The organism is Microbacterium sp. 2FI (assembly GCF_005502885.1).
Classification (GTDB): Bacteria; Actinomycetota; Actinomycetes; order Actinomycetales; family Microbacteriaceae; genus Microbacterium.
The window spans coordinates 1-54374 of sequence record NZ_SCMR01000013.1 but is presented as its reverse complement, the minus strand read 5'-3'; the positions used below and the strand labels follow the sequence as shown (position 1 = coordinate 54374).

General features: G+C 67.2%; 63 protein-coding genes and 2 riboswitches (1 of these 65 running past the window's edge). Of the genes, 34 read left to right on the top strand and 29 right to left on the bottom strand.

Annotation, left to right across the window (positions count from 1 at the left end):
* A protein-coding gene (locus tag FFS15_RS11740; RefSeq protein ID WP_137845212.1) for a bifunctional o-acetylhomoserine/o-acetylserine sulfhydrylase crosses the window boundary here: on the bottom strand, nt 1–1135 show its 5' portion. The gene continues 188 nt to the left of window position 1, outside the view; only the first 1135 of its 1323 coding nucleotides appear in the window; the start codon lies at nt 1133–1135; its stop codon lies off the left edge, out of view.
* A gap of 126 nt (nt 1136–1261) precedes the next feature.
* Between FFS15_RS11740 and FFS15_RS11735 the strand changes: the two genes are divergently transcribed.
* Nucleotides 1262–2044 (top strand): SDR family oxidoreductase, encoded by a 783-nt coding sequence (locus FFS15_RS11735; RefSeq protein ID WP_171013177.1) that lies wholly within the window; start codon nt 1262–1264, stop codon nt 2042–2044.
* 6 nt (nt 2045–2050) lie between these two features.
* Here the strand turns inward: FFS15_RS11735 and FFS15_RS11730 are convergent, their stop codons facing one another.
* The gene (locus tag FFS15_RS11730; RefSeq protein ID WP_249353996.1) at nt 2051–3562 is read right to left on the bottom strand and encodes an MFS transporter; all 1512 of its coding nucleotides are present in this window, start codon (nt 3560–3562) and stop codon (nt 2051–2053) included.
* 72 nt (nt 3563–3634) lie between these two features.
* On the opposite strand from FFS15_RS11730, the gene FFS15_RS11725 reads away from it, so the two are divergent.
* Genes FFS15_RS11725 through FFS15_RS11715 form a run of 3 tightly spaced genes read left to right on the top strand, consistent with a single transcriptional unit; the run spans nt 3635 to nt 5449 of the window.
* Nucleotides 3635–4120: a phosphoribosyltransferase gene (locus FFS15_RS11725; protein WP_137845258.1), complete on the top strand. Its 486-nt coding sequence runs from the start codon at nt 3635–3637 to the stop codon at nt 4118–4120.
* Between the two features lie 3 nt (nt 4121–4123).
* On the top strand, nt 4124–4822 hold the full coding sequence (locus FFS15_RS11720) for a uracil-DNA glycosylase (RefSeq protein WP_137845211.1): 699 nt from the start codon (nt 4124–4126) through the stop codon (nt 4820–4822).
* A 9-nt stretch (nt 4823–4831) separates the two neighbouring features.
* Nucleotides 4832–5449 carry a GNAT family N-acetyltransferase gene (locus FFS15_RS11715; protein WP_137845210.1) on the top strand — a complete coding sequence of 206 codons (618 nt, stop codon included), beginning with the start codon at nt 4832–4834 and terminating at the stop codon, nt 5447–5449.
* Here FFS15_RS11715 and FFS15_RS11710 read toward each other — a convergent pair.
* From FFS15_RS11710 to FFS15_RS11675, 8 genes are all read right to left on the bottom strand, one after another.
* Complete coding sequence (locus tag FFS15_RS11710; protein ID WP_212743151.1) at nt 5406–5831, bottom strand: protealysin inhibitor emfourin; 426 nt, start codon at nt 5829–5831, stop codon at nt 5406–5408. The genes FFS15_RS11715 and FFS15_RS11710 overlap by 44 nt on opposite strands.
* On the bottom strand, nt 5815–6879 hold the full coding sequence (locus FFS15_RS11705) for a M4 family metallopeptidase (RefSeq protein ID WP_137845209.1): 1065 nt from the start codon (nt 6877–6879) through the stop codon (nt 5815–5817). Before FFS15_RS11705 ends, FFS15_RS11710 begins: the two co-directional genes overlap by 17 nt.
* A gap of 53 nt (nt 6880–6932) precedes the next feature.
* A complete protein-coding gene (locus FFS15_RS11700; RefSeq protein WP_137845208.1) occupies nt 6933–7733 on the bottom strand; it encodes an ATP-binding cassette domain-containing protein in 801 nt (266 codons plus the stop codon).
* Nucleotides 7730–8527, bottom strand: a complete 798-nt coding sequence (locus FFS15_RS11695; protein WP_137845207.1) for an ABC transporter ATP-binding protein — start codon at nt 8525–8527, stop codon at nt 7730–7732. Before FFS15_RS11695 ends, FFS15_RS11700 begins: the two co-directional genes overlap by 4 nt.
* Nucleotides 8524–9444: an ABC transporter permease gene (locus FFS15_RS11690; RefSeq protein ID WP_137845206.1), complete on the bottom strand. Its 921-nt coding sequence runs from the start codon at nt 9442–9444 to the stop codon at nt 8524–8526. The genes FFS15_RS11695 and FFS15_RS11690 overlap by 4 nt, the downstream gene beginning before the upstream one ends.
* Nucleotides 9441–10391, bottom strand: a complete 951-nt coding sequence (locus FFS15_RS11685; RefSeq protein WP_137845205.1) for an ABC transporter permease — start codon at nt 10389–10391, stop codon at nt 9441–9443. The genes FFS15_RS11690 and FFS15_RS11685 overlap by 4 nt, the downstream gene beginning before the upstream one ends.
* On the bottom strand, nt 10388–11899 hold the full coding sequence (locus FFS15_RS11680) for an ABC transporter substrate-binding protein (protein WP_137845204.1): 1512 nt from the start codon (nt 11897–11899) through the stop codon (nt 10388–10390). The genes FFS15_RS11685 and FFS15_RS11680 overlap by 4 nt, the downstream gene beginning before the upstream one ends.
* Nucleotides 11900–12058: 159 nt before the next feature.
* Nucleotides 12059–13012 carry an alpha/beta hydrolase gene (locus FFS15_RS11675; RefSeq protein WP_137845203.1) on the bottom strand — a complete coding sequence of 318 codons (954 nt, stop codon included), beginning with the start codon at nt 13010–13012 and terminating at the stop codon, nt 12059–12061.
* A 55-nt stretch (nt 13013–13067) separates the two neighbouring features.
* Here FFS15_RS11675 and FFS15_RS11670 point away from each other — a divergent pair, with 55 nt between their 5' ends.
* From FFS15_RS11670 to FFS15_RS11660, 3 genes are read left to right on the top strand one after another with little or no spacing between them, the layout of a single operon-like run.
* Nucleotides 13068–13577 (top strand): carboxymuconolactone decarboxylase family protein, encoded by a 510-nt coding sequence (locus FFS15_RS11670; RefSeq protein WP_137845202.1) that lies wholly within the window; start codon nt 13068–13070, stop codon nt 13575–13577.
* The gene (locus FFS15_RS11665; RefSeq protein WP_171013176.1) at nt 13574–14305 is read left to right on the top strand and encodes a tyrosine-protein phosphatase; all 732 of its coding nucleotides are present in this window, start codon (nt 13574–13576) and stop codon (nt 14303–14305) included. Before FFS15_RS11670 ends, FFS15_RS11665 begins: the two co-directional genes overlap by 4 nt.
* A 59-nt stretch (nt 14306–14364) precedes the next feature.
* Entirely contained in the window at nt 14365–14829 is a 465-nt protein-coding gene (locus FFS15_RS11660) for an SIP domain-containing protein (RefSeq protein ID WP_137845201.1), read from the top strand.
* Here FFS15_RS11660 and FFS15_RS11655 read toward each other — a convergent pair.
* From FFS15_RS11655 to FFS15_RS11640, 4 genes are all read right to left on the bottom strand, one after another.
* Nucleotides 14813–15280: a Fe-S oxidoreductase gene (locus FFS15_RS11655; protein WP_171013175.1), complete on the bottom strand. Its 468-nt coding sequence runs from the start codon at nt 15278–15280 to the stop codon at nt 14813–14815. The two genes, FFS15_RS11660 and FFS15_RS11655, sit on opposite strands and share 17 nt — an antisense overlap.
* Nucleotides 15277–16098 (bottom strand): arginase family protein, encoded by an 822-nt coding sequence (locus tag FFS15_RS11650; protein ID WP_137845200.1) that lies wholly within the window; start codon nt 16096–16098, stop codon nt 15277–15279. The genes FFS15_RS11655 and FFS15_RS11650 overlap by 4 nt, the downstream gene beginning before the upstream one ends.
* A 76-nt stretch (nt 16099–16174) precedes the next feature.
* Complete coding sequence (locus tag FFS15_RS11645; RefSeq protein WP_137845199.1) at nt 16175–16936, bottom strand: PspA/IM30 family protein; 762 nt, start codon at nt 16934–16936, stop codon at nt 16175–16177.
* An 80-nt stretch (nt 16937–17016) separates the two neighbouring features.
* Nucleotides 17017–19029, bottom strand: a complete 2013-nt coding sequence (locus FFS15_RS11640) for a TPM domain-containing protein (protein WP_137845198.1) — start codon at nt 19027–19029, stop codon at nt 17017–17019.
* 154 nt (nt 19030–19183) lie between these two features.
* On the opposite strand from FFS15_RS11640, the gene FFS15_RS11635 reads away from it, so the two are divergent.
* The 5 genes from FFS15_RS11635 to FFS15_RS11615 all read left to right on the top strand — a co-directional run bounded on the left by FFS15_RS11635 (nt 19184) and on the right by FFS15_RS11615 (nt 23048).
* The gene (locus FFS15_RS11635) at nt 19184–20026 is read left to right on the top strand and encodes a DUF3097 family protein (protein WP_137845197.1); all 843 of its coding nucleotides are present in this window, start codon (nt 19184–19186) and stop codon (nt 20024–20026) included.
* A gap of 107 nt (nt 20027–20133) precedes the next feature.
* Nucleotides 20134–20811, top strand: coding sequence for a tRNA (guanosine(46)-N7)-methyltransferase TrmB (trmB, locus tag FFS15_RS11630; protein ID WP_212743154.1), 678 nt, complete (start codon nt 20134–20136; stop codon nt 20809–20811).
* Nucleotides 20811–21710, top strand: a complete 900-nt coding sequence (locus tag FFS15_RS11625) for a CPBP family intramembrane glutamic endopeptidase (RefSeq protein WP_137845195.1) — start codon at nt 20811–20813, stop codon at nt 21708–21710. Before trmB ends, FFS15_RS11625 begins: the two co-directional genes overlap by 1 nt.
* 61 nt (nt 21711–21771) lie before the next feature.
* Nucleotides 21772–21836, top strand: a riboswitch (guanidine-III (ykkC-III) riboswitch).
* 9 nt (nt 21837–21845) lie between these two features.
* Nucleotides 21846–22166, top strand: a complete 321-nt coding sequence (locus tag FFS15_RS11620) for a multidrug efflux SMR transporter (RefSeq protein WP_137845194.1) — start codon at nt 21846–21848, stop codon at nt 22164–22166.
* Nucleotides 22167–22214: 48 nt separating this feature from the next.
* Entirely contained in the window at nt 22215–23048 is an 834-nt protein-coding gene (locus tag FFS15_RS11615; RefSeq protein WP_137845193.1) for a mechanosensitive ion channel domain-containing protein, read from the top strand.
* Between the two features lie 22 nt (nt 23049–23070).
* On the opposite strand, the gene FFS15_RS11610 is transcribed toward FFS15_RS11615, so the two are convergent.
* Nucleotides 23071–23370, bottom strand: coding sequence for a hypothetical protein (locus FFS15_RS11610; RefSeq protein WP_137845192.1), 300 nt, complete (start codon nt 23368–23370; stop codon nt 23071–23073).
* Between the two features lie 83 nt (nt 23371–23453).
* On the opposite strand from FFS15_RS11610, the gene FFS15_RS11605 reads away from it, so the two are divergent.
* A complete protein-coding gene (locus tag FFS15_RS11605; protein WP_137845191.1) occupies nt 23454–23828 on the top strand; it encodes a DUF5655 domain-containing protein in 375 nt (124 codons plus the stop codon).
* 50 nt (nt 23829–23878) lie between these two features.
* On the opposite strand, the gene FFS15_RS11600 is transcribed toward FFS15_RS11605, so the two are convergent.
* Nucleotides 23879–24091, bottom strand: a complete 213-nt coding sequence (locus FFS15_RS11600) for a hypothetical protein (protein ID WP_137845190.1) — start codon at nt 24089–24091, stop codon at nt 23879–23881.
* A gap of 120 nt (nt 24092–24211) precedes the next feature.
* Between FFS15_RS11600 and FFS15_RS11595 the strand changes: the two genes are divergently transcribed.
* Nucleotides 24212–24964, top strand: coding sequence for a nucleotidyltransferase domain-containing protein (locus FFS15_RS11595; protein WP_212743150.1), 753 nt, complete (start codon nt 24212–24214; stop codon nt 24962–24964).
* A gap of 29 nt (nt 24965–24993) precedes the next feature.
* Here FFS15_RS11595 and FFS15_RS11590 read toward each other — a convergent pair whose 3' ends face one another.
* Nucleotides 24994–25350 carry a PASTA domain-containing protein gene (locus FFS15_RS11590; protein ID WP_137845189.1) on the bottom strand — a complete coding sequence of 119 codons (357 nt, stop codon included), beginning with the start codon at nt 25348–25350 and terminating at the stop codon, nt 24994–24996.
* Nucleotides 25351–25585: 235 nt separating this feature from the next.
* On the opposite strand from FFS15_RS11590, the gene FFS15_RS11585 reads away from it, so the two are divergent.
* Nucleotides 25586–26650 (top strand): hypothetical protein, encoded by a 1065-nt coding sequence (locus FFS15_RS11585; protein ID WP_137845188.1) that lies wholly within the window; start codon nt 25586–25588, stop codon nt 26648–26650.
* On the top strand, nt 26647–27057 hold the full coding sequence (locus FFS15_RS11580; protein ID WP_249353994.1) for a GntR family transcriptional regulator: 411 nt from the start codon (nt 26647–26649) through the stop codon (nt 27055–27057). The genes FFS15_RS11585 and FFS15_RS11580 overlap by 4 nt, the downstream gene beginning before the upstream one ends.
* Nucleotides 27058–27284: 227 nt before the next feature.
* Here FFS15_RS11580 and FFS15_RS11575 read toward each other — a convergent pair whose 3' ends face one another.
* Entirely contained in the window at nt 27285–28178 is an 894-nt protein-coding gene (locus FFS15_RS11575) for a hypothetical protein (RefSeq protein WP_137845187.1), read from the bottom strand.
* Between FFS15_RS11575 and FFS15_RS11570 the strand changes: the two genes are divergently transcribed.
* The 5 genes from FFS15_RS11570 (at nt 28177) to FFS15_RS11550 (ending at nt 31428) form a co-directional block, all read left to right on the top strand.
* Nucleotides 28177–28761 carry a hypothetical protein gene (locus tag FFS15_RS11570; protein WP_137845186.1) on the top strand — a complete coding sequence of 195 codons (585 nt, stop codon included), beginning with the start codon at nt 28177–28179 and terminating at the stop codon, nt 28759–28761. The genes FFS15_RS11575 and FFS15_RS11570 overlap by 2 nt on opposite strands.
* 146 nt (nt 28762–28907) lie before the next feature.
* Nucleotides 28908–30125 carry a hypothetical protein gene (locus FFS15_RS11565; protein WP_137845185.1) on the top strand — a complete coding sequence of 406 codons (1218 nt, stop codon included), beginning with the start codon at nt 28908–28910 and terminating at the stop codon, nt 30123–30125.
* Between the two features lie 48 nt (nt 30126–30173).
* The gene (locus FFS15_RS11560; RefSeq protein WP_137845253.1) at nt 30174–30782 is read left to right on the top strand and encodes a recombinase family protein; all 609 of its coding nucleotides are present in this window, start codon (nt 30174–30176) and stop codon (nt 30780–30782) included.
* 80 nt (nt 30783–30862) lie between these two features.
* On the top strand, nt 30863–31114 hold the full coding sequence (locus FFS15_RS11555) for a ribbon-helix-helix domain-containing protein (RefSeq protein ID WP_137845184.1): 252 nt from the start codon (nt 30863–30865) through the stop codon (nt 31112–31114).
* On the top strand, nt 31111–31428 hold the full coding sequence (locus FFS15_RS11550; protein WP_171013174.1) for a type II toxin-antitoxin system RelE/ParE family toxin: 318 nt from the start codon (nt 31111–31113) through the stop codon (nt 31426–31428). Before FFS15_RS11555 ends, FFS15_RS11550 begins: the two co-directional genes overlap by 4 nt.
* 75 nt (nt 31429–31503) lie before the next feature.
* Here FFS15_RS11550 and FFS15_RS11545 read toward each other — a convergent pair whose 3' ends face one another.
* Nucleotides 31504–32706, bottom strand: a complete 1203-nt coding sequence (locus FFS15_RS11545; protein WP_283205751.1) for an NAD(P)/FAD-dependent oxidoreductase — start codon at nt 32704–32706, stop codon at nt 31504–31506.
* A 62-nt stretch (nt 32707–32768) separates the two neighbouring features.
* Between FFS15_RS11545 and FFS15_RS11540 the strand changes: the two genes are divergently transcribed.
* Together FFS15_RS11540 and FFS15_RS11535 are read left to right on the top strand one after the other, a co-directional pair.
* Nucleotides 32769–33221 carry a MarR family transcriptional regulator gene (locus FFS15_RS11540; RefSeq protein WP_137845182.1) on the top strand — a complete coding sequence of 151 codons (453 nt, stop codon included), beginning with the start codon at nt 32769–32771 and terminating at the stop codon, nt 33219–33221.
* 80 nt (nt 33222–33301) lie between these two features.
* A complete protein-coding gene (locus tag FFS15_RS11535; protein ID WP_137845181.1) occupies nt 33302–33565 on the top strand; it encodes a hypothetical protein in 264 nt (87 codons plus the stop codon).
* A 134-nt stretch (nt 33566–33699) separates the two neighbouring features.
* Here FFS15_RS11535 and FFS15_RS11530 read toward each other — a convergent pair whose 3' ends face one another.
* The 4 genes from FFS15_RS11530 to FFS15_RS11515 all read right to left on the bottom strand — a co-directional run bounded on the left by FFS15_RS11530 (nt 33700) and on the right by FFS15_RS11515 (nt 38702).
* Complete coding sequence (locus tag FFS15_RS11530) at nt 33700–35142, bottom strand: MFS transporter (protein ID WP_137845180.1); 1443 nt, start codon at nt 35140–35142, stop codon at nt 33700–33702.
* A gap of 423 nt (nt 35143–35565) precedes the next feature.
* Complete coding sequence (locus tag FFS15_RS11525) at nt 35566–36405, bottom strand: hypothetical protein (RefSeq protein ID WP_137845179.1); 840 nt, start codon at nt 36403–36405, stop codon at nt 35566–35568.
* 387 nt (nt 36406–36792) lie between these two features.
* Nucleotides 36793–37353, bottom strand: a complete 561-nt coding sequence (locus FFS15_RS11520; protein WP_137845178.1) for a hypothetical protein — start codon at nt 37351–37353, stop codon at nt 36793–36795.
* A 203-nt stretch (nt 37354–37556) separates the two neighbouring features.
* Nucleotides 37557–38702 (bottom strand): hypothetical protein, encoded by a 1146-nt coding sequence (locus FFS15_RS11515; RefSeq protein ID WP_137845177.1) that lies wholly within the window; start codon nt 38700–38702, stop codon nt 37557–37559.
* A 474-nt stretch (nt 38703–39176) separates the two neighbouring features.
* Here FFS15_RS11515 and FFS15_RS11510 point away from each other — a divergent pair, with 474 nt between their 5' ends.
* Nucleotides 39177–39440 carry a ribbon-helix-helix domain-containing protein gene (locus FFS15_RS11510; RefSeq protein WP_137845176.1) on the top strand — a complete coding sequence of 88 codons (264 nt, stop codon included), beginning with the start codon at nt 39177–39179 and terminating at the stop codon, nt 39438–39440.
* A complete protein-coding gene (locus tag FFS15_RS11505; protein ID WP_137845175.1) occupies nt 39437–39676 on the top strand; it encodes a toxin in 240 nt (79 codons plus the stop codon). The genes FFS15_RS11510 and FFS15_RS11505 overlap by 4 nt, the downstream gene beginning before the upstream one ends.
* A gap of 237 nt (nt 39677–39913) precedes the next feature.
* On the opposite strand, the gene FFS15_RS11500 is transcribed toward FFS15_RS11505, so the two are convergent.
* Nucleotides 39914–42040, bottom strand: a complete 2127-nt coding sequence (locus FFS15_RS11500; RefSeq protein ID WP_137845174.1) for a hypothetical protein — start codon at nt 42038–42040, stop codon at nt 39914–39916.
* 168 nt (nt 42041–42208) lie between these two features.
* Complete coding sequence (locus FFS15_RS11495) at nt 42209–43609, bottom strand: DUF2235 domain-containing protein (protein ID WP_137845173.1); 1401 nt, start codon at nt 43607–43609, stop codon at nt 42209–42211.
* A 185-nt stretch (nt 43610–43794) separates the two neighbouring features.
* Here FFS15_RS11495 and FFS15_RS11490 point away from each other — a divergent pair, with 185 nt between their 5' ends.
* From FFS15_RS11490 to FFS15_RS11475, 4 genes are all read left to right on the top strand, one after another.
* On the top strand, nt 43795–45087 hold the full coding sequence (locus FFS15_RS11490) for a DUF1254 domain-containing protein (protein ID WP_137845172.1): 1293 nt from the start codon (nt 43795–43797) through the stop codon (nt 45085–45087).
* Between the two features lie 375 nt (nt 45088–45462).
* Nucleotides 45463–46344, top strand: coding sequence for a restriction endonuclease (locus FFS15_RS11485; RefSeq protein WP_137845171.1), 882 nt, complete (start codon nt 45463–45465; stop codon nt 46342–46344).
* Nucleotides 46345–46650: 306 nt separating this feature from the next.
* Nucleotides 46651–47115: a hypothetical protein gene (locus tag FFS15_RS11480; protein WP_137845170.1), complete on the top strand. Its 465-nt coding sequence runs from the start codon at nt 46651–46653 to the stop codon at nt 47113–47115.
* Entirely contained in the window at nt 47112–47537 is a 426-nt protein-coding gene (locus FFS15_RS11475) for a hypothetical protein (protein ID WP_137845169.1), read from the top strand. The genes FFS15_RS11480 and FFS15_RS11475 overlap by 4 nt, the downstream gene beginning before the upstream one ends.
* A 296-nt stretch (nt 47538–47833) precedes the next feature.
* Here FFS15_RS11475 and FFS15_RS11470 read toward each other — a convergent pair whose 3' ends face one another.
* From FFS15_RS11470 to FFS15_RS11465, 3 genes are all read right to left on the bottom strand, one after another.
* Nucleotides 47834–48100: a hypothetical protein gene (locus tag FFS15_RS11470; RefSeq protein WP_212743149.1), complete on the bottom strand. Its 267-nt coding sequence runs from the start codon at nt 48098–48100 to the stop codon at nt 47834–47836.
* 1 nt (nt 48101) lies between these two features.
* Nucleotides 48102–48587, bottom strand: a complete 486-nt coding sequence (locus tag FFS15_RS18635; RefSeq protein WP_171013170.1) for a hypothetical protein — start codon at nt 48585–48587, stop codon at nt 48102–48104.
* Nucleotides 48588–48616: 29 nt separating this feature from the next.
* Nucleotides 48617–48737: riboswitch (SAM riboswitch) on the bottom strand.
* 127 nt (nt 48738–48864) lie between these two features.
* Complete coding sequence (locus FFS15_RS11465) at nt 48865–50427, bottom strand: LamG-like jellyroll fold domain-containing protein (RefSeq protein ID WP_171013173.1); 1563 nt, start codon at nt 50425–50427, stop codon at nt 48865–48867.
* A gap of 107 nt (nt 50428–50534) precedes the next feature.
* Between FFS15_RS11465 and FFS15_RS11455 the strand changes: the two genes are divergently transcribed.
* The 5 genes from FFS15_RS11455 to FFS15_RS11435 all read left to right on the top strand — a co-directional run bounded on the left by FFS15_RS11455 (nt 50535) and on the right by FFS15_RS11435 (nt 53521).
* Nucleotides 50535–51002 (top strand): GNAT family N-acetyltransferase, encoded by a 468-nt coding sequence (locus tag FFS15_RS11455; RefSeq protein WP_137845166.1) that lies wholly within the window; start codon nt 50535–50537, stop codon nt 51000–51002.
* A gap of 269 nt (nt 51003–51271) precedes the next feature.
* Nucleotides 51272–52168: an NmrA family NAD(P)-binding protein gene (locus FFS15_RS11450; protein ID WP_137845165.1), complete on the top strand. Its 897-nt coding sequence runs from the start codon at nt 51272–51274 to the stop codon at nt 52166–52168.
* A gap of 39 nt (nt 52169–52207) precedes the next feature.
* Nucleotides 52208–52669: a GNAT family N-acetyltransferase gene (locus FFS15_RS11445; protein WP_137845164.1), complete on the top strand. Its 462-nt coding sequence runs from the start codon at nt 52208–52210 to the stop codon at nt 52667–52669.
* 156 nt (nt 52670–52825) lie between these two features.
* A complete protein-coding gene (locus tag FFS15_RS11440; RefSeq protein WP_137845163.1) occupies nt 52826–53071 on the top strand; it encodes a hypothetical protein in 246 nt (81 codons plus the stop codon).
* Nucleotides 53072–53233: 162 nt separating this feature from the next.
* On the top strand, nt 53234–53521 hold the full coding sequence (locus FFS15_RS11435) for a hypothetical protein (RefSeq protein WP_137845162.1): 288 nt from the start codon (nt 53234–53236) through the stop codon (nt 53519–53521).
* A gap of 53 nt (nt 53522–53574) precedes the next feature.
* Here the strand turns inward: FFS15_RS11435 and FFS15_RS11430 are convergent.
* A partial coding sequence (locus tag FFS15_RS11430) for an alpha/beta hydrolase (RefSeq protein WP_212743148.1) occupies nt 53575–54374 on the bottom strand: 800 nt, incomplete at its 5' end.

Here is a 54374-nt window from a genome sequence, read left to right as displayed (position 1 = left end):
GCACGTCGCCGATGTTGGCGAGGTGGCTGAAGAGCTTCAGCGAGTTGACGAACGTGCGTCCGGCCTCGACCCCGCCCTTGAGCTCGAACGACAGCACCGCACCGACGCCCTTGGGGGCGTACTCGTTCGCCTTGGCGTACCAGGGCGACGTGGGAAGCCCCGAGTAGTTGACCGACGCGACGTCGTCGAGGTTCTCGAGCCACTCCGCGATCTCCTGCGCGTTCTGCACGTGACGCTCGATGCGCAGCGACAGGGTCTCGATGCCCTGGATGAGCAGCCAAGCGCTCTGCGGCGAGATGGCGGCGCCGAGGTCGCGCAGCAGCTGCACGCGGGCCTTGATGATGTAGGCCAGGCCGTCGCCGACCGCGGCGGTGTAGCTCGCACCGTGGTAGCTGGGGTCGGGCTCGGTGAGGCCGGGGAACTTCTCGACGTTCTTCGACCACTCGAACGTGCCGCCGTCGACGATGACGCCGCCGATGACGGTGCCGTGGCCGCCGAGGAACTTCGTAGCCGAGTGGATGACGATGTCGGCACCGAACTCGAACGGCTTGATGAGGTACGGCGTCGCGATCGTGTTGTCGACGATGAGGGGGATGCCGGCCTCGTGGGCGACGTCGGCGACGGTGCGGATGTCGAGCACGTTGATCTTCGGGTTGCCGATCGTCTCGGCGAAGAAGAGCTTCGTGTTCGGGCGCACCGCGGCGCGCCACTCCTCGGGGTCGTCCTGGTTCTCGACGAAGGTCGTCTGGATGCCGAGCTTGGCGAGGGTGTACTTGAACAGGTTGTACGTGCCGCCGTAGATCGACGACGACGAGACGATGTGGTCGCCGGCTTCGGCGATGTTGAGCACCGCGAAGGTCTCGGCGGCCTGGCCGCTGGCCACGAGCAGCGCGCCGGTGCCGCCCTCGAGGGCAGCCAGGCGCTCCTCGACGACAGCCTGCGTCGGGTTCTGGATGCGCGTGTAGATGTTGCCGAACTCGGCCAGGGCGAACAGGTTCGCGGCGTGGTCGGCGTTGTCGAACACGTACGACGTCGTCTGGTAGATCGGCGTGGCGCGAGCCTTGGTGACCGGATCGGGCTGGGCTCCGGAGTGGATCTGCTTGGTCTCGAAACGCCAGTTCTCGGGTGCGGACATTGGCTTGCTCCTGCGGGGTCGGATGCCGATGACGAAGTGTCTGCGGCCGTCTCCGACAGTACGGAGCCTCCCGCCGATCGCCAACGATGGGGAAATCTGCCGTAACCCGGCGTTAGCGTGGGTTACATGGCGAACAGACGTGCAGTGGTGACCGGAGCCAGTTCCGGAATCGGCGAGGCGACCGCTCGGGCTCTCCGGGAACGGGGCTGGGAGGTCGTGGCGGTGGCCCGTCGCGCCGACCGGCTGGCTGAGATCGAAGCCGAGACGGGAGCGGTCGCGTTCGCCGCCGATCTCACCAGCGATGCGGACGTCGCAGCCCTCGCCGCCTTCCTCGCCGACTCCGGACCGGTGCACTCCCTCGTGCATGTCGCCGGCGGTGCGCGCGGCACCGACCGCGTCGAAGACGGCCTGGTCTCCGACTGGCAGTGGATGTTCGATGTCAACGTGCTCTCGGCCCAGCGGGTGGTCGCGGCCCTGCTGCCGCTGCTGCGCCGCGGTGCGGCCGAGACCGGCCACGCCGACACGCTCTTCGTCACCTCGACCGCGGCGGTCACCGCCTACGCCGGCGGGGCCGGCTACAACGCCGCGAAGGCCGGGGAGGCGATGCTCGCGCACGCCCTGCGCCTCGAGCTCAACGGCGAGCCGATCCGGGTCATCGAGATCGCACCCGGCATGGTCCACACGCCCGAGTTCACCCTCAACCGCCTGGGCGGCGACGCGAACGCGGCCGAGCGCGTGTACGAGGGCGTCGAGGCTCCGCTGACCGCGGGCGATGTCGCCGACGTGATCGTCTACGCGCTGGATGCCCCCGGCCACGTGAACCTCGACCTCGTGACGATGCGGCCGGTCGCCCAGTCGGCGCAGCACCTGCTCGCGCGGGGGCCGCTGCGCCCTCGCACCGCGGACTGATCCGCGTCAGATGATCTGCGATTCTCCGGCGACAGCCTCGGCCTCGTCGGGCATCTCGTCGGCGAACGCGACCTTGGGCACGAAGAAGAGCAGCACTGCGGCGAGGAAGCCGCCGGCGGCGCAGATCGCCCACACCGCCAGGTAGCCGCCGAGGGCCGCCGCCGTTTCGCTCGCGACGATGCCGGCGCCCGCCGCGAGCACGACGCCGAAGACCGCCGAGGCGAACGTGCCGCCGATCGTCTTGGTCGTGTTCGTGAGCGCCGACGCCACGCCGGTCTGGCCCTGTGGTGCCGCGGCGGCTGCGGCGGCGGGCAGGGCTCCGACGAGGGCGCCGGATCCGAGGCCGGCGATCGAGAGGTTCAACAGCACCTGCCAGAGCTCGACGTGGAAGGGGATGAACAGCAGGTACCCGACGCCGACCATCGTCGAGGCGACGATCAGGATCAGGCGCGGGTTCGCGCGCCGTGAGGTGACGGCGAAGAGGATGGCGCCCACGATGAGCGACACGAGGTAGATGCCGATCACGTTCGAGCGGCCGGTGGCGTCGAGGCCGAGCCCGTAGCCGAGCGAGGAGTCGGTGCCGGCGTAGGTCGACAGCGGGCCCTGTGCGCCGAGCAGGCTGATGCCGATGAGGAACGCCGTCGCCTGCACGGGCCACATCTCGGGGCGCCGGAGGACTCGGATGTCGATCGCGGGGTCGTCTTGACGCAGCTCGTACCGCACGAACCATACGAACACCGCCGCGCCGAGGGCGAGGAGCGCGACGACCCACCACCAGGCGCCGGCCCCGAGATCGAGCTCGCCGATCAGGCGCATGTAGACGAGGGCGCTCGTGACAAGCAGCAGCCCCCACGCGAGGATCACGAAGCCCCACGTGTCGAGCCGGCGCCCGGGCGACGGCTCGGACTCGGGGACGCCGAGCCAGATCACGAAGCACACGAGCGTCACGACGATCGCCGGCACCATCAGCGTCAGGGTCAGATCTCCGCCGGTCGCGGCGAAGATGCGTCCGGCCGCGAGGGCGCCGATGATGGCGCCGGCCTCGAGACCGACGACGAGCAGGCCCGCGGCACGCCGGGTGAGGGAGACCCCGCGGTTCTGGCGTCGGCCGCGCTCGAAGATCAGGGCGATCTCCAACGGCAGCCAGACGACGTAGAACCCCTGCAGCGCCCACGCGATGAGGAAGCTCCAGAAGTCGCCGGCGAAGGCGAGCCACCAGCTCGCGCCCGCAGTGAGGATCGCGGCGATCAGCAGGATCCGCTTGTGCCCGTACATGTCGCCGAGCTTCGCGAGCACCGGCACCACGAGTGCCGACAGCAGCAGCTGCGCGGCCTCGAACCAGTTCACGTCGGAGTCGTGGACGCCGAGCGCGGTCACGATGTCGCTGAACAGCGGCACGTAGAAGCCCTGGAGGATGCCGCTGGTCACCTCGACCAGGACGAACCAGCCGATGAGGCCGGCGGTGATGCCGAGGGCCGAGCCGCGCAGGCGGTCGGCGGCAGAGGAGGCGCGAGACACGAGGGCGAGGATAACACCGCAGCCGCCCTAGTCTGAGGGGATCGAGTGCCGGGAGGCGAGCCTGTGGAGAACGTGGCGATCGAGCGCGAGACGCTCACCTGGGAGGCCTTCGGCACCGCATCGCGCGATGTCGCCCGCGCGATCGTCGCGGACGGCTTCGTACCCGAGGTCGTCGTCGCGATCGCGCGCGGCGGGCTCCTGCCCGCAGGCGCCCTCGCCTATGCCCTCGGCATCAAGAACTGCGGGGCGATCAACGTCGAGTTCTACACCGGGATCGGCACCGTCCTCGATGCCCCTGAGGTGCTGCCGCCGGCTCTCGACATGAGCTACCTCGACGGCCGCCGCGTGCTTCTCGTGGACGACGTCGCCGACAGCGGGCGCACGCTCGCACTCGCCGTCCGGCTGCTGCAGGAGCGCGGGGCCGAGGTCCGGTCGGCGACGATCTACACGAAGCCGTCGACGATCATCCAGCCCGACTACGCGTGGAAGGACACCGGGCTGTGGATCGACTTCCCGTGGTCGGCGGAGGGATCCGTCCTCGACGAGGATGCGCACTGATCGATGGCGATGACGCTCCCAGCTCTCGCCGAGGCCGGTCTCATCGACCCGGGGTGGGCGACCGCTCTCGAGCCCGTCGCCGGCGATATCGCGGCGCTCGGTGAGCGGCTCCGCGCCGAGACGGCGGCGGGCCGCGGGTATCTCCCGGCCGGTGACCGCGTGCTGCGCGCGTTCCAGCGGCCGCTCGCCGATGTGCGGGTGCTCATCGTCGGGCAGGACCCCTACCCGACGCCGGGCCACGCGATCGGGCTGTCGTTCGCGGTCGAGCGGCACGTGCGGCCGCTCCCGCGGAGCCTGTCGAACATCTACCGCGAGCTCTCGGACGATCTCGGCATCCCGCCCGCGCCGCACGGCGACCTGTCGGCTTGGAGCGATCAGGGAGTGCTGCTGCTCAACCGCGTGCTCACCGTCGCGCCGGGGGAGGCGGCATCCCACCGGGGCTGGGGCTGGGAGAAGGTGACCGAGCACGCCATCCGCACGCTCGTCGCGCGCGACGCGCCGCTGGTCGCGATCCTGTGGGGGAAGGATGCTGCGAACCTCGCACCGCTCCTCGGATCGACGCCGTTCATCACGTCGCCGCACCCCTCGCCGCTGTCGGCGAGCCGCGGATTCTTCGGCTCGAGGCCGTTCTCGCGCGCGAACGACCTGCTCGTCGCACAGGGTGCTACGCCGGTGGATTGGCGAATTCCCGCCGACGCGTAGGCTGTCGGCATGCTGGAGGAGGAATACGACCGCGACCGGCGCTCGCTGCCGCGGCACCTGCGTGCGAAGCCCGCACCCGAAGCGCCGTTCTCGTACGTGATCCGCCCCGTGCGAGACGCCGATGTCCCCGACATCCGCGAGATCTACAACTACTACGTCACCAACTCCGTCGTCACCTTCGACGAGAAGAAGTGGACGCTCGCCCAGTGGCGCGAGAAGCTCGCACACCTGAAGAAGCTCGACCTCCCGTTCCTGGTCGCCCAGTCGCCGAGCGGGCAGATCCTCGGCTACGCGCTGGTCCAGCCCTGGGCGGGCAAGTCGGCGTACCGCTACACCGTCGAGAACTCGATCTACCTGGGGCAGGCGGCGGCGGGGAAGGGGCTCGGCCGCGCCCTCCTCGAGGCGCTCATCGCAGCCTGCGAAGAAAAGGGAATCCGCGAGATCGTCGCCGTGATCAGCGACAAGGGCGCCGAGGCATCCGTCGCGCTCCACGAGCGGCTCGGCTTCGAAGAGGTCGGTCGCATGGGCCGTGTGGGGTTCAAATTCGGGCGGTGGCTCGGAACGATCTACCTGCAGAAATCGCTCACGCCGAAGAAGAAGGCGAAGCGGGGTCTGTTCGGTCGCTGACGGCCGGCGGTGCTGTCCGGTGCGCACCGAACGCGCGCACCGCATCGATGAGGGCCTCCCACGGTCCGTGCACGTCGTCCTCGCGCAGCAGGGCATCGCGCACCTCGCCGGCGCAGCGGGCGTTCACCTCCCACGCGAATCGATCGGCGCCGCGATTCGGCGGGGGCTCGACATCGGGCACGTCGACGTCTGGGTCGCCGGAGAGTTCCGCCGCGGCATCCGTCCACGGGCATTGCTTGATGAGCGCGATCCACCGGTCGGCATCGTCTTCGGGGGGCTCGGCGCGCCACTCGCGGCGCAGCCCGGCGAACCCGCCGGTGCGCGCGACGAGCACGACGAGCGACGCCTCGGCGTCGGTGCCGCGGTCAGGTTCCGGGTCCATCGTCGATCACGCCGACGCCCGTCCAGCCGGTGCGGACGGCGTCGACCTCCTCCGACTCCTCACCGTACTCCGCGGCGGCCGCGGCCAGTGTCGCGCGGGCGAAGGCGACGAAGTCGCTCGTGGGGGAGAGGGTGCCCGCCGTGAGGGTGCGATACCAGATGAGGCCGGCGCGCTCCCAGGCGTAGCCGCCCAGCGCCGTCGCCGTCAGGTGGAACGCGCGATTGGGGATGCCGGAGTTGATGTGCACGCCGCCGTTGTCGCTGCGGGTCACGACGAGGTCGTCCATGTGGGCGGGCTGGGGGTCTTTCCCGAGCACGTCGTCGTCGTACGCCGTGCCCGGCTCGGCCATCGAGCGAAGCGCCCGACCTTCGACGGCGGGGGTGAAGATGCCCTCGCCGATGAGCCAGGACGCCTCGTCGGCGCGCTGGCCGCGGTGGTGCTGTTCGGCGAGGGCGCCGAAGACGTCGGCGACCGATTCGTTGAGTGCCCCCGACTGTCCTCGGTACACGAGGCCGCCCTCGTCTTCGATGACGCCGTGCGCGAGCTCGTGGGCGATCACCGTGAGCGATCGCGTGAACCCGACGAAGACCTCGCCGTCGCCGTCGCCGAAGACCATGCGCTCGCCGTTCCAGAACGCGTTGTCGTAGTCGCGGCCGAAGTGCACCGTCGCCAGCAGCGGCCCTCCCGCGCCGTCGAGGCTGTTGCGCGCGAACGCATCCCACAGAAAGTCGAAGGTCGCGCCCAGCCCGTCGAAGGCCTCATCGACAGCGGCGTCGCCGGTGACCGGGTCGTCTTCTCCGCGCACGCGGACGCCCGGGAGCACCTCGCGCTGCTGGGCATCGCTGATCTCGCGATCGGGTGCCGGTGTGGTCTCGACGATGAGCGTGCCCTCGTCCTCGATCGACAGCCGCAGCCGTGAGCGCACCGGGCGGTACTCGCGGGGCGTCGCGAGCGTCGCGCGCGCGGCCTCGGCGGCATGGGCGAGATGCGGCTCCTGAGCGGCGGCGATGCGGGCGAGCAGGTACGGGGGGACGATCGCGTGCGGCATGATCCGAGGCTAGCGCCGGGGCCGGACGTCATACTCGGTCGGGCGGCGCGCCGTCATGCTCCGCCGGGATCGATCGCGGGGATCGACGCGAGGAGCCGCCGCGTGTACGACACCTGCGGCTCGAGCAGCACCTTTTCGGTCGGACCCTCCTCGACGATGCGGCCGTTCTTCATGACGAGCACCTCGTCGCACAGGTTCTGCACGACGCCGATGTCGTGCGAGACCAGCACGAGGGTGAGGCCGTCGCGGGCGCGCAGCCCTGCGAGGAGCTCGAGGATCTGCGCGCGGACGGTGACATCGAGCGCCGACAGCGGCTCGTCGCCGACGAGCAGCCGTGGCCGGTGCACGATCGCGCGGGCGATCGCGATGCGCTGGCGCTGGCCGCCCGAGAACTCGTGCGGGAATCTGTCGGCCATCGCCGGCTCGAGGCCGACGTCGGCGAGCACCTCGCGGACCCGCGCGCGACGGTCGCCTTCGATCCCGAGCGCCCACAGCGGCTCCGCCACGATCCTGCCCACGCTCATGCGGGGGTCGAGCGATGCGTAGGGATCCTGGAAGACCATGCCCGTCTGACGGCGCAGCCAGTGCAGCGACCGCGCGCTCGAGTCCGCATCGACCGGTCGCCCGTCGAATTCGATCGAGCCTGTCGATGGGGTGTCGAGGGCGAGCAGCAGACGGACGAGCGTGGACTTCCCCGATCCCGACTCGCCGATGATGCCGACGGCCGACCCCTCGGCGATGTCGACGTCAGCGTCGTCGAGAGCGGTCGTCCACATCTTCTTCGCGAAGAGCTTCGTCGCGGGCGCCGGATACCGGCGCGTGAGGCCGCGTGCGCGCAGCAGTGTGTCGCTCATGGTGTCCCGCCGTTCCCGCCCGGCCGCCACAGCGTCGCGGTGGCGTCGCGCAGCAGGCCCCGGGTCACAGCCGAGGACGGCGCAGTGAGCAGCGTCGGCACCGGCGCGCTCTCCACGACGTGCCCGTCCTCGAGCACGACGCCGTGCGTGGCGATCTGCGAGAGCACCGCCAGGTCGTGGGTGATGAACACGAGCGACATTCCGTCGTCCTCGACGAGCGAGAGCAGAAGGTCGAGGATCTCGGCCTGGATCGTGACGTCGAGGGCCGTCGTCGGCTCGTCGGCGATCAGCAGCCGCGGCCGGCACGCGAGAGCCATCGCGATAGCGACCCGCTGCCGCTGGCCTCCCGAGAGCTGGTGCGGGTAGCGGGCGACGATGCGCTCGGGGTCGGGGAGGGCGACACGTGCGGCCTCGGCGACCGCGCGGGCGGCGGCATCCCGCTTCGACAGACGTTCGTGGATGCGGATCGACTCGGCGATCTGGCGACCCACGGTCCGGATCGGGTTCAGAGCCGTGCGGGGTTCTTGGAAGACGATGCCGATCTCGTCGCCCCGGAGACGTGCGAGTTCGCGGTCGGGGAGCCCGATCAGCTCGCGACCGTTCCAGCGCACGCTTCCGCTCGCGCTCGCGCCGTCGGGGAGGAGCCCGAGGATGGCGAGCGCCGTCAGCGACTTGCCCGATCCTGACTCGCCGATGAGGCCGAGGCGTGCGCCGTCAGGCACCGCGAACGAGACATCGTCGACGACGCGGCGCCCGTCGATCTCGATCGTGAGTTCCTGCACGTCGAGGCTCATGCGACCACCTCCGGCACGTGCGCGCGGGCGGCTCGTGCGGCTCCGCGCCGACGCGAGAGGGTGGGATCGGTCACTTCGCGTACGGCGTCGCCGAGCAGGTTCAGCCCGAGGACGGTGACCGTGATCGCGAGCCCCGGCCAGACCACGGAGAGCGGGTGGATGGCGATGTAGCGCTGCACATCGCTCAGCAGCAGCCCCCACGACGGCTCGGTGACGGGCGCGCCGAACCCGAGGTACGACAGCCCCGCCTCGGCGAGCACGGCGACGGCCATCGCCCACGACAGCTGCACGATGAACACCGGCGCGACGTTCGGCATGAGGTGGCGCCACAGATTCTGCGACGGGGTGAGGCCGGACGCGCGGCCGGCGAGCACGAAGTCGCTGTGCAGCACGCGACGCAGTTCGGGACGCGTGACACGTGCGATGTTGACGCCGAAGCCGATGCCCACCGACCAGATGACCACCCACAGCGACCCGCCCCACACCGACGAGATCATCATCGCGATCAGCAGCACGGGAAAGGCGATGAGGATGTCGACGAAGACCGCGACCGACTCGCGCACCCATCGGGCGGTGAGCGCACCGAGGGCTGCGAGGGCGATGCCGATCACGGTGGCGATGATGCCGGCGCCGACGGCGACGAAGACCGTCGTTCGTGCGCCGGCCATGAGCAGGCTCAGCATGTCGCGACCCGACCCGTCGGTGCCGAGCAGGTGCGGCCAGCCGGGCGCCGCCCATCGGTCGCCGAGGTCGACCTGCAGCGGATCGAACGGCGTCCAGAACCGCGCGACGAGAGCCGTGAGCGCGATCACCGCGACCACGATGAGCCCGAACCGCCCGGTGGACAGCGCCCACAGGCGCCCGAGCCAGGCCAGGCGCGAGGGGCGGCGCTCGACCGGTCCCGTCGCTGCGCTCATGTCGCCTCCCGCTGCCGGGGGTCGAGCGCGCGGTGCACGAGGTCGACGACGAACCCGACGATCAGCACGAACCCGGTGAGGACGAGCAGCTCGCCCTGGACCTTCGGGAGGTCGCGTGCGCCGACGTCGGCGACCAGCATCCGCCCGATGCCGGGCAGGGTGAAGAGCTGCTCGATGACGACGGCGCCCACGATGATGCCGGCGACCTGGAGCCCGAGGACGGTGATGACCGACAGCCCGACGGTGGGGAGGCCGTGCCGGATCAGCGCGGTATCCCGAGTCAATCCCTTGGCCGCGGCCGTCCGCACGAAGTCCTCGCCGACAGCCTGCAGGGTCGCGCTGCGGACGAAGCGCAGCAGCATCGCACCCTCGACGATCCCGATCGTGAGGGCGGGGAGCAGAAGCGAGCGCAGCGCTGCCGCGGGGTCCTCCCAGCCCGCGCGCGGAAAGCCCTGGGCCGGGAGCCAGCCGAGCCACACCGCGAAGACGACGATGAGCATCATGCCCGCCCACACGACCGGCACGGCGGCGAGGGCCTGCGCGCCCACGCTCAGGAAGGTGCCGTCGGCGCGGCCGCGTCGCATCGCCGAGAGGACGCCGAGGGGCGCGGCGATCACGAGGGCGATCACGAGCGAGAGGATGCCGAGGGGCACCGTCACGAGCGCCTTCTGGGCGAGCTCGGTCGCGACCGGGGTGCCCGTCAACAGCGACGTGCCGAGGTCGCCCCGCAGGACGCCGCCGATCCACTCCAGATACTGGGTCGGCAGTGGCTCGTTGAGCCCCAGCCGTTCACGGATCGCCTCGACCTGCGCGGGTGTGCCCTGGGTCCCGGCGATCAGCTGCGCGACATCGCCCGGCAGCACCCGCAGCGTCAGGAAGATCAGCACGCTGGCTACGAGCAGCCCCACCAGCAGCAGGGCCAGTCTCGTCAGCGCGTAGCGGATCACTCCGACGAGACTGTCACACCCGCGAGGTTGATGCGCGAGTTGATCGAGTCGACCGGGAACCCCGAAACTCCTGCCCCCACCGCGGTGATCGTGGCGCCGTTGTAGAGCCAGTCGGCGGCGTGGTCCTCCGAGACGATGCGCGCAGCCTCGGCCAGCAGCGCCGCCGACTCGTCGGGGTCGACCGTGGCCAGGGCCTCGGCGTACAGCGACTGCACCTCGGGGTTGTCGTACCCGAAGTAGTAGTCGGGGTTCGCGAAGTTGCCGAAGTCGCGCGGCTCGACGTGCAGCACGAAGCTGAGATCGAAGTCCTTGTTCGTGTAGACGTCCTGCAGCCAGGTGGCGAATTCGACCTGGTCGACGGTAAGGGTCACGCCGACCTCGTTGAAGTCCGAGACCAGCACCTGCGGAACCGTGGTGCCGTAGAACGAGGGGATCGTGAGAGTGAGTTCGAGGTCGTCGGCGCCGGCCTCGGCGAGCAGCTCTCGCGCACGGCCCGGATCGTACGACACGACGTCCGAGAGGTCCTCGTAGCCGGGGTCGAGCTCGGGGATCGGCCCGTACATCGTCTGCCCGGCGCCCAGCGCCTCGACGAGCGCGTCGTGGTCGATCGCCAGGCGCAGGGCCTCGCGCACGCGGACGTCGTCGAGAGGTGCCTGCGCGCTGTTGAACGCGAGCGTTCCCTTGTCGGTGGTCCTGCCCGTCGTCAGCGTGAAGCCCGAGGCCTCGTCCAGCTGCGGGCTGAGGTTGGGGTCGACAGCCGTCAGCACATCGAGGCTGCCGTCGAGGGCGGCGTTCACACCGGCGGTGAAGTCGGGGATGTACTGGAACACGACACCCGCGACGCCGGCCGCCTCGCCCCAGTACGCGTCGTTGCGGGCGAACTCGATGCTGTCGCCCTGGATCCAGTCCACGAGCGTGAAGGGACCGGTGCCGTTGGCGGCGGTCTGCAGGTCGGTCGTGTCGCCGGCCTTGAAGACGAGGCCGGCGGGGCCGGTGAGGGTGAACAGGAAGTTCTGGTTCGGCTCGGTGAGCACGATCTCCACGGTGTCCTCGCCGGTCGCCGTGATCGTCGCGACTCCGGCGAAGTCTCCGTGTCCGACGATCGTCTCGTCATCCTTGACCTGGGCGAGGCTCGTCACGACGTCTTCGACGGTGAGCTCCTGGCCGCCGTGGAAGGTGACGCCGGGGGTGAGCGTGAACGTGTAGGTGAGCCCGTCGGGTGAGACCTCGTAGTCCGACGCGAGCGCCCCCACGATCTCGTTCTGCTCCGTGCGCGTGACGAGTCCCTGGTAGACGTTGTCGATGAGCACCTGCTCGAGGGCGGCACCGCTCGTGTGCCGGATGTCGAGGTTCGTGGGCTCGAGCACGAGGCCCACCGTGATCTCGCCGTTCGGGTCGGGCTCGAAGGTGGCCGAGGGACTCGGCTCGCCCCCTGCCGTGCAGGCGGACAACAGCAGCACTCCGGTGGCGAGCAGCGCCGTGGCGGCGAGTGTGGTGCGGCGGAGCATGGGGGTCCTTTCGAGGGCCGAATCGGCGCCGGGCGGGCGACGGAGCCCCGGGCGGGGGCTGTTGCGCGAACCGGTGCGGTGACCAGCCTAGGGAACGAGCGGGTGTGCGTTCGAACGCGCTACCCGGAACGAAACAGAAGCGTTAATCCTTCCCGCGGATCAATCGGTCGCCGCGAGAGCTCGCAGGCGCGCGCCGAGGTCGGCCGGGATGTCCTCTTGCGCGTTGTGGCCGGCAGGGACGGTGACGACCGATGCCGAGGGCACCCGCTCGCGGAACTGCGCGGCGTCTGCGTCGGTCACATAGCCGCGTTCGCCGCGGATGAGCGTGATCGGTGCGGTCGTCGACGCGAGGTCCTCCCACCCCGACAGGCCGAGGACGGCGGCGACTGGATCCGGCTGCGGCGGGCCAGCGGGAGCCGCAGCCGCGGGGTTCGCGGCCATCGCCGCGGCGAGGTGGGCGAAGTGGTGCTTCCACTCGACGCGACCGTCGGGGCGGATGCGCGAGTTGAAGAACACCCCGCGCTCGGCGCGCCGCCGGGTGCCGCCGCCGAGGCCGAAAGCGAGGGCCCGGTCCACCAGTTCGTCGCGCGAAGCCCAGTCGGTTGGGCCGGCGAAGAAGTCGCGGATCTGGCTGGGACCGGCGTTCGAGTCGATGCCCGGCGTGATGTCGATCACGACGAGGTCGCGCACGAGATCGGGACGGGATGCTGCCACCGCCGCGGCCGTCAGCCCCCCGAGTGACTGCCCGACGAGCACCTGCGGGGCGTCGGTCCAAGCATCCATCCCCACCGCGACGTCGACCGCGAGCGCGCGCCCGACGTACGCCAGGTCGTCGCGCCACGACGAGTCGCCGTGGCCGGGCAGGTCGATCGCGAGGGCGGGGAGTCCGAGCGCCAGGATCGTGGTGTCCCACGTGTGGGCGTTGAGGCCGGCGCCGTGCAGGAGTGTGACGACGGGTGCGCCGTCGCCGTAGCGCAGTGCGCTGAGCGAGCGTCCGTCGGGCAGCGTGGCGGACACGCGCTCGCCGCGGGGGATCGGGGCGTCGATGCCGGCCTCGGCCGCCTGCTCGGGAAGGAAGGAGAACTCGTCGGTGGGGTCGCTCACGGCATCCATTGTCGCGCGCGATCGCACCGGCCGGGCGCGACCGGCCGTCGGTAGGCTGGCCTGCATGAGCGAAGAACGCCGTGTCCACCTCTCGCGATCCGCGCCGCCGGCCTATCAGGCGCTCGCCGCATTCTCGAAGGTCACCGGCGGACTCGCCGCCGACGCGGGGATCGACGCGAGGCTCAAGGAGCTCGTCCAGATCCACACCTCCCAGCTCAACGGCTGCGCCTACTGCGTGCGCGTGCACGTCGAGCGGGCGGTGACGGCCGGCATCACCGCCGATGTCATCGCACAGCTGCCGGTGTGGCGCGAGTCGGGGGTGTTCTCCGAGCGTGAGCGTGCGGCACTCGAGCTCGCCGAGGCCCTCGTCTACATCCACGAGGAGGGGATCCCCGACGAGGTCTACCACCACGTCGGCGGGATCCTGAGCGAAGACGAGTACGTTGCTCTCAGCTGGATCCTCGTCTCGATCAACGCCTTCAACCGCGTCGCGATCGCCGGCCGCTACAGCGTGCCGCCGCGCGACGACCTGGCCGGTGAAGACCGCGACGCAGCCTCGGGCGCAGCGTGGTGAGCGATCGGCCGACGCCGGATCCTGTGATCGCGGGCGCCGTCAACCTGCGCGACGTGGGCGGACTGCCTGCCGGTCCGGGTGCGACCCGGTACGGCGTGCTCTACCGGTCGGGCAACCTGGCGCGCCTCGATGAGGGGGGAGCCGCGTCGTTCGCAGAGCTGGGCCTTCGCCGCATCATCGACCTGCGCGCCGATGACGAGGTCGGCTACGCGCCGAGCCCGGCGGGGCTCGCCGCCGAGACGGTGCGCGTTCCCCTGTTCCTCGGGTCGGTCGCGTCGTTCTTCGAGGAGGACATGGGCCTCGAGGGCATGTACCGCAGCCTCGTCGACGACTCCGCCGATCGCGTCGTCGACGTCGTCCGCGGCATCGTCGCCGACCAGCCGGTGCTCGTGCACTGCACGGTCGGAAAGGATCGCACGGGCGTCACGGTCGCCCTCACCCTCGCCGCTGCAGGCGTCGACGAAGAAGCGATCATCGCCGACTACGCCCGCACCGAGGGGCTGCTGCCCGATGCGCGCAACCGCCGGATCGTCGACATGCTCCGCACGATGCATCCCGAGGCGCAGAACCTCGAAGAGCTCGCGACGCGGTCGCCGGCGCCCGTGATGCGGGGCCTCCTCGACGACCTGACGGCCAGGTTCGGCTCGCCGCGCGAGTATCTCCACGCGCACGGACTCACCGATGCCGAGGTCGAGGAGCTGCGACGGGTGCTCATCGTCACGCGGTGACTGTCACACGGTGACACTAAGGTGAGGCAACCCTATCCTCGGGTATAGTGGGAACCGTCATGAGCCACAGCACCGAGCACACCGCGGCGACCTGCCGGTCGTCTCGTCACACGCGCGTGCAGCACCTCATCACGGCCGACGAGTCTTCGCTCGCCGAGCTCGAGGCGCTCCTGACGACGCTGCCGATCTGCTCGACGGGTCGTGTCTTCATCGAGATCCCCGATTCCTCGTGGCAGGCGGCCCTCGACATCCCCACGCGCATGATCGTCACGTGGCTCGACCGCTCGCTCCGTTCGGGCGACCCCGGAACCGGGCGCGGTTGCGCGCCCGGCCAGGCGCTGGCCCGCGCCGTCACCGCGTGGGCGGACGAGATGCTGTGCGACGAGGACGACGCTACGCGTATCCATCTGCTTGGCGGCTACCTCGGCACGGCCGACATCGTCGACCACCTGACGACGCGCCGGGGCATCGCAGCCGAGGCGATCAACACGCCGGCGCGCTTCGGTCTCACCCCCGCGAGCTGAGACCGCGCGGCACGTAGTTGCCGTCTTCGAGACCCGCCTCGATCTCGAAGCGGTTGCGCAGCGGATCGCGCCCGGCGAGCAGGTAGAGCAGCGGCATGAGGAACCCGTAGCGCTGCCACTGGCGCTTGTGCACGGCCTCGTGCCGGAGCAGGCGCTCGGTCACCGGCGCGTCTCCCGTGAGGAAGCAGCCGCCGGCACAGACGCCGCCGCGCGGGAACGCCCACGACGGCATTCCGCGGAAGATCCGCAGGCCCCCGCGCGTCTCGACGCGACCGGTGCTCCACAGCGACCCCCACACGAGGCCGACCGTGGTGCCGTACCAGTAGCCGACGCGGCTGACGGGGGAGTCGAGCAGGAAGGCGGGGATGAGGCGGTCGATGCGGCGACCTCGCTCCACTGTGCGCGCGGCGGTCGCCTCCCACCCCGCAGGCGGCGTCGGGATCGGACTCACGCGAGCGCCCCGACGATGCGGAGAATCGTGCCGAGGTCGTCGACCGCAGCGGCCGGGGACGACGGGGCGAACCCGCTGATGCTGCTGCCGACGAGGGGAACCGCGCGGCGAAGCTCCGCCAGGGCTGCCGTGAGAACCGCGACCTCGACGCCGAAGGGCACCGGTCCGGTCACTCCCGTGATCGCTGCGGGGTCGAGCACGTCGAGGTCGACGTGGACGTAGACGCGCTCGGCGCCGGTCGCCGCAACGGCCTCGGCGAGCGAGCCGACCTCGGCCAGGGCACCTGCGTCGAGGGTGCGGATGCCGCGCTCCGCGATGAAGTCCGACTCGGCGGCGTCGAACTCGCGTGCGCCGGCCAGCACGACTCGCGCGGGGTCGATCGCGCCCGGCGCGAGCGCGAGCGCGTCTGCGCCCTCGCCGAGCACGGCGCGCAGCGCCATCCCGCCGAACGCGCCCGACACGGTCGAGGCGGGGGTGTGCAGGTCGGCGTGGGCGTCGAGCCAGACGACGGCGACACCGGGATGCCGCGCGGCGGCGTGCGCGACGCCGGCGACCGCGACGCCGCAATCGCCGCCGACGACCATGGTGGGCTCGACGAAGGGCGCGAGCATCTCGTCCATCAGGGCGCGCGTGCGCAGCAGGGCGCTGTAGCGGTGCACGCCGGTGCCGATCGCCTCGCCCGCCTCGAGCGGCACGTCGACGGGGTGGCACGCCGCTCGAGGCAGGTCGCCCGCGATCGACTGGGCACCGTCGATCAGCTGCATCGCGCGCGCCGAAGGGGAGCCCTGCCACTGGGGCACGATCACGAAACGCGTCATCCTGACATCTTCTCCCGGAACGGCGTCGGGCGCCGCATCCCATCCGGATGCGGCGCCCGACGTGTCACTGTCGCGACTACGGGGTGTACGGCACGCTGGGGGCGTTGATCGCCGCCTGCGACGGGGCGCCGCCGGTCTTCAGCGCGGCCAGCCGCGCCTCGACCTCGGTGAGCTCGCCCACGTCTTCGAGCGCGTTGAACTGCGCGTCGAGGCTGGATGCCGCGAGCTCCTGCTTGCCCGCCGCAAGCGCCTCCTGACGGCGGACCTTGTCTTCGAACCGCCCGAGCTCGCTCGTCGGGTCCATCACGTCGATCGACTTGACGGCGTCGTGCACCTTGTTCTGCGCCTCGGCGGTCTTCGCGCGGGCGAGGAGCTCGGAGCGCTTCGACTTCAGCTGCTCCAGCTTCTGCTTCATGCCGTTGAGGCCGTCCTTGAGCTTGTCGACGACCTCGGTCTGCGCGGCGATGGTCGGCGCGATCGCCTTGGCCTCGTTCTCCTCGCTGATCTGGCGCTGGAGCGCGATCTTGGCGAGGTTGTCGAACTTGTCGGCATCGGCGGTGTTGCCGATTCCGCGCAGCTCGTCGGCCTTGCGGCTTGCTGCGAGCGCCTTGTTGCCCCATTCGGCCGCTGCCTGCACATCCTCCTGGTGATCGCGCTCGAGCAGACGCAGGTTGCCGATCGTCTCGGCGATGGCCGACTCGGCGTCGACGATCGAGTTCGTGAAGTCGCGCACGAGCTGGTCGAGCATCTTCTGCGGGTCCTCGGCTGAATCGAGGAGTGCGTTGATGTTCGCCTTCATGAGGGTCGAGATGCGACCGAAGATGGACTGCTTCGCCATCGGGGTTCCTTCCTATTCGGTGGATTGCGGTGAGTTGTGCTGACAGGGGGATGGGATGCCGCGAGGCGGGGTCTCGGGGTTCAGAAGCGACCACCTCCTCGGCGACCGCGTGTTCCGCCACCGCCGAAGCTGCCGGGCCGCATGCCGCCGCTACTGCGGCCGCCGCCCCCGGAAGAGCCGCCGAACATGCCGCCGAGGCTGCCGCCGCCCGACGAGCGCCCGCCGCCTCCTCCGAGCATGGAATTGATGACGACGCCGCCGAGGACCGCGCCGAGCATTCCGCCGCCGGGCGCGCCGCCGCCGGCCGCGCCGCCGGGAGCGCCGAACGCGCCGACGTCGCTCTGGGCGAGCTGGATCGCGCTCCCCGCGAGCTGGTCCGCACGCTGTGCGTGCTGGGTCGCCTGCTGCGGGTCGGTCTGCTGCAGCTGCTGCGCGCGCACGAGCGCGGCGCCGGCTTCGGCCAGGCGGGTGCGGGCTTCGGCGCCGACGGCGCCGCGTCGCGCGGTGATGTAGTCCTCGGCCGTGGAGACCTGCGCCTGCGCCTGCAGGATGAGCTGGCCCACCATCTGGCGGTCGCGCTGGGCCTGGGCCTCGGCATCCCGAACGCCCTGAACGAGCGCGTCGATCTGCTGGTTGGCGGCCTCGAGACTCTGCAGCGTCACGAGGGGGCGCTTCGCGGCCGTGGCGAGATTCGCCTTGGCCGTCTCGATCTGCCGCGTCGTCGCGGCGATCGCGGCGGCGATGCGGCCGTCGGGATCAGCCAGGGCGGATGCCGCGATGACATCGCCCTCGAGCTCGGCGATGAGCGCGTGGGCCGCGGTCTCGCCGGCGGCGAGATCGGCGCCGAGCTTGCCGATCGCGTTCTGGAGGAGCACCGCCTGGGCGACGGACTCCTCGGCGGCACGAATGCCGACGGCGGCTTCGCCGCCCTTGCCGGCGCCGATCGCGGCCTGCGCGACGGCGAGCTGCTCGTCGGCGAACACGATGCGCTGACGAGCCTGCTCAGGGTTATCGGCCACTGTGGCGAGCGCCTCGGGGGCGTACGCGCCCGCCAGGGTCGCGAGTCCTGCTGCGGCGCTGTCGAGGGATGCCGCGGCCTTCGCGCGCGCCTCCTGCACCCGTGCGAGGGCCTCGGGCGCGTTCTGCTCGAGCTTGCGGAGCTCGTCGAAGTCGGCGGCCTTGTCGTCGAGCGCCGCGTTCGCCTCGTCGCACAGCGCGATGATGCGGGTGTTCCACGCGCGGACGTCGGCCTCGGAATCGGCGATCTCGTCGTCGAGCTGCTGCTTGAGGGTGAAGGCCTGGTTGAGGTTCTCCTGCGCGGCGGCGATCGCCTGCTCGAACTCGACGGTCGCGGCGTCGCCGAACTGAGCCTTGGCGAAGCCGAGTTCCTGTGCACTGGTCTTGAGTGCATCGTCGGTCTCGACCAGCGCCGATGCGGCTCGGCGAACGAGCTCCGCCGTCTCGAGCTGCGGCTCTTCCGGTGCACCGTTGCCCGTGCGCACGACCCCGGGCTTCTTGCGGCGCCCGCGCAGCACGAGCCACACGATCACCGCGATTCCTCCCGCGGCGACCAGAAGCACCAGGATGCCGGTCGGGAAGCCCCCGCCGGAATCGCCCGCCCCGAGCGCCGACTCGATGCCGTCGGCGCCGGCGTCGATCGCGCCGGCGTAGTCGCCGCTGCTGAGGAAGGGGCGGATGTCGGCCTCGATCTGGGCCAGCTGCTGGTCGCTGAGCGGCCCCGTGCTGTCGGCCGACAGGTAATACTGGCGGCCCACGGTCGATACCGCGAGCAGATACTGCGACGGGCCCAGGCCGTTGCCCTGCGCGACGGCATCCGCCCACTGCTGGCTGTCGGAGGGGTTCGTGAAATCGTCGACGAAGACGACGAAGAGGTCGGCCCCGGTGGAGTCGTAGAGGCCCGACAGGCGATCTTCGGCGGCATCGAGCTCGGCGTCGTCGAGCGCCCCGACCTGATCGACGACGAACGTGCCGGCGCCGAGTTCGACCGGATCGGTGGCGGATGCCGCACCCGCCCCCGTCGCGAGGACGACCGCTACGGCGGCCGCGAGCATCAGTGCCCATCGCGCGCGCATCGATCCCCCTTCGGGATGCCGGAATCCTGCCCCCACGCGAGTCTATGCAGGCGGGCGCGCGCGGTGGTAGCCCGGCCGGGGGAGTCCTGCGCCGGGCGGGTCGCTGCCCGCCACTGCCTGCGGCGCCGGGTAGCCTGTGCGCTTCGGAGGAGATATGGACGATCGATACGGCGGCGACGTGCTCGCCGCAGGCTGGCGATCTCGCGGGCAGCGGCAGCTCGCCCGCATCGAGGCGTCGCGCGATCTCGTCGTCGAGGTTGCGGACGACGGATTCTGCGGCGCCGTCGTCGGCGTCTCGTCGGGGATGGTCGAGCTCGAAGATCGCACCGGTCGCCGTCGCCTCTTCCCGCTGGGGCCGGGTTTCCTGATCGAGGGCGATGACGTCGTGCTCATCTTCCCTGCGGCCTCGCCTGCGGCATCCACTCCCCGCCGTACCGCGTCGGGCTCGTTCGCCGCCCCCGAGGCCCGCGCCCGCACGGCCCGTGCGAGCCGCATCCTCGTCGAGGGCCGCCACGATGCCGAGCTCGTCGAGAAGGTGTGGGGCGACGATCTGCGCGCTGAGGGCGTCGTCGTGGAGTACCTGCAGGGCATCGATCTGCTCGACGCGGCGCTCGAGGACGAGCCGCCCTCCGCCACCCGCCGCTACGGCGTGCTCGTGGATCATCTGGTGCCGGGCTCGAAGGAGTCCCGCATCGCCGATGCTGTCGCCCGCGGGCCGCACGGCGCGCACGTGCGCATCGTCGGGCATCCGTGGATCGACGTGTGGCAGTGCGTCACGCCGAGTGCGGTAGGCATCGATCGCTGGCCGGAGGTGCCCCGCGGCACCGAGTTCAAGGTCGGCGTGTGCCGCGCGCTCGGCTGGCCGGCGCGGGATCAGACCGACATCGCGCGCGCCTGGCAGCGGATTCTGGCGTCGGTGAAGACCTATCGCGACCTCGAGCCCGCGTTCCTCGGCCGGGTCGAGGAGCTCATCGACTTCGTGACCGTCGACGGCTGATCCGGGCATCATCCGTGGATCGGTAGCCTGGACGGGTGCCAGAGTCGACAGACGAGCCCCCGCGCTACCGCGACCGCCCCGTCTCGTTCGTCCGTCGCAGCGGCCGCATGACCGACGCTCAGGACGGCGCGTGGAGCGACCTGGCGCCCCGCTACGTGATCGACGCGCCGCGCGATGCCGCTTCGACCAGCATCCGTCCGGGGTCCGAGATCGACCCGATCGCGGTGTGGGGGCGCTCCGCCCCGCTCATCGCCGAAATCGGCTCGGGTCAAGGGCACGCGATCGTGCACGCCGCGACGAGTGCGCCCGACACGGATTTCCTCGCGATCGAGGTTTTCAAGGCCGGGCTCGCGCGCACGATGCTCGACGCCGACCGCGCGGGTGCGGTGAATCTGCGGCTCGTCGAGGCCAACGCGCCCGAAGTGCTCGAGCACCTGCTGCCGGCGGCGAGCCTCACCGAGCTCTGGGTGTTCTTCCCTGATCCGTGGCACAAGAACAAGCACACCAAGCGGCGCCTGGTCACCGACGCCTTCGCGACGCTCGCGGCGCGGGCGCTCCGCGGGGGTGGGATGCTGCGCCTCGCCACCGACTGGGAGGACTACGCGCTGCAGATGCGCGAGGTGCTCGCGCGGTCGGCCGACTTCGAGCCGGCGTTCGCGGGGGAGTGGGCCGAGCGCCACGACGGCCGCGTGCTGACCGCGTTCGAGCGCAAGGGCGCCCGCGCGGGGCGCGCGATCCGCGATCTCGCCTACCGGCGCGTGGTCTCCGACCCCGAGGCGGGCTGATGCCCGCGCTGTCGTCCACGTCGGCTCCGACACTCCGTGCCTGGTCGTGGGGACTCGTCCCCGCCCTCCTCGTGTGCCTCGCAGCCCCCGCCTTCTTCGTCGCGCGCGTGCCGTGGCTCGGGTGGCTGTTCCTCGCGGCGGGGCTCGCGGTGGCGCTGGTGGTTCGTCGAGCGGATGCCGCGGCCGCCGACCCGGTCGACGCCGGCGAACCCGAGGCAGGGGCCGACGGCATCCGTCGCCCCGACCTGGTGCGCGACCTCTCGCTCATCGCGGTGGGTCTGCTCATCGTGAGCGCGATTCCGCTGAAGGCCGAGCTCGACGACATCGCCATCATGCGGTTCACGCTCGTGCTGGGGGCGGCCGTCGCGGTGCCCTATGTGATCTCGCGGTGGGTGTACCGCGATCATGCGGTGCGCTTCCCGTGGCGCGGTGGCGGCCGATGGACGGCGTTCCAATGGGGGTGGCTCGCCGCGGTCCTGGTGCTCGGCTGGTTGATCCTGCCGTTCTACTTCATCACCTCGGGCGTCTACATGAACTGGCCGGTCGTCGATACGCCCGATCTGATCCTCCGGCTGTTCCTGGGGGTCGGCGGAGTCGGCATCTGGGATGAGCTCTTCTTCATCTGCACGTGCTTCGCGCTGCTGCGGCGGCACTTCCGCTTCTGGCAGGCGAACGTGCTGCAGGCGGTCGTCTTCGTGTCGTTCCTGTGGGAGCTGGGCTACCAGGCCTGGGGTCCCGTGCTCACGATCCCGTTCGCGCTGCTGATGGGCTACATCTTCATGCGGACGCGCTCGCTCGCCTACGTCGTCACGGTCCACCTGCTCTTCGACGCGGTCGTCTTCCTCGTGCTCGTCCACGCGCACAATCCCGGGATGCTGGACGGGCTGTTCCTGGTGTGACACCGGCCGGCGTGCACAGGCGCTGCCCAGGCCCTGCCCAGAGAGCGCCGCTAGGGTCGGGTTCGGATCCACGACCGGATCCCCGGACGACGGATCAGTACCCGGTGAGCGACAAGACTGGCCAGGAGCACAGTCATGTCGTGGGTCATCCTCGTCCTCTCCGGAATCCTCGAAGCCGTGTGGGCAACCGCGCTCGGCAAGTCCGAAGGATTCACCAAGCTCTGGCCGAGCGTCATCTTCGGCGTCGCGCTCATCGCGAGCATGGGCGGCCTCGCGTGGGCGATGCGCGACATCTCGACCGGCACCGCGTATGCCGTGTGGGTGGGTATCGGCGCGTCGCTGACCGTCGTGTACGCGATGATCACGGGCGACGAGGCGTTCTCGATCGTGAAGATGCTGCTGATCCTCGGCCTCGTGGGCTGTGTCGTCGGCCTCAAGGTCGTCGGCCACGAGTGAGCGGCGAGGCGTCCGCGCGTGGGCGCGGTGCGCTCCTATCCTGACGGGGTGGACTTCAGCGCGCTCCTGACCGGCACGATCAGCGGATGGGACGTGCTGTTCGCCGCCCTCGCAGTCATCGCCGGCTGGATCGCTTCGCGCTTCGCGAAGAAGGGCGCCCAGCGCGTGCTCGTGCGCGTGCCGAACGTCACTCCGGCGATGGTGTCGGCCGGTGCCCGCATCGCGCAGTACACGGTGCTGTTCCTCGGCATCGGTCTGGCGCTGGCCTTCCTCGGCGCGAATGTGCAGCCGCTGCTGGTGGTGGCGCTCATCGTCACCGCGATCGTGCTGCTGGTGGTGCGCGGTGTCGCCGACAACTTCGCCGCGAGCGTGCTGATCCAGACTCGCAAGCCCGTCGTCGTCGGCGAGGAGATCATGGTGGAAGGCCCCGACGGCGCGCCGCTGGTGGGCACCGTGGTCGAGCTCAACTCGCGCGCGGTGATCTTCGAGACCTTCGACGGCCGCACCGCTCACGTCCCCAACAGCAAGCTCCTGGCCGAGACGCTCGTGAACCACTCGCGCAAGGGCGCGCGACGGAGTGAAGTGCAGGTGCGCCTCGAGCGCGGCGAGGCGTCGGTCGACGACGTCGTGACGGCGGTGACGGATGCCGCGGCATCCGTCCATGGCGTGTTCGGAGATGCCGCCCCGCGCACCCTGCTCACGGCGGTCTCCGCCGACCGCGTGCGCGCTCGCGTGCAGTTCTGGCACGACCCGCAGTCGGGGATCTCGGTGACCTCGGACGTGGTGCAGGGGCTCACGGCGCTCCTGGCCGCCCGCGGCTGGACGGGAACGGTGACGAGCGAGGTGGCCGTGCCGCCGCTCATCGGCTCGGACTCGGTTTAGCCGGGCGCCGGGCGGCGGGTGGTCAGCGGGCGAGGGCGTCCCAGTCGACGTCCATGTGCGTCGGGTCCGAGACCGAGATGCGGGCGGGCAGGATCATCCCCACGCGGGGCCAGTGCTTGCGGGTCGTGACGACCTCGGTCGATACCGTCACCGGGGGAATTTCGGCTGCTTCGACCACGACATCGAGGTTGCACGCCTGGTAGCGCGCCCGCCCGGTCGGCTCGCTCGCCGAGACGACGCGCACGTGTCCGCGCACGGCGTCGGCGAGCGGATCGCCCGTCAGGCGTTCCAGCTGATCGGCGAAGTCGTCGAGTTCTCCCACCCGGCCGAGCCTAACGGGGCGGCGAGCGGTGCGCGTACGTGGCGCCGCGATCGGGCACTTCACTGAACGGGTCGAGTGCGACGATGGTCGGCATGGACGCGCAATCCCTGTTCCCGGGCCCGCTGGAAACCGTGTACTGCGCTCTCCGAGAACACGTACTGGCGCTCGACGACGGCGTGATCGAGGAGTTCAAGAAGACTCAAGTGAGTTTTGGTCTGGCTCGAAAGTTCGTCTGGCTCACGCCCCTCACCAAGACCAATGCTCTGCTGGTGATCGATCTGTGGCATCAGCACGAGGACCCGATGGTTCGCACCGTCATCCGCTATCGGCCTGACAAGTTCACCCACCAGATCGAAGTGCGCACGGCTGACGAGATCGACGAGGTGTCGAGGTTGGGGTGGCTTGAAGAAGCCGCTGCGTGGGGCCGAAACGACCGACCGAACGACGCGGGTTCGTAGGCGGACCGGTGCGCGAGCGCCTTCCGGGCCGATCATCGCTTTGCTGGGAGCTATGGCCGGTGAATGCCCGATCGTTCGTTGCCGCGCTTGTAGTTGCCGGTGATCCGTGCCATCAACTCCTGCGGGTCATCCCCACGGTTGACGTCATCGAGGAACTTGGCCGCCGCCGACTTTCGCAGCGTCGCTGCCGGGCGACCGTGATGGCGTATCGCTATACGTTCGCCCTGCACGGTGAACTCGAATCCACTCGGAGCACCCGTCATAGCTCCGAGCATGCCCTACTCACGTGCGACGTGCACGACCACACTCATCAAGGCACGGACGCTCTTTCGCCTCGTTGATGCCCAATTGACACCGCGGCTCTCGGGCGGTGGGGTTGTGATGTGTTCACACCCGACAGCCGTTCGCATCTGCGAGACTCACTGATCGCGCTCGCTCGTGTCGACATCGACGTGGCTGGTGCCGCGCTGGTCGGCTCGGCTGCTCGGGGGGCAGAGGATGCCTGGTCTGACATCGACCTCGTCCTTCAGCTCGTTCCCGACGCCGATGAGGCAGCAGTCGCCGATCGATTCACGCGATGGATGGATACCGAAGCTGGCACTGCAGACACTCTGGACGTTGTCGCTGGGGGCGTCCGCTACCGCGTCTTTCTGTTGAGCACATCACTCCAAGTCGACATCTCCTTCTGGCCCCACCATGAGTTCCGCGCGACCACAGACGAAGGGTTCCAACTCATCTTCGGTTCCACCAATCCGGCCACCCTGCCGCCCGCCCCGAAGATAAGCGAAGCGGTCGGGATGGGCTGGCTCTGCGCCCTGCACGCGCGATCCGCCCTCGCAAGAGGCAAGCTCTGGCAGGCCGTGACAATGCTCGACGACCTGCGGAATCAGATACTCACCCTCGCATGCGCGCGACACGATCTGAACGCATGGCACGGACGCGAGATCGATCGGCTGCCGGCGGACGAGCTCGCGGCGCTTGCGCACGCCCGACCTGCACAGGTCACCAAAGAAGCGATCGAAGTAGCGCTGCGAATCTCCATCGAACTTTTCCTGGACGAGATCGCGCACCACGATCCAGCGCGAGCCGCACGCCTGCTCGAACCCCTCCGTTCATTGACATCGAACGAACGGTGACCGACCGGCCCTCGCGCGATGCGCCGGGGTCAGTGGCTCTGATCGTCAGAGTCGGTGAGATCGATGAATGTGTCGTGCTGCGGATGGGCGTGGGCGTTGTCGGCAGGTGGGACTTCCTGAGGACGTGCGACCGCGTTGGAGTCCGCCTCGCCATAGGGGACGATCTCCACCGCGACAGAATCCCAGCGGTACAACGTGGTTCCTGCCGCTGGGATCTGCGAGGTGATGTAGTAGAGCCCCGGCCATGCCAGTGCGCCGATCGGCGGGCCATCCGGATCGGGGTTGGCGAGCGTCACGCCCGAGTCGTTGGCCAGGTCGCGGCCGACATGGAATGGAAGCCCGACGACGTCGGGCACGGTCACTTGATCCGCGAACCGCTCCGTCATGTGTCCGACGCTACGCCCCGATCAGCACCGACCGATACGCCCAATCGGGGACCGGCATGCGGCCACGTCATGATCCGAATCGACAGGTGGGCCGACCCGCTCCAAGCGTCCGCGCCACCGAGTATGTCCGCGACCTGACCGAACGGATGGCGTCGAACAGCGACGAAACATTTGTATCCTCAATCTGACACAAGTTGTGATAGACATATGACACAACTCATCGATTGGAGGCGGCATGCCGCAGAGCAGTCTGTTCTCGTTCGGCCCGCTTGAGCTTGTGGCCGCGGCGTTTTCGCTGCCCTTGTTCTCCCTGGTCATCGCGGTGCTTGTGGCAGGGGGCATGCTCGTCGTTGCCTCGCGACCGCGCCGCGAGGATCGTGGCGCGGGACAGTTCTCTGAACCGATCGCCCGATCGGTCCGAACCAGATACCGGCCCGAGCACCGCGCCCTGGCGATCGCGGGGGTCGCGGTCATCGTGTTGTTCGCGGTGGAGAACGTGGTGCGCGGCTACCTCCTCAACCTCTTCGATCTCAACCTCATCGACCAAGTTTCGTGGTGGCGGTACGCCACGCCCGTGTTCTCCGCGCTCCTCGGCATCAGCGTGGTTCTCGGCCTGATCGTGACGCGAGGGACCACACCGCCCGAGTCGCCCGTCGTGCCCGCGGCACGACGGACGTGGCTGAGTTTCAGCCCGCGCCGGAGCATCATCGGCGCGAGCATCACGCTGCTCGTCCTGTTGGCGACCACGATCGCCGCCGGGCTGGCCTCGTCACCTGACGGTCAGGGGCGGTACGTCTGGCTCGTGATCCCGGTGCCCAACGAGGCAGCGATCGACCCGATCCGGGTTGGGTTCTACGGATGGGCGTACGGGGTGCCGGTCTTGATCTGTCTGGCCGTCCTGACCACAGTGACCTGGGCGGCACTCCACACCAACGCGGCACGTCCCTACATCCGACCGGAGACCGTCACCGCCGAACGCGACGCACGCCGCGAGGTGGCGATCGGTACCGTGCGGATCGCGACCGCCGGAATGCTGCTCGCGCTGGCCGGCGCGTCGCGGCTCATCGCCAGCGCCGGATCCGTCTCACGCCTGACGGTCAACGGCCAAAACGGCGGCGACCCCTACGAGGTCGCCTGGCGATACGCGGAACTCGCCGCGGCCGCCGGCTGGGTCGCACCAGCCCTCGAGATCACCGCGTTCGTTCTGCTCCTGCTCGTCGCCACCCGCCTGCGCCGTAGGCGAACCACGAAGCCGTCCGAAAAGGCCGAACTGAAGACAGGCGTGGAGGCTGTGCTGTGACGACGCACCCGATCCTGTCCGCGACTGACGAGGGCAGTCCCACCATGGACATCTACCGGCAGTTCCGCGGCCTGATCGTGTCCGGTCAGCTCGGCGCGAACGAGCGTCTTCCCACGGTGCGGCAAACCGCCAGCGACCTGGGCGTGGCTCCCGGCACCGCAGCGAAGGCCTACAAGATGCTCGAGCAAGACGGTCTCGTCGTCAGCCGAACCGCCGCCGGCACCCGCGTCGCCGAGTCCGCAGCGGTACTACCGAGATCGGTCATCCGCCGGATCCGGGAATTAGTCGACGAAGCCACCGCAGCGGGCGCCGACCCCGTCGACGTGATCAACGTCCTCCGGGTCGTCTGGCGAACCGACCCCGGCACAATCAGCCAGCCCAAAGACGACGGACCGGTCGCCAGCTAAGTCGCGAGCGCTGGTTCCGCCTGGCACTTCATCACACACACCCTGACGAACGGAGCGCAACCGTGGACGTAACTCAGAATCTCATTCACCCGGCCGCGATCTCCTTGCCGCCGACCTTGCAGATCCACATTCCGGTGCAGGTACCGATGCCCCACGCATGACGCCTGTGCGGCTCGAAGTGTGTCGCTGAGGGACCGCCATACGGACGGAGATGAATGGTCGCTAGTTCACCCAGAGGTGATCTGGAGTAGATCTGCCGTGGCACCCAATGTTCCGGCTGTCACCTTTGCCCCAAAAGCGACATATGGAACAACCTTGCGCGAGGCGCGAAGGATCCTCTTGGCGACGCCCTCGGTCACCGGATCCTTCGCCAAGGTTTCAGCCAGCATTGTCATCACACCGAGGAGTTCATGGACTCGGCGGAGAAGGTCAACCGGACCGATCGCGTCTGCTTCTTGGAACACAGTCCTGCAGGAGTTGATCAGTTCGAAGATGTAGCGGCGCTCGACCTCGTTGAGGTTGACGTCCGGCGACTTGAGCGCAGCCACGATCTCGTCGAGAGCGTCGATGCTCGACTGGGTGCTCTCAGTGGATAGCTGGACTCCGATACCCGTTGAATCGATCCTGTCGGCGAGAGCGTTGAGCATGTCAATCAGGGACTGGTCAAAGGCGGTTTCGCCGTTCTGAGGCGGGTTGGCGGACCATTGACGATCCGGCATGAAAAGAGCGAAGGCCCACTTCGGTATCCAGCGCTCGTAGTATTCCGTCGGCTCGCCAGCAAGCTTGAGGGTGGCAACAAACCGTTGCACGTCTGCGAGAAGCGCAACCGCGTGAACTTGGGTGCGCCAACCGTCAGGGTTCTGATTGGTCGTCTTGCGCACTTTGTGGACGTTGTTGGTGGCCGGGAGCCGCTGCCAACTCGACATTAGTCCCGCAAGTTCTCGGGCCGGATTCGACATGGTCTCGACACTATCGATACAGAACGACGTTCCTCGTGCCACCTGCGGATCGATGGCAAGCCGGGCGCTCATAGAATCTGCCACAGCCCATCCCCATGCCGACGCGGACCATCGTTGGATGCGGCCGAGGTCAAAAGCGGCGTCTGCCATGATGAGCCGCATGGACCAGGTCTGGATGGAGTGCGGCCAACACGGGCTGCAGGTGGTCGATCTGAGCGGCGCCATCGGCTTGGCAGCTGGGACTGTAAACTTCGGCCCGACCGCTACTACCGCCTGTCCCGTGTGCGGTCAGAGAGGCTCCATAGTTCAGGGCTCTTACATCAAGGACTCGCCCGCAGCACCGGTGCGTGCCGTGCTCCATCTGACGGCGATCCAGGCGCAGGCGATCCGAGGCATCCTTCTCCCGGCAGCCCAAGCACTGGCCGACGATCGATACTCGGATGCGCGTGCCGACGCCCTTCTGCAGAAGAAGATTCTGGAGCTCGAGGCGACCAACGCCGACCTTGCACGAGAGCTCGATGCGCTGCGGACGAAGTTGAAGCGATCGAAATTGACCAGCGTCATCGCGGGGGTGGCCGCAGCGGTCGGCTTCGTGGCCGACGTGGGAGGAGCGGGCGAGACGATCCGCGGCATCGTCGAGTGGACAACCGCACAGTTCGAAGCTGGTGGCGTGCCGGACTTCTCGAACCTGCCTCCCGCCCTATACCCCGACGGGCGCAAGCCTGACTTCGGCGCTGGACGATAGAGGATCCGGGTCGGACGTTCGAGCTGGAGTTCATGTGAGAGTTGGTAGCACCTTCGGCTACCTTGAGTGCCATGCACCAATCCCTTGCATCCGCGCCAAACCTGACTGCCTTGATGCGTCGCGCGGCCGGCTAAGGCGCGTTCTTTATGGAGGCTGTGCCCCATCGGCTTGAGGAACCGCAGGCTGTGGCGGTCCCGGGGTTGAAGGCCTACTTCTCCACTACCGCTGACCTCGAGACTGCTGAGCAGGTGGCCTTCTACCTTGAGTTCAGAGGACAGGTTCTCGCGGGAACGGCACCCGACCTCCAAGGCAATTTGTCGTACGGTTTCGTTCTCCTCCACGAACTCGTCGCATCTCGACGTCTCGAGCCCCGTGCGTTCGAAGATGCGCTGAGGCTATTCATCGAGCAGTATCCGAGCACTTCACTCGCATCGCACGCGCATACATGGCTCGCGGATCTCCGCTTTCTGGATGGCGACTTCCAAGCCGGCTTCGATGATCTCGCGAGGCACGGCATGAGTCTCGACCTTTACATCACGCTTGCTCAGAGGCTCGTCGACACTCGACTCACGACGGCGACTGTGGATGGGTGGTTGGGGGATCAGAACGGCTTGTCGGCACTCGGACGTCGAAGGCGAGGCGAAGTGCGGGCGCATCTGCAAGACCTACTCGACGCATCCCACGACGAGCTCGGCCAAAGCTTGGTCACGGACCTGTGGCGACGTCTTCGAGCGGAGCGCCAGGTGGGCGACCCAACTCCGCCTCTCGAGGACGAGTTCGGCGGCTTCATGACGGACGACGAAATTTGGTACTACGTGACCGAGGGCGAGTACGCATTGGAACGAACACCGGTTGACGCTAAGGAACGAAGGGCGTTTGAAGGGATGCGCCACTTGAGCGAGTCCATCGAGTGGCCAGCGTCCTGGCAATCTACGGATTGGTTTCATCCGATCGCGCACGCAAGGCTGAGGTTTGCCTACCGCCAGGCGGAGAATCTCCTTCGCACGCGGAGCGGCCTGCCTCTAGTCGGCGAGGGTTGGGTTTCCGAGGTCGGTCTGTTGAACGAAATTCGGGCTGCCTTCCCCAACGAACGCATCGAACATCAGGCGCGGCCCGAGTGGTTGAAGCCGCAATCGCTGGATATCTACTTCACGGAGCGATCAGTTGCCCTCGAGTACCAGGGCATCCAGCATTCACAGCCGGTCGAGCGCTTCGGTGGAGTCGTGGCTTTCGAGCGTCAGCTGGAAAGGGACGCGAGAAAGCGCGCAGCATGCGACGCGAACGATTGCACCCTCGTTGAAGTGCATCCTGGTTACGACCGCGCGGAGGTCATTGAACTGGTCAGGCGTGCGATCGCGCGCTAGAGGATCCGACTCGTGCGCGTGGGCGCCTCCGGTGGCATGCTCTGCGGCATGAATGGATTACAGATTGGCTATGCCAGAGTCTCCACCGCCGATCAGGACCTCACTTCGCAGCGGGATGCGTTGCTGAGACTGGGGGTTCTCGATTCGAACATCTACGTCGATCATGGGCTGACCGGCACGAACCGGGCCAGGCCCGGACTGCGCGAGGCACTCGCCGCCGTCCGCGAAGGCGACACCCTCGTCGTAACCAAACTCGACCGGCTTGCCCGATCGGTGCAGGACGCGCGGGACATCGCCGACGAACTGACGACGAAGGGCGTCGCGCTCAGTTTCGGAGGCAGCAGATACGACCCCACCGACCCGGTGGGACGGCTGCTGTTCAATGTGCTCGCCATGGTCGCCGAGTTCGAACGCGACTTGATCAGCATGCGCACGAAGGAAGGGATGGCGGTCGCCCGCGCGAAGGGTCACCTGAAGGGCAAGCAACCGAAGCTGTCGATTACGCAGCGCAAGCTCCTGTTCGACGTACAGGACCGGGGCGAGTACACCCAGACCGAGATCGCCGAGTTGTTCAACGTCTCCCGCGCGACCGTCTACCGCGAATTGCAGCGGCGCCGCGCAGCCTTCTTCGCCACTTGCGAAGCACACATCTTCTAGCGACCTCGTGGCTCCGCCCATCCCTAGCGGGACCAATCCTGAGCCTTGGCAATTCTTGCCAAGGCTCGTATTCTGGGGGCATGGTCACGATGAACGTCTCGCTCCCCGATGCACTGAAGCAGTTCGTGGATGAGCAGGTGTCGGAGCGCGGATTCGGCACGACCAGTGAGTATGTCCGTGACCTGATCCGATATGACCGGGATCGATCCCGCCTCCGAGAGCGCATCCTGGCATCAGCGGATGCGGAGTTCTCTCAGCCGATGGACGCGGCATACTTCGCAGGGCTGCGACGCTCGATCGAAGCCGCCGCCGAGGACGCAGCTCCCGCGTGATCGGCAAGCCGGTGCGCACGCGCACCACCGCGGAAGCCGACCTGCAGCCCGCGATCGCTTACTACCTGGAGGAAGGCGCGTTTGACGCGGCGCTAGGCCTGGTCGATGAGTTCGAGCGAGCACTGGCGGTGATCGGCGCCCATACCGGCATCGGATCGCCTCGCCTGGAGGTGGAGCTCGGCATCCCCGGCGTTCGATCCTTCGCCCTGCGCACCTATCCGCACGTCATCGTGTACTTCGACGCTGACGAGTTCGTCGACATCCGACACGTGCTTCACTCCAGCCGCGACATCCCCGCGCGCCTGGCCGACTGACAGCAGGCACGCCACGGCCCCTCAACCGTGCCCTGCCGGCAGCCCGACGGGCTTGCGCGCCTCTGGAGGCCGGAGCTACTGGGTTGCTCGCGCGGTGCCGAGGCGAGCGCGGTAGTCGTGAACCCATGCCTGGCTCTTGTCGGTGACGAAGTGCCGGAAGACGAGGCGCAGCATCCGGTCCTGGAAGATCCGCGCGACCGGACCGGCCGTCTTGGAGCTGCTCGATCGAGCGCCGTCCGCGACGATCTTCTCCACTCGGCGACGGCGCCGGTTGTCGAAGGCGGCGAAGGCGGCCGCGGGCGAATCCTCGACTTGCTCGCTCAGGCACGCGGCAAGCACCACCGCATCCTCGAGCGCCATCGATGCTCCCTGTCCCGAACTCGGGGAGGGGGCGTGGATGGCGTCGCCGATGAGGGTGAGGCGTCCTCGGCTCCAGGTCGGTAAGCGCGGGAGGTCGAAGGTGCTGTCGCCGACAAGTTCCAGAGTCCCCGCAGCGATGAGCTCGGCGAACGGCCCTGCGTCGGCTGCGGCGAGGTCTTCGAGATGTTGCTGCCACGCGGCATCCGTCGTGGTTGCTCGCTCGGTCCGATCGATGACGGGACGCGGCTCGTTGACGAACCAGACGACGTCGCCCGCGGGTGTGGGCAGCGCCCCGAAGAATGCATGCCGGCCGAACACGAATGTCCAGGCCTCGGCCGGCAGTTGCGCCGCGATGCCGGTGCTGCGGGTGATGCCGCCGAAGTTCGCGAGACCCAGGTAGCGGGCGGCGGGAGCATGAGGATCGACCGCGCGGCGGACGAGGGAGTGGATGCCGTCGGCCCCGACGACGACGTCGGCCTCCAGCCGCGCACCCGTTTCGAGGGTTACCGCAGCGGCCCGGTCGGTCGTCTCGACGGCGGCGACCCGGGCTTCGTGCCGAACGTCGACCCCTCGCCGGCGAGCCTCGGCAGCGAGAGCTTCGGCGAGTTCTGGCCGCCGGAACGACAGGGCCGGCGTGCCGTCCGGCAGAGGCCGACCCAAGCCGATGGAGCCGAGCGGGACTCCGGTCGCTCCGATCATGACATTTCGGCGGGTCGGCACACCGATGCTGCGCACTGCCTCCAACGCACCGATCTCTTGCAGCGCGGCGACCCCATTCGGGGCGACGGTGAGCCACGATCCGCGACCGACGCCGGCCGTGCGGGATTCCAGGACGATCGCTTCGATCCCGACGGCTTGCAGAGCCATCCCAGCGGCCGATCCGGCGATTCCGCCCCCCACCACCACTGCGCGCACCATATGCTTCCCTTCAGGACTTACTACGATTGTCGAATAGTTCGATATCCGAAAGGATTCCACACGTGTCCCGATCCCGTCAAGCCGCCATCCAGGACGCCGGCGTCGCGCTGCAGCGGTATCAGCGGAGCGTGCAAGCTTTCGACGACGCTGTCGGACGGATGCTGAAGGTCGGCCCGGCCGATATGCGGTGCCTCGATTGGTTGAGTGAAGGCCCCCGCACGGCCGGGGAGCTCGCTGTCGCGGTCGGCTTGCGACCGGCGGCGACCACCACCCTTATTGATCGACTGGCCGAGCGAGGGTTCGTCCGAAGGGTCCCGTCGCCTGACGACCGCCGGCGAGTGCTCGTGGAGCTCACGGACGACGGACGACAGCGCATCTGGGCCGCGTATGGACCACTCGTCGAGGACGGGCAGAACGTGTTCGACGGTGTAGGGATCGAGCAGCTCGACGCAATGCGCGAGCTGCTCGACGCAATGACCCTTATGACCGATCGGCACCGCGCGAGAGTGCAATAAGGGATCCGGCAACGCGCGCGACCTGTCAATGTCAGCGTCAGTGGCTGTCTCTACCTTGCGGCCTGGCGTAGCGTGGCTGCATGTTCGTGATGTTCGAGGTGTCTGCCGCGGCGGCGGGCCGGGCGGAGAACCTTCTCTCAGCGGAGGTACTGGACGAAACCGACGCGCGGGTGATGACCAAGCACGAGGCCGACCAGCTTGGCTTGCCAGGCGCCGAAGTGAACCGACGAGGCGGTGACCGCTTCTACGTTCGGGTTGCGAAACAACATCAGCGCATGATCGCCTCGTTTCTGGAGACCAGCCCCGATGTTGCGGACTTCGTCGTCTACGACCTCGATTCCTGACAGCCTTTTCGGGTGCAGGGGCGAGCGGGTACCGAGTCGAACCACGCAGCCGTTCGGTGGCCCCGCACCGCGCGCTGGACGACCCTCCGCGGGCGGAGAGTTCCGAGCGGGACGGCTGCTTCTGCTTGAACTCGTTACTCGGGACGTTCGGTGCTTCCCCGTTTAGATTTGAGGATGCCGACGCCGACGAGCAACGTGGCGATAATGGTGAGGATGACGCCGGCGGTGGTAATGCCGTTTTGGAGCTGCGAGAGCTGTTCGGGGGTCGTCGAGGTCGCGATGCTGCCCGAGACGAGGGCGGCGAGGACGGTGCCGATCACGGCGATTCCGATGCCGTTGGCTACTTCGCTGGAGGTGTCGACGAGTGCTGAGCCGATGGACGTCCGGTTGGCGGGGAGTCCTTGCAGCACGTTGTTGCCTGCGACAACGCCGACGACGCGCATGCCGGCGGCGACGAGGACGAAGGCGACGAAGACCCAGGCGTAACCTGCCCAGCTGCCCAGGGCGAAGATCCCGAGCCCGACCACCACGGCTGCGGCACTCCCCCACGCGGCCCGGTTGAGGCCGACTCGTTGGACGAATGGTCCGACGAACCGGCCACTGGCGAGGAGCACGATCACCTGCGGCAGCATCGCGATCGCGGCAAGAGCGGGTGGCCACCCCCAGACGAACTGAAGCTGAAGGGTGGTCATGTACGACAGGCCTGCGACTGCCAGGCCGGAGGCTGCCTTGTAGGCGAGGCCGCTTGCGACGAGCGGCCGGGCGAGCAGACGGAGGTCGAGCATCGGCTGCGCCGCGGTCCGCTCCCGCCAGACGAAGAGCGCGGCTGCCAGGAGTGTGACGCCGACACCGGCCCAAGCCTGCCAGGATGCCGCGCCCATCTCCACGAAGAGCGTGGGTGTCACGAGTGCGGCGACCAGCGTCGCCGTGCCGAGTGCCGCTCCTGCGACGTCGATACGGTCGGGATGGAGGTCCATTCCCCGGTCCACCGGGACACCCACGCGGATGCTGACGAACGCGAGCAGTGCGATCGGCACGTTGATCAGGAGCAGAGCCTGCCAGGGCGCGACCGCCAGCACGAAGCCGCCCGCGGTGGGTCCGATCGCGAGGCCGACGAGGCCGGCGGTCGAGATCACGGTCATCGCGCGGATGCGCAGTCCCTGCTCCTCGAAGAGCCGGAAGGCGAGGGCCATCGACCCCGGAGTGGTCATGGCTGCGGCAAGCCCCATCAAGGCGCGAACGGCGATGAGTTGACCCGGGGTGGTGACGACGACGGTGGCCAGGCTGGCGAGCCCGAGCAGCACCAAGCCGACGAGCATCACGCGGCGCCGGCCGAACCTGTCGGCGAGTGCTCCGAACAGGAGCATGAGCGAGCCGAACACGACGGAGTACGCGCCGGTCACCCACTGCAGTTCGATCGTCGACGTGTGCAGTTCGCGGCCGATGGTCGGCAATGCGACGTTGAGCACCGAGTTGTCGAGCATCTCGAACAAGAAGACGGCGGACAACCCTGCCAGGGCGATCCACGCATCACGGAGCCGCGTGGGCGCGTGCGCTGTTGAGGGACTGGTAGACATGGCACTCCTTCGAGGTGAAGAAGTGGCGACTCATCCGATGCCGCGTATACGCGCCTAGCCAATCGTGCGGCCAGCGATTTTCCCTCTGCCGCCAGAGTAGAGCCGCCAACTGAAAAAACCCCCAACGTGGAAGGCGACGCTCGAGCAGGCATGACCACGGCGAGACAGCAGATTGGTCCGGCAGCGGGCCGATTGGGCCTTGCCGAAGTCGGCCGCTGTCAACGGCATCCAGGAGCTAGCGGGTTCCCGGCGCCGCGGACCGGTGCGCAAGAGACGACGTGGGATGTCCTGCCACGTTGCCCACTGAGCGGTCCGTTTGGGCTTGCCCGATGAGGGACCGGCTTTCGGGCGACCGAGCTGGCAGAGGCACGTTCGCTACCAGGCGATGCGACGACGCCGGTGAGCATCGCGTCGCGCGTACGTCTAGGCCGATGCTGCGACAGGCGGAAGGTCTTCTACGAGCAAAGCGGGGGCCGCGGACGGGAGGGTTGCGCTCGCGTCAACGGCCAAACTGACTTCGTGAGTCACCACGGTGCCGAACCAGCGCTTACCTTCGCCGATCGCATGGAGAAGTAGGCCCACGCCGTCCGCGGTCACCTTGAAAGTGAGGTAGCCCCTATCGCTGTCAAACCGATGTCCCTTCGTCCACGAAATTTCGTTCTGTAGGTAGTCACCGGGACCATGAGTCAGGTCGTTCAGCAGGCCCTCGCGCCTCAAGCCGTATGCGGCGTCCATCACACGATGCATTGCGGTCGCATCGTCGTCGATGGGCCATCCCAAAGTCGAAAACAGCGTCGGGTAGTCGACGACGACTTGCTTGCGGATCATCGTCCAGAACTGCTCACTGTCGCCGCCGCGGTGTCGGCGTTGCACGCCTGTGTAGATTGACCAGTGCAATGCGAGCTGATCCGCCGAGAGTCGCCCAACAAGAGCTGTCCAAGACACGCCCGAGTCGTTCAGTCCATCCGTCGTCCGCGCGGACGCGAGCACGCCGGATAAGTACTCGGCGACGAATTCGTCGTCGGCCCACTGTGCCTTATCGAAGACTTCGGCCGCTACGCGCGCAGGGATAGCTCCTGCCCGCTCAAGGTTCGATCGCTCGGCTGCGCGCTCTGCTACCTTCGCGATGTTGCGTTTCCGGGTGTACCAATCGACTAGTTCGTGCCCCATGACTTCAGCTGTCGGGCCAAGGAGCTTGTCGACGACTGCACCGAGGGACTTCGCTCCGTGATCCACGAGCTTTTGAGTGAGGGGGTCGGTCATGGCGCGAGCGTAACGGAACTTCTCCGCAGACCGAGCGAGCAATTCTGAGACTCGCGCGACCGATCCGCTGCGCCCGCAGATGCGTTTGGCGTGGGCCGGAGCCGTGTCGCCTATGCGCCTGCCGGAGAGAACGCCGCGCGGGCGGTGATCTAAGGACGGTCGGGCGCTCCGGACCTCTACTGTCCGAACGGTGCGACGGTGGTGAACGTCCGAGGGACCTCCGCGGTGTCTGCTTTGCGGAAGGACGATCACCAAATCCTCGGCATCTGTCCGGGTCGAATCCGTGACGACGCGCAGCTCGGACACGTGATCACCACGGATACGATTCGCGTGATGGTGACTGATCCGCAGATGGGACGACTTCATCCCGCTGAACGGTTTCGCGACTCATTCCTCGACGCGGATGCTGACGAGAACTACTCGTTCGTCGGGCAACGGCTCGTGCCGAGCGACGTCGCGCTCGGCCCCGCCCCGGGTTTGATGAATATCCACGGCAACCAACGTGCCGTTGCGGACGACCCCAGAACCCCACGCGGACGGTTCTATACCAATGTCCTCCACGATCCCTTCGTTCCAGGCATTGGTCAGCTTGGTGCGCAACTCGGCCAATTCATCCGATGCAAACCAGCGCGCACGCTCTTGTTCGGTGGAGCGGGTGGCTGGGAAGTCGATAAGCGCGATCATGAGATTGTTGTATTGCTTGCTTGTGAGTTGCGGTCTGACAATGTGACCACCCTCCGACACCTCGTACGTCGCATGCTCGGAGGCATCAGACAACTCGTGATGCAACTCCATGAGCTGCGCTTGCGTCCCACCCAACGACTCCCGCTCGCTTCCATCGAGGCTGTCGTAAGCGGCAATGACGACGGTACTGAGGACGAGGCTCTGATGCCTCGTGAGAGGGATTCTGAGTTTGCGTGCGCGCGACACCCTACCGGGGCCGCTCACCGAGCGCTATTCGACTGCCATCTCGGCTGCGGCCGAGCCCACGAGCCTGGCGCACGACCGCTATCCGGTCGCCGCGCTCGAGCTGCCTAGCGCATCGCGCGACTGCCGACGGACTGCCGGAAGCGGCTCCTGACGCTCTGATCACTCCTACGGTCGTCCTTCACTCGTTTCACACCCTCCACATACCCGGGGCGCTTCGCGACCTAGTGCACCGTCCTCGACGACAACGCTTGCGACGCCGCAGTCCGGACCGAGTACGCCCAGTTCTCGCCTAACCCGAGCAGTGTTTCAGCCGGCGTGTTCGGGTTCTCTGCGACTGCCTCACAGACGTACTCGTCGTCCTCCCACTCCTCAGCGATTCGGTCGAGCACGGCAGGTGGCGTGTTCGCGTGGGACGCTACGTCGCGGATCGTGGTGCTGTGCTTCCAGCTCTTCTTGTGCTTTGAGATCCAGCGGAGAACGTCCGCAGGAGTCGCGGGATTCTCCGCCACCGTGCTGGCGTACCCGTGTCGCGCCAGGTGCGAAAGCGCCACCTCAGGCGAACTTGGGTTTCCTGCTACTCCCCGGCGAATATCGGAGCCCGATATGTGATCGTGGTAAGGCTGCGGCGACGACCCAGTGAGGTACACCGCCGGCTTCGGCGTGTCAGGAAACAAGGAAAGCTTGCGCAACGTCGATGTCGAGGTTTGTCGGTTACCGGCGACTGAACGGATCACCATCAAGGACGTGTCGGTCGCCAGCGTGTCGAGCACTCGCGCGGGCGTGTTCGCGTTCCTTGCGACCTCCTCACGCACGAAATCCCAGGTGTGGCCTGCGAGCCGCTCGAGAACCTGGGGGGAAGCGTTCCGATGTTTCGCGATCGCGAGGTCTGGTCCCTTGCGGGGAACGACATCCAGCGTGACAAAGCTGGCGAGGAAATCGAGGGTGGCGGAGTCAGTGTGGGCATTCTTGAGGACGTAGTCCCGCAGGTCCTCGCGAGCGGAGTGTGCGAGTACGAAGAGCACCTCCGGCCGCTCGTCACCTCTGGTGTAATACGAGAGTTGATCGCCACGAACCAAAGCTGCGATCGCTTCGTCGGCCGTGCGGAGATCGAACACGTTGCTCGCTGGCGGACTGCTCTTCGCTGCAGAGACACGATGCGCGATTCCATCGCTCCTCTCCGCCTCGGCGCGCACACCCGCGGAAACATCCTGGGTTAGGGCTGCGCGGGCGGGGAGGGGTGTGCACGGGTTCGCCGCCGCCGCCCTGCGCACGTCTGCGTCTGGGTCCTGGGCAAGGACTGCCAGCGTGCCGGGGAGTGCGTTGCGATTCCCAGCGACAGCCACTCGAACAGAACCCTCTTTGTACATGGCGGCAGTGGACCGCGCCGAGGCGGCGAGCCTGCTCAGGGTCTCAGAGGTGGTGTCGATGCGTTGCGCTAGCGCGCGGCGTTGCCACGCGAACCGGGGAAGCGGATCACTCGGGGTTAGTGCCATGCAGGGTGGCTCCAGTCGTCTTTGGCTTCTTGATGATTGCACGCTACGCGGTGCGGTGCTCGCGGCTCCTTGGCATCCTGGCGCCAACAAGGCGACCGCGGTGCGCCCGCAATTGCGACGTCGCAACGGAGCTCGATAGCGGAGGATCACCTCGGACGTCTTGAACGGGCCGAAGCACGATCACCTCGTCATTCGTTCCGCGCTGTGCGCACTGTCCGCAGTCCGGGTGCCTCTTGACAGCCCAGCGCCCACGCGCGTCGAGCCGCTCCCGTGCTTGGCCCGTGCGGGGACCGGCTGCGGGCATGGCATCGCGTAGACGGTGGACGAATTTCGTAATACGATGGCGACATGAGTGGTGGAGAGACGATCAACGGTGTGCCGGTCACTGAGGAACAGATCTCAGCGTGGGCGGCAGAGGCTGAGGTGGGCTATGACGTCGACGCTCTCAAGCGTCGCGGACGAGGCCGGCCCGGCCGTGGAGCCGAACCAGCTCAGGTTGTCGCGTTGAGGCTGACCACGGAGGAACTCGCCGCGCTCGATGCTCGCGCCGCACAGGAGCACAAGTCACGGTCGGAGCTCATCCGCGAAGCGATCGCGGCATACGCTGCGTGAAGGTCCACGACTCCGCGCTCAAGCACGGCATCCTTCCCGAGGACATCGTCCAAGCGGCATCCTGGCCGCTGTGGATCGAGGATCTCGACGACGACTCACCGGTACGCCAACTTCGGCTGGGCTTCGACGGACAGGGTCGGCTTCTCGAGACAGTTGTACTGGTCTTCGACAGCGGCAATGAACTCGTGATTCACGCGATGAGGGCACGGCCGCAAATGCTCGACCTCCTGCCGTAGATGCGACCCAAGACGCGCCCGCTGATCGACCGGGTTACGGGCGGTCGCCGAGCGGGTTAGCAGATGGGCGTTCCGCTTCCTGATCAGCGGCGGCAGGCGGGGGCATGTGCCAAGCAAGGGGCAAGCACCCACACTGGCCCAACTGCGCACTACCTGATTGGTGGCGCCTGTCGGCTTCTGCTGCATGAATTCCGGGGTCCGCGCCGCCTGCGTCTGCGTCGGCGACTGATCGCCCCGTCAGGTCGCCGTTAGTTCGGGGGCGGTCGATGAGTCGCGATCCAGTTCTTGTTTGGGGATGCAGGCGAGAAGTCTGACTGCCGCCGCCTGCTTTGGAATGTCCCAGTAGTCGGAGTGACCGAGGAGCACTGGGGCATCTGTGTCACCTCGTGCAGTTGGATCCGGCAGCTCGATGTCTCGCCGCATCTCTTCATCGCCGTCGACCACGGGGCTTGCTATCGGGTCAGTTTCGCGCCAGGTATTCAGCCAGCCCGTGGATCTGGCATTCACAGCGGCAAAGAATTTCTCATCGAAGTGTTCCGGGAAGAACGTCGCGTAGAGCGTGCGGAGCGGCGAGCCGCATGTCACGAGCCCGAACTTGAACGGCGCCGTCGTGGCGACGAACCAGGCTGAGATCACCGACCCCTGTGAGTGGCCCACAAGCACAAGCGGTGCATCACCATGAGACTCCACTTCGTCCCTGAGTCCCGCGATGACTCGCGGCCGGTAGGTGTCGCCGGCGAGTGGATGGAATCGTACGTACCAGAAGCCGGCGATGTCCGCGACGAGAGCAAGCGCCTCTCGTGTCTTGGAGAGGCGCCCCCCGCTGAGGACGAAGACGAGGACGAATATCGCGACGACTACTGTCACGATTGCGATGAGGTCGTTCAGGACCCGTTGAACAGACTCGAAGAGGTCCCATTCGGGTACGTACCACCCGAACAGGTGCCACTCGGACACGCGCCACTGGATCAAGTGATTGTCGAAGATCGTCCAGCCGAGGGTGACGAAGGTCGCCCATAGGATCCCGGTCAGCAGCATCGCCCACCACAACCAGTCGCCGAGTGTACTAATCGCCGCGTGGTGCAGACGCGCCTTTCGCACCTCCTTGGGTAGCCCTTTCAACGCGCGAGACCTACTTCGATTGACCACACGAAGCGCGATCCATCCGGCGAGCAGTCCGAGTCCGCAGATCACAGGGATCGTATCGATGTACTTCGTGCCGTTGTAGATGAAGCCCATGTCGAGCTCGCACGCCGGTACACGATCTCCCTGATAGGCCATGACATGCCGCTCGAAAAGCGACCACGGTCTCCTATGGTTCACCCAACCCGCCGCAGACGGCATCCCGCTCAGAAGGACAAGCAGCCATGTGAGCCCTAGACGAAGTGTCGCGCCGACGAGATTTACGAGGATCAGGGCAACAATCGCGGCAAGGCTGGCTGCGCTCAAGGATGCAAGCGCCTGCCGACCACGGCTTAGAAGGCCGACGAGGGTTAGGAGGAGCCAGCACAGGACTCCTGTTGCGAGACCGAGCACGACGATCGCGCTGAGTGGATCCAAGAACGACGCGAAGACATGTTGGGAGTTGCCGTCGCGGAGCGCGATGCACATTGATTCGCTAAGGTTTCCGGGATACGCCTCATCGATCGCTTCCATCTGGCCAGGGGATTTCGGCGTGGTCACCGATATGAGGGGAAGCGTTGGAATCGTCAGGCGAGTGGCCGGCACGATCGCCAGAAGCGCGCCCGTGAGGACGATGGTGGTCAATGACAGCAGAGAGGTCCAGGCCAGCCACTGCCGTGGCAGCACTCTCCCCGAGGGATGCTTCTCCTTGTCCAGCTTTCCCTGGCATTGGATCCAACGAACGATCACGAGCCCGAACAGCAACACGCTCCACACCGTCACGTTTACTTCGCCGAGCAACTCCCATTCCCTCAACGGTTGAAACGCGCGGAAGAAGGTCTCGCCAATTGCGATCAGCCACACGTGGGCGGTCATGGTGGCCACGATTCCGACCAACACGGTGACGGCGAACGCCACAATGCGTGGACATCCGCGCCGAGCGGGCGCCATGTACCCCATCAGGTTCACCAGCGTGAACGGGAGAGCCAGATACCACAACAGACCGGCGCGGCGGCGTGAGGTGCGCGACCAGTTGAGAAGTCGCAGATGGTGCTTTGGCAGCACCGGCGGGCGAGCAGTATCCGGGTAGCGCGGCGAGCGCTTCGTCACCAGCGGGGACGAACCCAGCGAGTCGTTGAACGTATGGTCGCCCATGCCATGCACCCGCACCTCGACAGGCCGGGCATCCCGTGACGGGGCATTGAGGGGTGACACTGAGTACTCGACTTCCCTGTCGGCCACAGCCGTACGCTAGCAACGTCCAGTCGAGCCCGGAAGTACCCCATGATTCGCCACCAGCCTCGCTCGCTAAACGACCCCTGGGATGCGGAGCAACCCGCATCGCGCACGCGCGGCTCAACTCTCGAGCGCGTCTCATGGGTGAAGCAGCGTTGACGCGTACTTGGGGATTTAGTGCTTTTCTCGAAGGGCTGCAACGGGGTCCAGCGGGACACTTCGTTCCCGCATCTCGACCATCCAGCGTTCGACCTCATCCACTCCTTCCATGAGTTCCGCTCGCTCTTTCTGAGCGGCTGCCTCCTCAGCGAGTATGTGTGTGAATGACTCGTCCAGGACCTTCCGAAGTCCACGCGGCCCGACTGAGTCGACCGGCACCCAGACGACCTGCTCTTCCAAATCGGACAACTGGACTCCGGACTCCTGCAGCGCCACCAAACTAGGCGGACGGTAAGAGTCCTTGGCGCTGGTCGATTGCGGAGATGGAGCGTGACCGTCAAAGTGGCGTAGAGCGCTGCTGGCAATTTTGACGTTCCACGCTCCGGGCGGCTTCAGGTGTCGGTCACGTCCATTGAAGGAGGGATCGGCATGCACCAGCTGGCGGGAGAGCCGAGGCAGGTCGATCGGACGAAACCACCATTTCAAAGACCTGTGGACGTCGTGTGAGTAGGAGGGCTTCACGAAGTCGACCTCATACTCAAGGGCCCTCGAGTATGCCACCTCGAGGCCCGCGTGCTTGTGAGCCTCCAGCAGCATCCACAACAGGGTGGTGTTCGAGAGGCTGTTGAAATCTATTGCCCCGCCGCCGATGTCTGAGTGGGCGCCCTCGAACCAGACTTGCTTGACGCGATCGGAGGCGTCGCTGGAGACAATTGGTGCGGGCGCCTTCCATATCTCGGGTTCAAAGGTGAGCCGATGCTCGTCGATGGCCAAAGCCTGCCGCGCAACGAGTACGGCCGGGCTGAGCTGTAAATTATGGTTGCTTCCGGGCGCGCGGAGTCCCTCCCTACCGAGGGAACCGACTGTGTCGAACACCCCCAGAAAGGCGACCTCGACAGGCGCCCAACTCAACGCAGACCGGAAATCCTCGGCAGCGTCTTTCAGCGTCGCACGCCGTGAGTGCGGGCCGAACGTCTCGCAGTACTCAGACATGGGATCACGACCGGCCGCCTGCGCTCGACTGTGAATAACGTACAAGTAGCCCGCATAGTCGTAGCGGTCGTACATGAATCCTCGGCGAAGGAGACCGGGGAAGTGGAGCATACTCGCAAGGCTCCGTGCCGCAAACCCGCCGCGACTGAAGCCGAACAGGATTATCGAGTCGCCATCGTCGTAGTTTGCGACGAGAAACTTGTATGCCGTCATGAGACTCTGAACGAGACCTAGCCCAAAAGCCCCGCCAAGGTACTGGTCCAGCTTGTAGCTGCTACCGACGCCAGGGAGATAGAGCACCACCTGCTCGATCCCATCGGGCCCCCGACGGGCAAGGCACGTGGAGATCCGCCCGATGTTCGTTGTTCGAGACTGCGGTCGGCCATTCCAGGTGCCGTCAAAGCAGACAATGATGCGCTTCACACGGCAATAGTGTCAGCACGCTTAAGCGCGTCGAAAGAGCTACCGGCGGAATGACAGAGTGCCCGCGGCCGAAGTGCAGCGAGATTGAGTCAGTGAACCAGGCTGTCGACCCGCTGGCGGACGGTAAGGGATCCGATCGGGCGGGGAATCTGACGTGCGTGACGGTGTTTGGATAGCGTCGGTGTATGACTGATGCGGAAGCTCTCCGGTTCATTGCCCGCGACGCGTACACCTTCGGGTACGCGATGATCGAGAACTACCGCACCATGTACGAGCAGGCCGTCGACGCCCAGGATCCGCGCTTCACCGGGGGGTTCGGGCGCTACCGGCACTATTCGGAGCCGTTCACGCCGGCGAACACCGACATCGTGACGCCGAACAACGACACCCCGTACTCGTGGGGTTGGTTCGATTTGCGGGCCGAGCCGTGGGTGATCACGGTGCCGGCGATCGACCGGTTCTACATCCTCCCGTTCCATGACCTCTACACGGTGTACGCGGGGTACGTCAGTGCGGCCACCACCGGCACCGGTCCTGGCCGCTATCTTCTCGCGGGCCCGACATGGACGGGCGAGATGCCTGAGGGGTTCGACGGGGTGATCGCCGCCTCCACGGATTTCGTCGGCTGCCTTGGGCGCACCGCGTTCACCGATGGGGACGTCGACGAGCTGCGGCGCATTCAGCATTCCTATTCGGCGGTCCCGTTGTCGGAGCACCTGGGCGTCCCCGCTCCCGCCGCCGAGCCGCTGTCATGGCCGACCTGGGACGAGGCCGCTGCCACCGACATCCGCTTCTACGACTATCTCGACCACCTCCTGCAGTTCGCGCCGGCGTTGGACGAAGACGGCGACATCAGAGATCGCATGGCCTCGGTCGGCCTCGATGGTGGTGGCACGTTCCGCACCAGCGACCTCGATGCCGACCAGCGCGCGGCATTCGAACAAGGTTTGGCCGACGGGATCGCCCACCTCGACGACGTCGCATCCCCTGCTTCGAGTTCGACCGGGTTGTTCGGAACCCGCAATGAGATGGCGGGCGCGTATGACAACCGCAACGTCGGTGCGAAGAAGGGGCTCTATGGGCTTCCGCCGGCGATCGCCTGGTACGGCGGCTGGCTCGTCGACTCCGCCGGCAACACAATCACCGGCGCCACCGACTACACGATCACATTCGCCGCTGATCAACTCCCCAAAGCCCGGTTCTTCTGGTCGGCGACCCTATACACCCTCCCGCAGCGGCTGCTCAGCGCCAACGAGATCGACCGGTACTCCATCGGCGACCGCACCCCCGGCATCCGATACGGCGACGACGGGTCACTGACCCTGCATGTTCAGCACCGCCGGCCGGCCGATCGGCTCGAGGCCGCGAACTGGCTACCTGCCCCCGAGGGCCCATTCACTGTCATCATCCGCGCCTACGGCGGTGACACGGCGGTTGCCGAGGGCACATATCGTCTTCCCGCCATCACGCCACGCTGACCCCACGAGGGCCGGTGCCGCCGACGGACGGTTCGGGCATCCCCTGCACTTGCCCCTCGCTGGCCCGCGCAGATCCTTGCGGTGGCTCACCAACAACGCGCAGGCCGAAAGCACGTGGACGGTCCCGCTTTCGTGCCTGGCCCGATGAGGGATGGCGCCGGGCAGACGTCCGCCTTCGAACCGAGTCACCGTCTTCGAGAAACGCTTGACGCCAGGCTTCTGTTCGTCGCTCACGCACATCGAGACAATCGGTTCCGGCCGGGCTCTTGGGCTGCTCCTGACCGAGTTCGAGCCAACGGCCCAGGACGGGCTGGCGCCTCGGCTGAATAGGCTCCCGGCTGTGTCGCGAGGACCTGCCAAGATGAGCGCGTGGGAGTGAGGGCAAGCGAGCAGGACGGCATCTGGGCATGGCGGCTCGGTCTGCGCTACGGCGCGTGGCACCCGGAGCCGAACACGGACCTGGCCGTCCTGGGGAAGGCGTGGATCGAGTACGCGGATCCGCACCTCAATGAGGTCACCCTGACCATCGGGCAGAAGTACTTCGGCATCTGGCACGAAGGCCCTGGAGAGCAAGAGCTCAGCGAGAACCAGATCACATTGCTGCGCCCCGTACTTGAGGAGCTCAGCCAGACCGCTACCTACGCGTTCGAGGCAGCCATCAACTGCCGGCGCTCGATGATTCACTGGGCCGAGTACGACCCACGCATCAACGAGCCGGATGACCGGAACATTGCTGACTTCGCCGGACGCGTGAACGCGTTCCTACATGCCAACCCCGACCTGAAGTTCCACCTCAACACTCGACTTCGCGTCGAAGGGCAGGAGCCTGAACCCGCGTCGACCGAGGTGAGTGCCCCGCGCCCCGAGCCGCCAGCGGCGCAGCCGTACGGGGTTTCTCACGCCGGCGCCGAGCATTACGTCGCTGCGTGGATGCGTCACCTTGGGGCGCTGGATGCGCAACCGACGAAGGTGTCCGGCGACGGGGGCATCGACGTTGTCAGCCGCTCCTACATCGCCCAGGTGAAGAACCTGGGTCCTGCGGCCGCCGTTCCGGTCGCACACATCCGAGACCTGGCCGGTGTCGCATCGGTGGACCGGCGTAAGGCGGCGATGTTCACCAGCGGGGTCTGCTCCACCGGTGGGAGCGAGTTCGCTGACCGCGCCGGAATCGCGCTGTTTCGCTATGACGCCGTACGCGGTTGGCTCGGTGCGGTGAACGACCACGCGCGCAAGGCGCGCAGGGACGGCATGGGCTGACATTCGGGCCGAGAGCACGAGCCGCGTGGGCTCGTCGCCCTCGCCGAAGAACTTCTCCTCCGTCCGTCGTTCATGGGCACGCTTGCGCACTCGGAGCTCGGCGGCGCTGTACACATGGGCCGGAGGTCAACGCGCTTGTGATCGTCGGCACGCAAGTGCATCTCGTTCGGGGCCAGTCCCGACGCGCTTCGTCAGACCAATCACAGTGCCAGGTGATGAATTTGTTCATCGAGAACGTGCCAATCTGCTCGAACAGGCGTATATTACAGATGCCGCAATCCGATCGAGCAAGAGAAGGTAAAGACTGTGACTGCAGAAGAGGACATCAGGCAGATCGTCGCTGACCAGCGTGAGCTCGCCGATCGATTGGAGCAGGTGCTCGCCGACAACCAGTGGATGGCTGAGCTCGTCGAAGGTGCAGCGTGGCCAGTGTTCGACCCGGAGACCGACGAGCCCGCCGTGCGACCCGACATCAATGGGAACCGTGCGCAGCTCAACTGGGTGACCATCGTGCTTTGGTCAAAGCTCGCCGTCGTCAACGTTCGGGAAGGCCGCGGCGCGACCCGCGAGGAGTACATCCAGTTCTCTAAGGACGCAGGCTATAGAGATGGTCGCGGCTGGAACGCGTGGGACGGTTACGAGGACCGTGAAGACGGCCGGTGGATTGCAGGAGGTGGAGTTAGGCATCTGGCGGTCTACTACGAACGGGAACGACGCAGCATTCCCGCCGACATTCTCGACTGGGCAGCCGCGAATGGAGTCACGCCGTGAGCGGCCGGACGTCCGCGCAGTACAGGTACGCCAGCCTGGATGCGGCGCTGCGGGCAAAACACATCCCGCTGGAGAATCACGAACTCATCCGAAGGTTCACAGATGCCATCGGATGCGAAAGCTACTACGACCGGAGCAGCTACATCAAGGCCGTGCGAGCCGACGGCGGGCCGAACTTGCTAATCGCCTACGGCTGGTCGACCGGTTTCACGTCAGAGGATGAAGCACGCAGCGCGACGCGAGCCGAAGACTGCTGGCAAGACAAACCCCACAGCACTCGGTGGGGCGTATCGCATCCCGTCAACAAGATCGGACAGGGCGGCCAGGGCGCTGCGAGCAGAACTGAGCATCGCACTTACGACACCTGCCCCGAATGCTTCACCGAGTTCGCCGCCAGCGGCGACTGCCGTTGCGAGGGTTAGGGCGCCCCGCCAGCCGATCCTCTGCGCTTCGGGCTAACACTCCGGCGTGCATAGCTGACCTGCTCCGGCGAGGGGGGATCCGTCTGCGCTGCTAGTCGTACCCGGGGCGTAGCCCATCGAGCGAACGGACGGCCCTTGCCTGTGCTTGATCGATGCTCGTTGGACCCGCGGTTGGTCTCCGTCCGGGAGTGCACGCGGTGATGGGAGTCATCACCGCGTGCACCCTGACGGACTTCGTCACGCTGCGCGACTCGCGGCGACACCCACGGATCGAGGGGGCGGGGATCCCGCGCGGCCTAGTTGGCGGGCACCTCCCACAGCTCGAGGGACATGCCCAGATACCGCTCCTCGTTTCCGGCGATGTCGGCGGAGAACCAGGTTGTGAACTCCTCGTGGAGGATCCGCTTCACGTCCGCGGCTGAGGTGGCGGCAGGTAGCCGGTTCGCGATGGTCTCCGCCTCCGGCCAGTATTCGTCCGGCGGTGCGCCGAGCGCGCGAAGCCCGATCGGGTCGTGGAAGTACAGCAGTTCTGCCAGCTGCTCGACATCGCAGGTTCTGAACACGTCATGCCCCTTCCGTATCCGTTCGGACGTCGGTGCTTCGGGTGACGCGTCCGTCCTCCCATTCCACGAGCCAGGATCCGTCATGGCTGAAGTGAACCGCGCCTACCCCGGGATGGCATCGGGGTGGGACTCCGTGCACCACCACACGGGCGTCCTCGAGCACGTCGAGCAGTTCGTTCCAGGTCCAGCCGGGATAGTTCTCCGCGACGTACGCGAACGTGTAGCCGCGGCCGACCGGGATCGGGTGGCCGTAGTGCAGAAGCCGGTTGATGTCGACTCGTGCCCGCGCCTGCTCGTAACTGCTGGCCGCGATGCTCTCCTGCCACACGGCCGAGTCGACCTCGTCCCGCAGGTCTCGTTCGGCGTCGGCGCGCCGTCCCTCCTCGAGCGCCTCGAGGAATCGCTCGATTCCGCCTGGCTTGCGAAGTTCCGAAGCAGGAACCAGCGAGCTAGCCGTCGGTTCTCCGTCAGTAGGGTCAATCAACATGGGGCATCGCCCCTCTCCGGGGCGATGCCCCATCGAACTTGCGGGCCGCCGATCGGCGCCACGCCCGTTCTTCCCCTGGGGCACCCGGAAGTCGATGGGACTCGGGTTGCCGTGCGGCCGGCCAGGTACCGACAGCCGCAACTCTTGAACGTGAGCCCACTCTACGACCTGTGGGCGACATCGCCACAGGAGCGACGCGCGCGGATCCGCACGCACGCCACCCTCTTCCGCACAGTGCCCGTTTGTGGATCGGTCTGACCCTGGCACTTGGAGCTGCCTACAAGACACATCCGCTCCCATCGCCGATGAAGCGGTCCGTTGCGGCCTCCTCGCGCAGGGACGGTTCGACGTCGGCGAGGGTAGGCGCGGTGATAGGCAACTCGGCGGCGAGCGCGGCGACGTCGCTGGCGCTGAGGGGCCCGTCGTAGAGCCGGATCCGGGACACCGCGCCGCCGGAGTCCTCATTCGCTGTGACGGTGTCGTCACTGAACAGCCGAAGCGTGTCGTTGGCGTCGATCACAGCGATGCCGCCGGTGTCGTGGAAGGACAGCTGCCTGGCCCCGTTGAGGTAGGCGTCGACGTTGTCGGTGGCGTCCCTGGTGAGCACGACGTGGGCGTACGAGTTCGCTTCGACTGCCGCGCCGGGGCCGGCGGTGAGCGGCCAGAATTCCAGCCGTCCGTCGAAGCTGTACAGGCCACAGTCTTCCGTGGCGTTGTTGAAGTCGACGATCTTCGTATAGCCATCGAGGCGATCGAAGCGAAACACCAACTCGATGGTGTACTCACTGTCGATCGCTACCGATGCGGGGGTGAGCTCGAGGCCGCTGCCCCTAGCGAACGTCAGCACAGGGCGCTCCTGCCCGAGCACTGCCTCGTCGATGAATCCGGTGACGTTGGCACCGGTCGCTGTGAGCTCCGTGGCGGCGCCGACCGAGTCGGCGAGCGAGTTCTCGAAGCGATAGTCAGCCGTGACCATGGTCTGACGTCGTGCCTGGCTTTCGCGCGGCATGGATCCGTAGAACTCGCCCCTCTCTTTCGGTCGGTATACGTCGACGACGTCATCGTGGAGCACGAATCGGACGTATGGCGACAGCTCGCCCCACGGTGCGGGCGGGAGCTCGTTCGGGTCCATGTCGATATCGGCGATGGTGTCGACGGAGGGCGCCGTGCACTCGAACACCGAGATGTGCTTTTCATGAAGCACGGCGATGCATCGCTGGTTTTCCAGCTTCGTCGTGCTCCATATCTGCAGCGGCCCGTACGAGCCGTACGAGACGAAGTCCGCGACCGTCAGGTCATACCTCACAGGGACCTCGTCGTTGGCAGGAATGGAGGCAGGCCCGGGTTGGCCCTGCGGGGTGAGTTGTGCGACCGGTCTGGGTCTGCCCGGCTCATCGACGACGAAGACACTGACGCCGATGGCTGCGGCCAACACCACCACCATGGCGATGACCCAGGGCATCAAGCGGCGGCGCTGCCACGGTGCCGAGCGGGCTCTGTCGATCGGTCCGGGATCGGTTGTGGCCGCCCCGGCGGGGCCTTGCTCGGCGACCGGCCCTCCGTCACGCTCATGCTCGGCGGAGGCCGCCATCACAGGCTGCGGGACCGATATCGACGCAGGGCGCGACCCTTCGAGAGGTTCGAGAACCGGGACATATTCCGAGACGGGGGAATCGACGACGGGAGCCCGATCTCGACGTTGGGCGGCCTCAAGCTCGGAAAGGCGTTCCTGAGCCGCCGCATCCCCCGCGATGTCGGCATGCGGTCCGTAGGCGCGTCGCCGCAGGCGCTGCAACTCGTCCGATTCCTCGAAGCCGGCCGACCCTTGCGGCGCATCCATGCCCTGATTATCTGCCTGGGCACAAGACCGGGAAAGGGGGCGCCTGGGCGAAGCATGACGCTGCCAAGACGGTATTCACTTCGGCCGGCGGGATTACGCTCGGAGGAGTGATCATTCGCCAGGCGGTTCCTCAAGACCTCTCCGGCATGAACGCCGTGCACGCCGCAAGCGGGCGGTCGGAATGGGGCGCGGACGTCCTCGTGGACCCGGACCGATTCGTTGTTGTCGCCGTCGTCGACGACATATTGGTGGGAACGGGCAAGACCCACTTCTTCCCCGAGCCGGATGACCAGGCGCCGGAAGGTCATTACCTCGGTGGCGTCACCGTCCACCCCGATCACCGCCGCCTCGGCATCGGACTCGCCCTCACTCGCGCCCGAATGGAGTGGGTATGGTCCCGCTCTGACCGGGTGTACTACTTCACGGACGACCACAATGCGGCATCCATCCTCATGCACGCGGCGCTCGGCTTCGAAGAGATCGGACGCGCACCGGTCATCCGGCAGCGGCATGCCGATAACCCGACGGGCGACCTCGTGCTCTTTACAGCGGGTCGACCGGCAACCCTCGCGTGACGTGGGCCGCGACGTTGTTGTCATCGCTGACGACGACTGATTGAGCCGGCGACGATCCCTGCTCGGGCGCGTGTCATTGGATCCCCGTCATCCTGCGGTGTCTGACATGCCCAAGAACTGTTCGAGCGGAAGCCGGCAGCGTCGCTTCGGACCCCACTTCCGTGGCCGTTTCACTGGTGCCACAATGAGCACGACTGTCAGTGTGGACGGCCGATTGCCGGGCTGACGGCGGTGCACTCGCAGAGTCGAGGCAGAGGGGTTGGCGCGTCATGCACGACGGGAAAGTACTTGTATACGGGGCGACGGGCGCCCAAGGCAGTCCCGTGGTCGAGCAATTGCTCGATGCTGGCCGCCGGGTGCGTGCTGTGACGCGCGACGCGGAACGGGCTCAGCACTGGGCGGCGCGGGGGGCCGAGGTGGCTGTCGCCGACCTCGGGCAGCCAGAGACGCTGAAGGCAGCCAACGAAGGCATCGATATGGTCGTGCTGCAACTTCCGCTGCAGTACGACTTCGCCCTACACGAGGCATACGGACGGAACGCAATTGACGCTGCACGCGCCGCTGGTGTCGAACTCGTGGTGTTCAACACGAGCGCCCATGTCATTCCGGACGCAGACGTGCACATCTACCAGGTTCGTCAGGAAGTGGTGGACTACCTGCACGACAGCGGCGTCCCAAGCATCGTGCTGAGACCCACCTTCTACATGGAGATCCTCCTCGGGCCATGGATCCGGCCCGGAATTGTCGACAATGGCGTGATGGCCTTTCCGTTGCCGGCCGACTTTCCCATGTCGTGGGTATCCGCATCGGAGATGGGTGCGTATTCGGTGGCCGCCCTCGATCGCCCCGACCTGGCTGGCAGGACGTTCGACATCGGCGGACCGGAAGCCCTAACCGGTAGCGGCATGGCGGCCCAATTCTCCGATCTACTGCGGAGCAGCGTCTCCTACATGCCGATACCTCCCGACGCATATGAGCAGGCACTTGCCCCCATGTTCGGTCCGACCGTGGCGTTTGAGGTCGCGTCCCAGGTGCGTTACATCATCGGCACCGGTGACGGTTCCATCGATATGAAGGAGACCGCGGCGGAGTTCTCCGTCGAACCTGTCACCCTGCAGCAGTGGCTGCGCGGCCACGAGTGGCGGACCGGATCGACTGGTCCTTGATCGCTGACCCGAACGAGCGGCAACCCCTATCGTGAGGTCATGTTCGATGACTTCTGCATCCGCCCGATTGGCTTGGCCGATGCGGGTGAGGTGTTCACCCTCCAGCGGGCGGCGTTCATCGAGGAGGCCCACCTCTACGGGACGGTCGACACACCAGCACTCACCCAGACCTTCGACGAGCTGAAGGCCGAACTCGCATCGAACAGCGGTTGCGTGGCGGTTGCTGGATCGCGGATGGTCGGTTCTGTCACCGCCCGAATGGTCGGCGATGTTCTCAGCATCGGGCGCCTCGCGGTGGTCCCCGACATGCAGGGCCGGGGAATCGGAACGCGGCTCCTCGAATCCGTCGAGGCACGATCGGATGCAGTGGAGGCCACGCTCTTCACAGGCGCGCTCAGCGTCGCCAACCTCCGCCTATACAAACGCCAAGGCTACGTCGAAACACATCGGGTCACCTTGCCGGAGGTAGAGCTCGTCTACCTTCGCAAGCGACTGCGCTGACGACCTGCTTCCCGCTCTCCACACTTGTGCTGAAGATCCTCGGGAGTCCTGCCGCCTTGCCCAAGGGGCATCCGTCGAATGCGCTGGCGATGCAGAGCGCGTTCACGGTTCCTCTCGGGCTCCTTGTTGCCATCACCTGGGCTCGTTACAGCCGACTTGTTCTTTCCGGCGTCGCTGATCATCGTGGGCGCCCACTACCTCACCTTCATCTCGCTCTACGGAATGTGGCTCTACGGCGCTCTCGCCGGCGCGCTCGTTGCAGTCGGTGCCGCGTCGATCTTCTTGCTTCCCGATCTCCGAGACATCAGCGGCTGGATCGGGGCATTGGTCTTCTTGGCCTTCGCCGCCCCGCTCTACCTCACCTATCGAGCATCGGCCACTTCCGAAATGACGCTGCCCTAACCCCGGAAGCCGATCGCGCCCGACGCATCGTCACCCGCTGGGCCGGGGCTGATGCTGAGGGCCTGCGCGCAGCCGCCGCCCTGCTGTGAAGCTTCGGAGTCCGGCAACCCTGCGCAGCGTCCGTTCAGGCATCGAGATATCGGGCTTCGGTAGGGTCGCGTCATGAGACTCGTCGCAGTGGCCACAGTTTCGCTCACGGTCGCTGTTCTCGCGGGATGCGCGGCGAGTGAGCCCCGTCATCCGGCGGCTTTCGACATCGCGTGGGACAACTGCACGAGCGCCTACCAGGAGCTCGCGAAGACCGGAGCCTACGCGGAGAGACCCTGTGAGAATTGGATCGACTCACAGGGACGAGACGAGTTTGCAGAGTTCTGGTCGAATCCTGACGAGTTCATCGCGTTCGTAGTAAGCGAGGCGAAGCTCGGGGCGCTCGAGGCGCACACGCGTTAGTCACTGGCTTGATTGCAAGCAGCGTGAATCGGAATGATCTGCAGCGCGAGCGTTCATCGGGCCGCCTCGATTTGAGCGATCACGGCCGCCGCGATCTCGTCGGGTACCACGGGGATCATCGCGTGCGGGGCGTCGACCGTGATCGTTTCCCCAGGCTGGAATCGTTCGATCAGGGCCTGTTGCTGGTCCCGGACCGTTCGCTTGAACGTTTCCGCAATGTCACCCTCGGGCGCCCACAGTTCGTCGGTGACGAAAATGGTGCCAGGGATCGGGGGAATGTTCGCGACCGCTGACTGAGCGTGCATGAGGGCGCCCACGGGGTCGATCTTCTCGGCGCTATCACGCCAGGAATCCTCGGTCAGCCGCCATTCCGGTGGCAACATCGCGTCGAGGGCGAGCTCGTCCGGGAGTGTGGGGTCGAGCAGCACGACCCCGGCCACGTCGTCTGGGTGGGTTGCCGCGTAGGTGTAGGCGATGAGCCCGCCGAAAGACCCTCCGAGCAGGATCACCGGCGGTTCCAGCCCGACCTGTTCGATCAGCGCGTTGAGGTCATCGACTGACTCTGACACGTGAATCGGGCCGTCCTGTGGACTGCTGGCGCCGACGTTGGCGCGTTCGTACTCGCAGTACGTCGTCTCTTCGCTCAGACGACGCTCCATCTCGGGCGAGTGAGCCCAGGCGACTTCATCGGAGGGCTGGATCATGCCGTGCAGATAGATGACTGCGGGGCTGCCCTCTCCGGTGCACGTCGCGTTCAGCTGTCGACCCTCGGCGACCTCGACCGGTCCATCCCACGAGGGGCCGGACACGACTGCGGGACCGGAACTGGTCGGCGAGGGGGAGGGGGAGGGGG

What these genes read in the sequence shown, in the direction of transcription:
- FFS15_RS11670 (WP_137845202.1), top strand. Translation starts at nt 13,068, where the DNA reads ATGAGCGAAGAACGCCGTGTCCACCTCTCGCGATCCGCGCCGCCGGCC.
- FFS15_RS11720 (WP_137845211.1), top strand. Translation starts at nt 4,124, where the DNA reads ATGGCGATGACGCTCCCAGCTCTCGCCGAGGCCGGTCTCATCGACCCG.
- FFS15_RS11450 (WP_137845165.1), top strand. Translation starts at nt 51,272, where the DNA reads ATGCACGACGGGAAAGTACTTGTATACGGGGCGACGGGCGCCCAAGGC.
- FFS15_RS11575 (WP_137845187.1), bottom strand. Translation starts at nt 28,178, where the DNA reads ATGCGGCTCATCATGGCAGACGCCGCTTTTGACCTCGGCCGCATCCAA.
- FFS15_RS11545 (WP_283205751.1), bottom strand. Translation starts at nt 32,706, where the DNA reads ATGGTGCGCGCAGTGGTGGTGGGGGGCGGAATCGCCGGATCGGCCGCT.
- FFS15_RS11510 (WP_137845176.1), top strand. Translation starts at nt 39,177, where the DNA reads ATGAGTGGTGGAGAGACGATCAACGGTGTGCCGGTCACTGAGGAACAG.
- FFS15_RS11435 (WP_137845162.1), top strand. Translation starts at nt 53,234, where the DNA reads ATGAGACTCGTCGCAGTGGCCACAGTTTCGCTCACGGTCGCTGTTCTC.
- FFS15_RS11625 (WP_137845195.1), top strand. Translation starts at nt 20,811, where the DNA reads ATGCCCGCGCTGTCGTCCACGTCGGCTCCGACACTCCGTGCCTGGTCG.
- FFS15_RS11715 (WP_137845210.1), top strand. Translation starts at nt 4,832, where the DNA reads ATGCTGGAGGAGGAATACGACCGCGACCGGCGCTCGCTGCCGCGGCAC.
- FFS15_RS11735 (WP_171013177.1), top strand. Translation starts at nt 1,262, where the DNA reads ATGGCGAACAGACGTGCAGTGGTGACCGGAGCCAGTTCCGGAATCGGC.
- FFS15_RS11600 (WP_137845190.1), bottom strand. Translation starts at nt 24,091, where the DNA reads ATGACGGGTGCTCCGAGTGGATTCGAGTTCACCGTGCAGGGCGAACGT.
- FFS15_RS11465 (WP_171013173.1), bottom strand. Translation starts at nt 50,427, where the DNA reads ATGGATGCGCCGCAAGGGTCGGCCGGCTTCGAGGAATCGGACGAGTTG.
- FFS15_RS11680 (WP_137845204.1), bottom strand. Translation starts at nt 11,899, where the DNA reads ATGCTCCGCCGCACCACACTCGCCGCCACGGCGCTGCTCGCCACCGGA.
- FFS15_RS18635 (WP_171013170.1), bottom strand. Translation starts at nt 48,587, where the DNA reads ATGTTGATTGACCCTACTGACGGAGAACCGACGGCTAGCTCGCTGGTT.
- trmB (WP_212743154.1), top strand. Translation starts at nt 20,134, where the DNA reads ATGACCGACGCTCAGGACGGCGCGTGGAGCGACCTGGCGCCCCGCTAC.
- FFS15_RS11635 (WP_137845197.1), top strand. Translation starts at nt 19,184, where the DNA reads ATGGACGATCGATACGGCGGCGACGTGCTCGCCGCAGGCTGGCGATCT.
- FFS15_RS11445 (WP_137845164.1), top strand. Translation starts at nt 52,208, where the DNA reads ATGTTCGATGACTTCTGCATCCGCCCGATTGGCTTGGCCGATGCGGGT.
- FFS15_RS11710 (WP_212743151.1), bottom strand. Translation starts at nt 5,831, where the DNA reads ATGGACCCGGAACCTGACCGCGGCACCGACGCCGAGGCGTCGCTCGTC.
- FFS15_RS11650 (WP_137845200.1), bottom strand. Translation starts at nt 16,098, where the DNA reads ATGACGCGTTTCGTGATCGTGCCCCAGTGGCAGGGCTCCCCTTCGGCG.
- FFS15_RS11585 (WP_137845188.1), top strand. Translation starts at nt 25,586, where the DNA reads ATGCCGCAGAGCAGTCTGTTCTCGTTCGGCCCGCTTGAGCTTGTGGCC.
- FFS15_RS11675 (WP_137845203.1), bottom strand. Translation starts at nt 13,012, where the DNA reads ATGGATGCCGTGAGCGACCCCACCGACGAGTTCTCCTTCCTTCCCGAG.
- FFS15_RS11490 (WP_137845172.1), top strand. Translation starts at nt 43,795, where the DNA reads ATGACTGATGCGGAAGCTCTCCGGTTCATTGCCCGCGACGCGTACACC.
- FFS15_RS11605 (WP_137845191.1), top strand. Translation starts at nt 23,454, where the DNA reads ATGGTCGGCATGGACGCGCAATCCCTGTTCCCGGGCCCGCTGGAAACC.
- FFS15_RS11570 (WP_137845186.1), top strand. Translation starts at nt 28,177, where the DNA reads ATGGACCAGGTCTGGATGGAGTGCGGCCAACACGGGCTGCAGGTGGTC.
- FFS15_RS11515 (WP_137845177.1), bottom strand. Translation starts at nt 38,702, where the DNA reads ATGTACAAAGAGGGTTCTGTTCGAGTGGCTGTCGCTGGGAATCGCAAC.
- FFS15_RS11645 (WP_137845199.1), bottom strand. Translation starts at nt 16,936, where the DNA reads ATGGCGAAGCAGTCCATCTTCGGTCGCATCTCGACCCTCATGAAGGCG.
- FFS15_RS11565 (WP_137845185.1), top strand. Translation starts at nt 28,908, where the DNA reads ATGGAGGCTGTGCCCCATCGGCTTGAGGAACCGCAGGCTGTGGCGGTC.
- FFS15_RS11535 (WP_137845181.1), top strand. Translation starts at nt 33,302, where the DNA reads ATGTTCGTGATGTTCGAGGTGTCTGCCGCGGCGGCGGGCCGGGCGGAG.
- FFS15_RS11640 (WP_137845198.1), bottom strand. Translation starts at nt 19,029, where the DNA reads ATGCGCGCGCGATGGGCACTGATGCTCGCGGCCGCCGTAGCGGTCGTC.
- FFS15_RS11530 (WP_137845180.1), bottom strand. Translation starts at nt 35,142, where the DNA reads ATGTCTACCAGTCCCTCAACAGCGCACGCGCCCACGCGGCTCCGTGAT.
- FFS15_RS11560 (WP_137845253.1), top strand. Translation starts at nt 30,174, where the DNA reads ATGAATGGATTACAGATTGGCTATGCCAGAGTCTCCACCGCCGATCAG.
- FFS15_RS11695 (WP_137845207.1), bottom strand. Translation starts at nt 8,527, where the DNA reads ATGAGCCTCGACGTGCAGGAACTCACGATCGAGATCGACGGGCGCCGC.
- FFS15_RS11555 (WP_137845184.1), top strand. Translation starts at nt 30,863, where the DNA reads ATGGTCACGATGAACGTCTCGCTCCCCGATGCACTGAAGCAGTTCGTG.
- FFS15_RS11525 (WP_137845179.1), bottom strand. Translation starts at nt 36,405, where the DNA reads ATGACCGACCCCCTCACTCAAAAGCTCGTGGATCACGGAGCGAAGTCC.
- FFS15_RS11690 (WP_137845206.1), bottom strand. Translation starts at nt 9,444, where the DNA reads ATGAGCGCAGCGACGGGACCGGTCGAGCGCCGCCCCTCGCGCCTGGCC.
- FFS15_RS11590 (WP_137845189.1), bottom strand. Translation starts at nt 25,350, where the DNA reads ATGACGGAGCGGTTCGCGGATCAAGTGACCGTGCCCGACGTCGTCGGG.
- FFS15_RS11700 (WP_137845208.1), bottom strand. Translation starts at nt 7,733, where the DNA reads ATGAGCGACACACTGCTGCGCGCACGCGGCCTCACGCGCCGGTATCCG.
- FFS15_RS11660 (WP_137845201.1), top strand. Translation starts at nt 14,365, where the DNA reads ATGAGCCACAGCACCGAGCACACCGCGGCGACCTGCCGGTCGTCTCGT.
- FFS15_RS11620 (WP_137845194.1), top strand. Translation starts at nt 21,846, where the DNA reads ATGTCGTGGGTCATCCTCGTCCTCTCCGGAATCCTCGAAGCCGTGTGG.
- FFS15_RS11705 (WP_137845209.1), bottom strand. Translation starts at nt 6,879, where the DNA reads ATGCCGCACGCGATCGTCCCCCCGTACCTGCTCGCCCGCATCGCCGCC.